The sequence below is a fragment of the Bartonella sp. B12(2025) genome, from assembly GCF_053795135.1.
In genome coordinates this window covers 1,445,858-1,503,528 of record NZ_CP200031.1, presented here as the reverse complement: position 1 = coordinate 1,503,528, position 57,671 = coordinate 1,445,858, and the positions used below count along the sequence as shown (strand labels likewise).

36 protein-coding genes and 1 pseudogene (1 of these 37 cut by a window edge) are annotated in these 57,671 nt (G+C 38.5%); 21 read left to right on the top strand and 16 right to left on the bottom strand.

Annotated elements, in window-relative coordinates; genetic code table 11:
- Positions 1–1,037: the 5' portion of a heat-inducible transcriptional repressor HrcA gene (gene hrcA, locus V3564_RS06650; RefSeq protein ID WP_455480785.1), read on the bottom strand. The gene continues 34 nt to the left of window position 1, outside the view; 1,037 of the gene's 1,071 nt are visible here — the first part of the coding sequence; the start codon lies at positions 1,035–1,037; its stop codon lies off the left edge, out of view.
- Positions 1,038–1,357: 320 nt separating this feature from the next.
- Between hrcA and rdgB the strand changes: the two genes are divergently transcribed.
- On the top strand, positions 1,358–2,005 hold the full coding sequence (gene rdgB, locus V3564_RS06645; RefSeq protein ID WP_455480784.1) for an RdgB/HAM1 family non-canonical purine NTP pyrophosphatase: 648 nt from the start codon (positions 1,358–1,360) through the stop codon (positions 2,003–2,005).
- Positions 2,002–3,201, top strand: a complete 1,200-nt coding sequence (gene hemW / locus V3564_RS06640) for a radical SAM family heme chaperone HemW (RefSeq protein WP_455480783.1) — start codon at positions 2,002–2,004, stop codon at positions 3,199–3,201. Before rdgB ends, hemW begins: the two co-directional genes overlap by 4 nt.
- 96 nt (positions 3,202–3,297) lie before the next feature.
- Here the strand turns inward: hemW and dapE are convergent, their stop codons facing one another.
- The 3 genes from dapE to V3564_RS06625 form a co-directional block, all read right to left on the bottom strand.
- Positions 3,298–4,470 (bottom strand): succinyl-diaminopimelate desuccinylase, encoded by a 1,173-nt coding sequence (dapE, locus tag V3564_RS06635; protein WP_455480782.1) that lies wholly within the window; start codon positions 4,468–4,470, stop codon positions 3,298–3,300.
- A 214-nt stretch (positions 4,471–4,684) separates the two neighbouring features.
- Positions 4,685–5,431, bottom strand: coding sequence for a M48 family metallopeptidase (locus V3564_RS06630; RefSeq protein ID WP_455480781.1), 747 nt, complete (start codon positions 5,429–5,431; stop codon positions 4,685–4,687).
- Positions 5,432–5,462: 31 nt separating this feature from the next.
- Positions 5,463–6,242, bottom strand: coding sequence for an alpha/beta hydrolase (locus V3564_RS06625; RefSeq protein WP_455480780.1), 780 nt, complete (start codon positions 6,240–6,242; stop codon positions 5,463–5,465).
- 194 nt (positions 6,243–6,436) lie between these two features.
- Between V3564_RS06625 and infC the strand changes: the two genes are divergently transcribed.
- Positions 6,437–6,955 carry a translation initiation factor IF-3 gene (gene infC / locus V3564_RS06620; RefSeq protein ID WP_455480779.1) on the top strand — a complete coding sequence of 173 codons (519 nt, stop codon included), beginning with the start codon at positions 6,437–6,439 and terminating at the stop codon, positions 6,953–6,955.
- A gap of 221 nt (positions 6,956–7,176) precedes the next feature.
- Entirely contained in the window at positions 7,177–8,943 is a 1,767-nt protein-coding gene (locus V3564_RS06615; protein ID WP_455480778.1) for an ABC transporter ATP-binding protein, read from the top strand.
- A gap of 1,297 nt (positions 8,944–10,240) precedes the next feature.
- Here V3564_RS06615 and V3564_RS06610 read toward each other — a convergent pair.
- Both V3564_RS06610 and V3564_RS06605 read right to left on the bottom strand, forming a co-directional pair.
- A complete protein-coding gene (locus V3564_RS06610) occupies positions 10,241–14,875 on the bottom strand; it encodes a translocation/assembly module TamB domain-containing protein (RefSeq protein ID WP_455480777.1) in 4,635 nt (1,544 codons plus the stop codon).
- Positions 14,875–16,839, bottom strand: coding sequence for an autotransporter assembly complex protein TamA (locus V3564_RS06605; RefSeq protein WP_455480776.1), 1,965 nt, complete (start codon positions 16,837–16,839; stop codon positions 14,875–14,877). Before V3564_RS06605 ends, V3564_RS06610 begins: the two co-directional genes overlap by 1 nt.
- A gap of 405 nt (positions 16,840–17,244) precedes the next feature.
- Here V3564_RS06605 and V3564_RS06600 point away from each other — a divergent pair, with 405 nt between their 5' ends.
- A complete protein-coding gene (locus tag V3564_RS06600) occupies positions 17,245–18,777 on the top strand; it encodes a YifB family Mg chelatase-like AAA ATPase (protein ID WP_455480775.1) in 1,533 nt (510 codons plus the stop codon).
- A gap of 12 nt (positions 18,778–18,789) precedes the next feature.
- On the opposite strand, the gene V3564_RS06595 is transcribed toward V3564_RS06600, so the two are convergent.
- Positions 18,790–19,659: a transporter substrate-binding domain-containing protein gene (locus tag V3564_RS06595; RefSeq protein WP_455480774.1), complete on the bottom strand. Its 870-nt coding sequence runs from the start codon at positions 19,657–19,659 to the stop codon at positions 18,790–18,792.
- Positions 19,660–20,579: 920 nt separating this feature from the next.
- On the opposite strand from V3564_RS06595, the gene gyrB reads away from it, so the two are divergent.
- The 14 genes and pseudogenes from gyrB (at position 20,580) to trxA (ending at position 45,257) form a co-directional block, all read left to right on the top strand.
- The gene (gyrB, locus tag V3564_RS06590; protein WP_455480773.1) at positions 20,580–23,012 is read left to right on the top strand and encodes a DNA topoisomerase (ATP-hydrolyzing) subunit B; all 2,433 of its coding nucleotides are present in this window, start codon (positions 20,580–20,582) and stop codon (positions 23,010–23,012) included.
- A gap of 120 nt (positions 23,013–23,132) precedes the next feature.
- Positions 23,133–23,915: a bifunctional demethylmenaquinone methyltransferase/2-methoxy-6-polyprenyl-1,4-benzoquinol methylase UbiE gene (gene ubiE, locus V3564_RS06585; RefSeq protein WP_455480772.1), complete on the top strand. Its 783-nt coding sequence runs from the start codon at positions 23,133–23,135 to the stop codon at positions 23,913–23,915.
- 2 nt (positions 23,916–23,917) lie between these two features.
- The gene (gene ubiB / locus V3564_RS06580; RefSeq protein ID WP_455480771.1) at positions 23,918–25,504 is read left to right on the top strand and encodes a 2-polyprenylphenol 6-hydroxylase; all 1,587 of its coding nucleotides are present in this window, start codon (positions 23,918–23,920) and stop codon (positions 25,502–25,504) included.
- Positions 25,505–25,573: 69 nt separating this feature from the next.
- Positions 25,574–26,971, top strand: coding sequence for a bifunctional phosphopantothenoylcysteine decarboxylase/phosphopantothenate--cysteine ligase CoaBC (gene coaBC / locus V3564_RS06575; RefSeq protein WP_455480770.1), 1,398 nt, complete (start codon positions 25,574–25,576; stop codon positions 26,969–26,971).
- Positions 26,972–27,427: 456 nt separating this feature from the next.
- A pseudogene (locus V3564_RS06570) lies at positions 27,428–28,050 on the top strand (sulfate transporter family protein); the annotation flags it as partial.
- A 496-nt stretch (positions 28,051–28,546) separates the two neighbouring features.
- Positions 28,547–29,467 carry an acetyl-CoA carboxylase, carboxyltransferase subunit beta gene (gene accD / locus V3564_RS06565; RefSeq protein WP_455480769.1) on the top strand — a complete coding sequence of 307 codons (921 nt, stop codon included), beginning with the start codon at positions 28,547–28,549 and terminating at the stop codon, positions 29,465–29,467.
- A gap of 3 nt (positions 29,468–29,470) precedes the next feature.
- A complete protein-coding gene (locus V3564_RS06560; protein WP_455480768.1) occupies positions 29,471–30,790 on the top strand; it encodes a bifunctional folylpolyglutamate synthase/dihydrofolate synthase in 1,320 nt (439 codons plus the stop codon).
- A gap of 43 nt (positions 30,791–30,833) precedes the next feature.
- Entirely contained in the window at positions 30,834–31,832 is a 999-nt protein-coding gene (locus V3564_RS06555) for a complex I NDUFA9 subunit family protein (RefSeq protein ID WP_455480767.1), read from the top strand.
- A gap of 382 nt (positions 31,833–32,214) precedes the next feature.
- Positions 32,215–33,612 (top strand): adenosylhomocysteinase, encoded by a 1,398-nt coding sequence (gene ahcY / locus V3564_RS06550; RefSeq protein WP_455480766.1) that lies wholly within the window; start codon positions 32,215–32,217, stop codon positions 33,610–33,612.
- Positions 33,613–33,651: 39 nt separating this feature from the next.
- On the top strand, positions 33,652–36,117 hold the full coding sequence (locus V3564_RS06545) for a PAS-domain containing protein (protein WP_455480765.1): 2,466 nt from the start codon (positions 33,652–33,654) through the stop codon (positions 36,115–36,117).
- Between the two features lie 54 nt (positions 36,118–36,171).
- A complete protein-coding gene (gene tsaE / locus V3564_RS06540; protein ID WP_455480764.1) occupies positions 36,172–37,665 on the top strand; it encodes a tRNA (adenosine(37)-N6)-threonylcarbamoyltransferase complex ATPase subunit type 1 TsaE in 1,494 nt (497 codons plus the stop codon).
- Between the two features lie 568 nt (positions 37,666–38,233).
- Entirely contained in the window at positions 38,234–41,350 is a 3,117-nt protein-coding gene (gene addB / locus V3564_RS06535; RefSeq protein WP_455480763.1) for a double-strand break repair protein AddB, read from the top strand.
- A complete protein-coding gene (gene addA / locus V3564_RS06530) occupies positions 41,347–44,826 on the top strand; it encodes a double-strand break repair helicase AddA (RefSeq protein ID WP_455480762.1) in 3,480 nt (1,159 codons plus the stop codon). Before addB ends, addA begins: the two co-directional genes overlap by 4 nt.
- A 107-nt stretch (positions 44,827–44,933) precedes the next feature.
- Entirely contained in the window at positions 44,934–45,257 is a 324-nt protein-coding gene (gene trxA / locus V3564_RS06525; protein WP_455480761.1) for a thioredoxin, read from the top strand.
- Between the two features lie 100 nt (positions 45,258–45,357).
- Here trxA and V3564_RS06520 read toward each other — a convergent pair whose 3' ends face one another.
- The 9 genes from V3564_RS06520 to V3564_RS06480 all read right to left on the bottom strand — a co-directional run bounded on the left by V3564_RS06520 (position 45,358) and on the right by V3564_RS06480 (position 56,853).
- On the bottom strand, positions 45,358–46,935 hold the full coding sequence (locus V3564_RS06520; protein WP_455480760.1) for a peptide chain release factor 3: 1,578 nt from the start codon (positions 46,933–46,935) through the stop codon (positions 45,358–45,360).
- Positions 46,935–48,596 carry a lysine--tRNA ligase gene (locus V3564_RS06515; RefSeq protein ID WP_455481473.1) on the bottom strand — a complete coding sequence of 554 codons (1,662 nt, stop codon included), beginning with the start codon at positions 48,594–48,596 and terminating at the stop codon, positions 46,935–46,937. The genes V3564_RS06520 and V3564_RS06515 overlap by 1 nt, the downstream gene beginning before the upstream one ends.
- Positions 48,597–49,198: 602 nt before the next feature.
- Positions 49,199–49,429 (bottom strand): hypothetical protein, encoded by a 231-nt coding sequence (locus V3564_RS06510; RefSeq protein ID WP_455480759.1) that lies wholly within the window; start codon positions 49,427–49,429, stop codon positions 49,199–49,201.
- A gap of 740 nt (positions 49,430–50,169) precedes the next feature.
- Entirely contained in the window at positions 50,170–51,399 is a 1,230-nt protein-coding gene (gene rlmN / locus V3564_RS06505) for a 23S rRNA (adenine(2503)-C(2))-methyltransferase RlmN (RefSeq protein ID WP_455480758.1), read from the bottom strand.
- 44 nt (positions 51,400–51,443) lie between these two features.
- Complete coding sequence (locus tag V3564_RS06500; protein WP_455481472.1) at positions 51,444–51,944, bottom strand: invasion associated locus B family protein; 501 nt, start codon at positions 51,942–51,944, stop codon at positions 51,444–51,446.
- Positions 51,945–53,334: 1,390 nt separating this feature from the next.
- Positions 53,335–53,799, bottom strand: a complete 465-nt coding sequence (gene ptsN / locus V3564_RS06495; RefSeq protein ID WP_455480757.1) for a PTS IIA-like nitrogen regulatory protein PtsN — start codon at positions 53,797–53,799, stop codon at positions 53,335–53,337.
- Positions 53,800–54,719: 920 nt separating this feature from the next.
- Positions 54,720–55,514, bottom strand: a complete 795-nt coding sequence (lptB, locus tag V3564_RS06490; RefSeq protein ID WP_455480756.1) for an LPS export ABC transporter ATP-binding protein — start codon at positions 55,512–55,514, stop codon at positions 54,720–54,722.
- A gap of 6 nt (positions 55,515–55,520) precedes the next feature.
- The gene (locus V3564_RS06485; protein WP_455480755.1) at positions 55,521–56,126 is read right to left on the bottom strand and encodes an LptA/OstA family protein; all 606 of its coding nucleotides are present in this window, start codon (positions 56,124–56,126) and stop codon (positions 55,521–55,523) included.
- 82 nt (positions 56,127–56,208) lie between these two features.
- Positions 56,209–56,853: an LPS export ABC transporter periplasmic protein LptC gene (locus V3564_RS06480; protein WP_455480754.1), complete on the bottom strand. Its 645-nt coding sequence runs from the start codon at positions 56,851–56,853 to the stop codon at positions 56,209–56,211.
- A 178-nt stretch (positions 56,854–57,031) separates the two neighbouring features.
- Here V3564_RS06480 and ihfB point away from each other — a divergent pair, with 178 nt between their 5' ends.
- Positions 57,032–57,310, top strand: a complete 279-nt coding sequence (gene ihfB / locus V3564_RS06475) for an integration host factor subunit beta (RefSeq protein WP_220716602.1) — start codon at positions 57,032–57,034, stop codon at positions 57,308–57,310.
- Between the two features lie 8 nt (positions 57,311–57,318).
- Entirely contained in the window at positions 57,319–57,618 is a 300-nt protein-coding gene (locus tag V3564_RS06470) for a lipopolysaccharide assembly protein LapA domain-containing protein (RefSeq protein WP_455480753.1), read from the top strand.
- Positions 57,619–57,671 lie beyond the last annotated feature (53 nt).

The following is a 57,671-nucleotide window of genomic DNA, read 5'->3' as shown; positions in this document are numbered from 1 at the left end:
TAATCAACCATGGGTACAATCCTTGCATAATTAAGCCGTGTGGGCCCAATAACTCCTAAAGCACCAATGACTCTTTGTTTAGAATCACGATAAGGTGCCACCACTAAAGAAGAACCAGAAAGCGAAAACAATTTATTTTCTGAGCCAATAAAGATACGAACCCCCGAACCTTCATCTGTTAAATCAAGGAGCTGCGCCATACTTTCACGCGTTTCAAGGTCATCAAACAGGTGCCGTAAGCGCTCTAAATCTTCTTTTGCCTTTACATCTTCAAGTAAATTACTTCGCCCACGAACAATAAGGTGTATTTTATGATCAGCATCTTCTCCTCCCCAAAGAGCTAGTCCTGTTTCAACAAGATGATGAGATAAATGATCGAGTGCGGCCCGTGTTTCTGAGCATAAACGCGCAATTTCCCCTTTAGCTTCACTCAATGTTCGTCCCTGAATATGAGCATTGAGAAAATTTGTTGCCTCCGTCAATTGTGCATGGGTAACCCCTTCTGGTAAATGAACAATACGATTTTCAACTTCACCCTGTTGGGTCACTAAAACTGCAAGAGCATTATCCCCATCAAGACGCACAAATTCAATATGCCTCAAAATCCCTTCATGTTTCGTCGCTAGAACGAGTCCTGCTCCACGTGAAAGATCTGAAAGAACTTGGCTAGCTTGGGTGAGAAAATGTTCAACTGATTGTGCATGACCAGCTTCCTTGACTTGCATTTCAATACTTTCGCGCTCTTCGTTTGGTAAATCACCCATTTCCATAAAAGCATCAACAAAAAACCGTAACCCCGATTGTGTCGGCATTCGTCCTGCAGATACATGAGGTGCATAAATCAAACCAAGATGTTCAAGATCACTCATCACATTACGAATCGTCGCCGGCGATAATGTCTGTCGCAAAAGCCGTGAAAGATTTCGTGATCCTACAGGTTCACCGTCATTAAGATAAGCCTCCACAATATGGCGGAAGATATCACGCGAACGCTCATCAAGATATTTTAGCTCATCATCAATAGGTTTGTGCTTCATTACAATTGTTTCACTACTTAAAAACACTTCTCTCTTATATAAGTTTTGTCAAGGTTTGGTCAAACAGTCTAAAGTAGTGCAAAAACATATTATAATTTATTATAAAATATTATAAAAAATGCTATCATCAAAAAGGAACCATCTGTATGTCTTTTCAATCATTTTGTCCTCACAAAATATGAGAGATTTCATTTAAATGGAATATCAGTAAATATGCAAGAGGATCGTATTGCGTAAAATCTGGAAAAACCTGTATATGTAAATGTTTAATCTGGTTTTTAGCGCAAAAATAGCTCCCCTTTCATTCCTGGAGAAATTATATGAGAAACATAACAGCTAAAAAACTCATTATTTCTACACATAACACCGGCAAATTGCATGAAATTACCACTTTGATTGCTCCCTTCGGTTTAACAATACAATCAGCAAAAGAGCTCGGATTACCAGAACCAAAAGAAACGGGAACAACATTTGAAGAAAATGCCTACATCAAAGCCTTTACAGCGGCAAAAAGTACAGGGCTTCCTGCTCTCTCTGATGATTCTGGTATGGAGGTGGATGCACTGGGTGGCGCACCAGGCGTTTATACCGCTGATTGGGCTCTTCAACCTGATGGTACACGTAACTTTTCAAAAGCTATGCAAAAAATAGAAGACGAACTCCAAAAAATTGGAGCACATAAAAAAAGCCAACGGAAAGGCCGGTTTATATCAGTCATCTGCATTGCATGGCCCGATACTCATGCAGATTATTTCCGTGGTAGCGTTGAAGGGACATTGATTTGGCCTCCACGTGGGGACAAAGGTTTTGGGTTTGATCCCATTTTTTTACCAGATGGATATGAAAATACCTTTGGCGAAATGTCAACGGAGCAAAAACATGGCTGGGGACTCAATGGTAAAACACCTCTCTCGCATCGCGCACGTGCTTTCAAGCTTTTAGCAGAAAACCTTTTGACACTCTCATGAATGAATCTTTTGGCATTTACATTCACTGGCCCTTTTGCGCCGCAAAATGCCCTTATTGTGATTTCAATTCACACGTTCGGGTTCATGATGTTGATCAACCACGTTTTGTAACCGCCTTTGAACGCGAAATAGAAACGCAGTACCATAAAATAGGCTCACGTCATATTACGAGTATTTTTATTGGTGGAGGAACGCCTTCTCTTATGACGCCTCAGACTGTTGATGCCCTGTTGCAAGCACTTGCAAGAAAGTGGACGATCGATGATAAAGCAGAAATCACACTAGAAGCAAACCCATCTAGTGTGGAGGCAGAGCGCTTTCGCGGATACCACGCAGCAGGAGTTAACCGCTTATCTTTAGGCGTACAAGCACTTAATAACAAAGCTTTAAAACAACTTGGCCGTCTCCATGATGTGGAACAAGCTCTTCATGCTATTGCTTTAGCACGGCAAATCTTTCCACGTTTATCTTTTGATTTAATTTATGCTCGCCCTGAACAAACACTTGAACAATGGAAATCTGAACTTTTTCAAGCCATTAATTTGGCAGCAGATCATCTTTCTCTTTACCAATTGACTATAGAAGAAGGCACTGCTTTTAAACGTCTTCATGCTGCAGGAAGGCTTACCCTCCCCGCCTCAGAACTCGCAGCAGACCTATATCATCTCACCCAAGAAATAACCGCTATGCATGGACTTCCAGCCTATGAAATCTCAAATCATGCAATCCCTGGGGCTGAATCCGCTCACAATCTTCTTTATTGGCGTTATCACGAATATGCTGGCTTTGGTCCAGGCGCACATGGACGCTTTATCAAGCGCTCACAGAATAATTTTTCTGTCTATTCAAAAGTACCTTCCTCTCAAATTGAACATTGTGAACGTTATGTCACAATAAATGAAAAATATCCCGAACATTGGCTTGAGTTGGTAGAAACTACAGGGCATGGCTGTATCGAAACAGAACTTTTATCTACAACGCAACAAGCAAACGAAATGCTTCTCATGGGCTTGCGTCTTTCGGAAGGTTTGGATCTTTCGCGTTATGAAACTCTAAATCCTAAGAGCTTACCAATAGAAAAGCTTATCGATTTACAACAACAAGGACTAATAGAAATGCTAGGAAATAACCGCTTAAAAGCCACAGCCACAGGACGCATCTTTCTTGACCATATCATCAGCCAATTGGCAAACTAAAATATCTATGATTCTAAACTCCCATCACATCAATTGCGATATAATATTAACGGTTTTCACCTTGTTATGAAAATTTTTTTAAAAATAATCACTTCTTTACGCAAAAAAATCAATAATGAAACGCTCATAAATGGCAGTTAGGGTTTCCATTGCGTCAAGGGTCACACACTCATCCACCATATGCATCGTTTGCCCTGGTAAACCAAATTCAACCACTGGGCAATAATCCTTAATAAATCGCGCATCCGAAGTTCCCCCTGAGGTTGAACATTCAGGTATATTTCCTGTAACACTTTTGATAGCATTCGATAAAGTTTTAACAAGTTTATAATTTTTTGTCACAAAAACCCCTCCCAAACTCGGAATCCATTTAAGCTGATAGTAGGGTAATTGATCACTATTGTTTTTTGATTGCACTGAAGCAAGACGCTTTTCAATTTCCGCAACAAGTGTTTCTTTTGTCCAAAGATCATTATATCGTATATTAAAACGAACTGTCGTCTGCGCTGGAATAATATTCACTGCAGAATTACCTGTATCAATGGCTGTTAATTCCAAATTACTTGGTTGAAAATTTTCCGTCCCTTGATCTAAAGCAGTTTGCGTCAACGCCTGAATAAGCTTACTTACTAAAGGCAATGGATTGGCGGCTCGCTCAGGAAAAGCCACATGGCCTTGGCGACCTTTAACCGTAATGATACCAGAAATTGATCCCCGACGACCAATTTTGATCACATCACCAACAGCTTTTACGCTCGTTGGTTCTCCTACAAGAGCTGCAGCCCATTTTTCACCTTTTTGTTCTGCCCATTTGAGAAGTTTGACCGTACCGTTAATAGCAGGACCTTCTTCATCACCGGTAATCAAAAGGCTTACCATTCCTTTAATGGATTGTTTCTCGAGAACCCGAGCTAGCGCTGCAACAAAACAAGCAATTCCGCCTTTCATATCAACAGCACCCCGCCCGTATAATTTTCCCTGTTTTATTACACCTTCAAAAGGAGGATATGTCCAGCTTTCTAGCTCACCTGATGGCACCACATCAATATGACCAGCAAACATAAGATGTGGCCCTTCTTTTCCCATTTTTGCATAAAGATTTTCAACGTCTTCTGTATTTCTATCTGAAAAAATAGGACGCTCAACACGAAACCGCATCTTTGTTAAAAATAGTTCTAAAGTTGATAAAGCACCTGCTTCATGGGGCGTAACAGAAGGACAACGAATAAGTGCTTGTAATAGCCGGATAGGATCTGTAAGGATGGGCATCAGTGCTCTTCCAATTTGAACTTAAAAATTATCAAAGGTCATTAAGCTGAATTACAAAAAAAATAAAGAAAAAACATTGAAGGCACTAGCAAACCAAGCAGGGGAAGACAATCGTGCTAAGCCTTCAATGGCTCTCTCATCATGAGATGAAGCACATATATAATGGAAATGCTAAATAAGAAGTTCCATAGAATATTGTCTTTTTCAAGGTTTTTCATATTTTCAACTTATATGAATGAAAATTGATTGCTTGCAACATATGACCATTTTCTTTCAACCAAGCGCGATAAATTTTACTGCTAGGACAAAGTTTTTCACAAAGAGCCCAAAATTTTGGCCCATGATTCATTTCGATCAGATGGGTGACCTCATGCGCAACAACATATTCAACAATTTCTTTTGGTGCCATAACAAGACGCCAAGAAAAAGAGAGACGCCCATCTATTGAACAGGAACCCCAACGGCTCTTGGTATCTTTATAACAAATTGATTTCACTTTACGCTCTACTTTACGTGCATAACTTTTTACCAATGGTGTTATAATGATTTTAGACTGTTTCTTTAAAATATTAGCAACACGCCTTGGCAAATATTCCAATCGACCGTAAACGATAATTTGTGGCTCTTGTCCAGCATCCCCTGTAACGATTTCTGCTATCCCACGTCCTTCTTTATGCCTTATGGTATGTGCAACACCTAACAAAGGAATCGTTCTACCCTCTTTGAGATAATAATTTTTATGCGAAAATTGTAGGTGCTCAAGACGTGCCTCAATCCAAGATCTGTGCTTTTCTATAAAACCTTGAACCAAAGAAAGACTTATCATCGGTGGTATTGTTACATAAATTTCCTGGCGACTCGCATCAATACGTAATGTAAGGTGGCGCGCATGCTTATGTTTGCGCACCTGTAGAGGCACAACGCGATCAGAGAAAATAAAAGACTGTTTATAAACGGTCATACAATATTCTTCATCACCAATGAATTAACCCCTATCCTGCATTAATTCTATCAATCAATGCCCTCAACACTGTTTCAAGGCAATATAAATCTTGTGGGCGCGAAAACCGATGATCTGCGTCACGAACGAGTGTTAATGTCACATCATGAAAAGGCAAATGATTAAGCAAAGTCAATGTATGCTGATAGGGTATCTCCTCATCTTTCATCCCTTGTAAAATATGAATCGGACACCCAACATCAATACATCCCTTCATGACGCAGTTACCTCGCCCATCTTCAATCAACGCTTTTGTAAAGGGTATAGGCTTCTCATCACCAACGGCAGGTCGTTCAATATACCCTTTTTCTTCCAAAATTTTCCATTCCTCTGGGCCTAACGCTGGTTCCACTAATGTTTGTGTAAAATCAGGAGCCGGTGCAATCAGCACCATGCCAGCAAGCATTTTATTTTTCTGCGCTAGCATCATAGCAAGCTTTAGAGCAATCCATCCCCCCATAGAAGAACCAATTAAAATTTGTGGCCCTTTACAATAGGTTTCAAAAATCGCTAAACTTTCCCTAACCCAACGTGAAATCGTTCCTTGAAAAAAATCACCTTCCGATTCTCCATGACCAGAGTAATCAAAGCGTAAACAAGACAAATCATTCTTCTGGGCAAAACTATCAACCAACATCGCCTTGCACCCCAACATATCAGATTGATAGCCAGGAAGCCAAACTAAACCTGGAGAACTATCACCTTTGCGATGGCGTACTGCGAGCGCAATGTCCTCAAACGAAAAAAATTGATGAGAAATATTCTGATCCATTATCGTTTTCCTCTATAAAACATTTTTATTAATAAAAGAAAAATTTTTATCCTCCAAATATCCCTCCACGAAGCAGTAAATCAAATAATGCAAAAGGCACGAATTCTAGTTGTTTTTCTGTGTATAATTGTATATTAAATAACGCTGTATATGAATCAAATTAAGGAGCATAAATCATTCGCAGACCATTTAAAATGACGCCTACCCAGAAAGACGGGCCACGTTCAAATCAAGATATCCGAGTTCCTCGTGTTCAGCTTATCAATGAGATGGGGCAACATCAGGGAATTGTTGCAATACAAGAAGCACTTGCTATAGCCGCAGATGCAGGGCTTGACTTGGTTGAAATTGTACCAAATGCGGAACCACCCGTATGTAAAGTCATTGATTTAGGCAAATTGAAATATCAGACCCAAAAAAAAGCGGCTGAAACACGTAAAAAGCAAAAAGTCATCGAAATCAAAGAGATTAAGGTGCGTCCAAATGTTGATGTTCATGATTATGAAGTCAAACTCAGGGCTGTTCATCGCTTTATTGGTAACGGTGATAAAGTAAAGATTACTTTGCGTTTCCGTGGGCGTGAAATGGCACACCAAGATCTTGGATTAAAGCTTCTTCAGCGTGTTAAAGAGGATACAAGTGAAATTGCCAAAATCGAATCTGAGCCAAAACTAGAAGGCCGTCAAATGATGATGGTGATAGCACCCAAATAACTTTTTATTGGGATAATAATAGAGTGCAACTCATCAGAGTTGAGCATGTGGATATGATTTAAAAGTGTTGCATATGGCTTTTGTGATGCTTTTAAAGTAGTGGGTGTTGTGCGCTAATCTCTCTATTAAGAGGATACTCTTTTTAATTAAAAAGACTAAATGTCTTTAATTAAGAGTACTTCAGTTTCGCATAAAACAACGATAGAATACAAAAGCGCTTCATGGCTAAAAAACGAATTTCTGCTTTCGATAAACATCTTATCATTCGCCTTTTGCGAGAAAATTTTCATAAACATGCGCGTTGGTACAGTGCAGCTATTTTTTCAATGATCATTATTTCCTGCACAACTGCAGCCAGTGCATGGATTATGCGTGACGTGGTTAATTATATTATTGACGCGCAGAATTTTGGTATGATCGTTTTGATTTCTAGCATCATTGCCTTCATTTTTATTCTCAAAGGAATTGCGATTTTTGCTCAAACTTATTTTTTGAGTAAAGCAGGTAACAGTATTGTTGCTGAACAACAGCGCAAAATTTACGCACGCCTTATGGAACAAGGAATCTCTTTTTATCACAATAACACTTCATCTGATCTTCTTGTTCGCGTAACCCACAACGCTACAGCAGCGCGTAATATCATTGATACAATTATCACAACTTTTGTACGTGATTTGCTTTCCGTTAGTGGCCTGTTGTTTGTTATGTTCATTCAAAATTTTATGTTAATTGCCATTACTTTAATAGTAGGACCGTTGGCTTTTTTAGGAGTGCGAATGGCTTTAAAGCGTATTCGCGGCCTCGTGGAAAAAGAACTTCTCTCACTTGGTGAAATTATCAAAATTGTGCAGGAAAGTACTATCGGTATCCGAGTCATCAAAGCTTTTTCATTAGAAGAGTTAATGAAAAAACGTATGAACAAAGCCATTTGCGATGTTGAAAAACAAGCAAACAATATTGCAACACTTGAAGCCATTACAAATCCGATTATGGAAACATTCGCTGGTGTCGCCATTGCGGGTATTATCTGCTTTTCCGGCTACCTTGCAACCCAACGTGCAGGCGTTCAAGGTGAATTCATGTCCTTTATTGTAGCTTTACTTTTAGCTTACGAACCTGCAAAAAGACTAGCCAATGTACGTGTAAAAATTGAAACTGGCTTGGTTAATATCCATACAATGTACGAAATACTTGACCATCCTCTTACAGTTATAGAACATGAAAAAGCTCAAGACCTGGATAAAACACAAGGGACTATCCGTTTCGAAAATGTTTCTTTTGCATATACAGATAACCAAATGGTGTTGAAGGACATCAATCTAGAAATAGAACCTGGAAAAATAACAGCATTGGTGGGACCATCAGGGTCAGGAAAATCAACTTTTATCAATCTTATTATGCGCCTTTATGATCCCACAAAGGGACGCATATTGATTAATGACCAAGACATTCGCTACATTACATTTCGCTCCCTCAGAAACTTAATGGCCTATGTAGGACAGGATACTTTTCTCTTTCAAGGAACTGTTAAATATAATATCGGGCTTGGGAAAGAAAATGCCAGCAACAACGATATTATTAAAGCAGCAAAAACAGCCAATGCCCACGACTTTATTATGAAGCTACCAAATGGCTATGATACGCAGATAGGCGATAATGGCTGTAATCTTTCAGGTGGGCAAAAACAACGACTCGCTATCGCCAGAGCAATGCTTCATGATAGTGAAATACTGATTCTTGATGAAGCAACAAGTGCATTGGACTCGCACACTGAAGCACAAATTAATGAAGCCCTTTATCGCCTCACAAAAGGGCGCACAACTATCATCATTGCCCATCGTCTTTCAACGATTGCCCGCGCTCATAAAATTGTTGTCATACAAAATGGTCAACTGATTGAAGAAGGCACCCAAAAAGAATTGCTAGCAAAGGAAAATGGTTTTTACAAAAAACTTTATAATATCCAATCCCAAAAGCACATGCCCTAGTTTCTAAACATTTAAGTAAGATTTGGGATTAAAGAAGTGGACAGATAGTTACATTCCTTTATAAAGAACGGGAATATTACCATAGGACTATTTATTAATAGCAATGATTGGCAAAAGATTTACGATTTATTGAAGATACATTTCTAGGATTCACATGAGAATTAAAAATCCTACCCATTGTTTTGTTGAAAGAGTTAACCTTATTCTAAAAGCAGTAGCCCAATAGCGAAGGTTTCTCTTGACCTAGTATCCATAAACGTTGTGAATCTTGATATGCTTAAAAAGGGGTTGGCATCACATTTTAAAAGGGTTTGCTAAAGGCTATGATAGTGAAACTACGATGATTGACGTCACCTTTGTTCGTTCTTACCCCTGTGTTGCAGGCTTATAGATAAAATCAGCATAAGAAAAAGCAAGAAAGGATTGATCGCAAAAATTCATGCTGCAGGGAATGTCTTAAGTCAAACTTTGCGTTTTATTCTCACATCTGAAAACTGAAATGATATTATTTAAACACCTCATCTTCTTGAAAGATTTGAAAATATACAAGTTATTCATGAATCTATTAAAGATTATGATTTAGGTATGCTAAGAAAATGGGTAAGGAACAAATTTATATTTCCATCATTCCTTACTACCTAAACAAGAAAACACTGCATAAATATTAAATATGATGAATCCTTTTACACAAAACACCAGTTTATTGAGTACATCTTCAAGAAAATACAATAAATTGATTTATAATGATAATTTATCATTCATTCAACTTGAATAAGAGCTCCGCATACCGCAAGATTCCTTCATTTTAAATCCCCACAATCAGAATCAAAAAAAATCGTTTACTTGCTACGTCACAAGAGAAATCAATGTGTGGATAAAAAACATTTAAAAAAGAACTAAAAATGTCTCTTATGAACTGTCTAAATGCAAGAGCAATCGCAAATTGGGAGCTAATAAATAGAATGATAGTGTCAGCCTATAACTTTCATAAGCGTAAAGATGATTGTGCCCTATAGATTTCTGTTCCACCATTTATGAGCAACATTGTGGGATAGGATTGGGAGCAACTAGAGGTATTTTACTAAAACAAGTACGTAAACTAGCAACATTATAGAATAGCGTGCTGTTCTTTGTGAAGAGAGCATGATAAACAATAAAATCAAACACTTTAGACATTCTGCTCTTGATTTGATAAAAATGCGTCTTCTATGGGATTCCTAGTCTATACTTCAATCTTCCTATGACTTAGAGTGAAGTGCGCAAAACCTAAGCAATCGAGCACTAAAAGCTTCAATCTTTAATAGTCTCTTTCATAAAATAGACCAATACTAGAATTGTTTTCATTTCCTATGGCGCCTTTAGCTTTGAGATGACGTGAAATGTCTAAATTAATTGTTCCCTTCGTCGTTCCATCTGCTGCTGCTTCAAAGCCTAAATAAATGTTATTGTGTATATAGCGTCCAACGCGTAAGCCCGTATTGCCCTTTTCATTAACAATAAGATCGAGATCATCAAGACCAATTTTAGTCCGTAAAGCGTTCAATAAAGATGTATTAGAAGCACCTGCAAGATCAGCTGCCGCTGCCGCAAGCTGAGCAATCTGAAATGGTGATAGCTCACTAAGAGAGCGATTAAAAATCAAACGCGCCAAAATCTCATCCTGCGGCAAATTTGGTTGTGAAGAAAAATTAATATTAATATTATCAATCGTTCCACTCACAGTTACAGTGACGTGAATATCACCACTGTTATTGTTGGTTACAAAATAAACCGTAGGATTAAAATTACCGCTAAAACTTGCTTGTCCCTGATCAAAACTAAGACGCTGTGAAAGAATATCAAAACGTCCACGAATCATCCTAAACTCACCAACTGGATGCACATCATGCAATGAACCTGCCAGGTTAATGCGTCCTCCCAATTCAGCATCTAGCCCTCTCCCACGTACAAAAAACTGATTGCGTGCCGTAATACGCATGTCTGATAGCACAACAGATGAAAATTCTTGAGAAACAACATGATCTTTATTGGTGTTCTTAACATCAGCACGTTCAAGTGTTTTTTTAATCGATTTGGTTAAATTTTTATTTTTAATATCAAGAAACTCTGTATTATGAAAATGATCGGGAACAAAAACTTCAGCTTTTTCAACTGTAATATTACCACCAATAACAAGATCACCAAAAAAATGACCCGTCATTGTCATATTGCCTGACAACGTTGCAAGAATCATAGAACCATTATTATAATTGGCGTGGTCAAGATGAATGACTAAATCTGTCCCTAGGTCATTAAAGATACGACCTGAAGCGGAAACTGCTCCCCCCTCAAACGAAGAAGCTGAAGCTTTCTCTATAAGAATATGATTGCCATTTAATTTGCCTTCAAGCGTTATATTATTCAATCCTAAATTCGTTGGTGAATCAAAAAAACTGCCATTGACTATAGAAAAGTTTCCTATCAGTTGTGGCTTAAATAATTCACCACTAAGAGCTGTATCAATTTTGGCTGTGCCCGTTATATATGCACCGCGCTTAGCTAATAATAAATCAACAAAAGAAAGAGGCATTGTCCCTTTAACACTTAATTTAGCCTCTGAACCATTTAGAGAAATAGGTCCATTTATGGAGAGATCTAATCCTTTATTTCCAGTCGCAATCATATTCTCAATATGAAAAGTCGATTTTTTATAAGAACCACGGGCATTCATATCTATCGAGATAGGCCCTTCATGCGTCATAGCGGTCAAACTTTGACTAGAAAGCTCAAAATAAGCAGATGGATTATTTATTGTTCCACCAATATCGGCCTTGCCGACTATCGTTCCTCCAAGCGCTTGCCTTTCGATAAAGCTATTAACAAAATGTGCAGACAAATCTTGTAAATTAACATGGAGATCAAGTTTGTTTTTATCTAAAGATATACAACCCTGTGCTTGTGCTTGTACTCCATCTCCCGTTAAATTTGCATTTAAAATAAGGTTTTTGTCTACTGTTTTACCTGTAGCAGAGAGCGTAAAAGGCATTATTTTTTTATCTTGAAAAGCAACAGTTGTCAGTCCCTCACCTTTTATATCATAGGTCACATTAGGTTCTTGAAAACTACCACGAATCATAACCTGCCCCGTTAAAGTACCAGTCACTCCAAGATCGGATTTCCATAGATTGACTAAAGCAGCAGGAAACGCATTCATTGTAAGCTGCAGATTAAGGGGATCTTGAATATTTCCCGCAAGTATAATTTTACCTCCATTAATCGCAATTCCTAACTCATTTACTGTCACTCCATCTTTATCAAAAACAACCGTAGCCGATTTAGGCAATGTCGCATGAAAATTTGATTGTTTAATATTTATGGCTTCAATCTGCATTTCTCGTTTTATGCCTTCTGGAAGTCCCACCGTAATCATACGGCCAGAAAACTGTGCGTTTGTGTCATTATGCAACATCGCTTGAACAGTAAAAACTGTTTGCCCATTATTGCCATTGGCATGAGCATTCAAATGGTTAACCATCATAAAGGGCGTTTGGATATGCTCTGCGTTGATAAAACCCTCAAACTGTGTCATGCCAAAAAGATCAAATACATCCGCCTCTACTGCCAATTTTTTAATTTTATTCTTTGCAAAGCTTAAATGGTCAACATGCGCTTTTAGATTGGCATTTTGTCTGCCATTTTGTTCATCAAAAATAAAATCTCCTTTTACTTTTCCACTGCCTTCCTGCAAAAATAATGCGGAAAGCACTGAAATATCGTCAGCATCAATATGCAAAACTCCTTTCACAAAACCTTTCGTTTGAAAAAGATCACCGGTTATTTTTGTATTTCCCCCTCTAATATTGATATCTTCAAGTTTTCGAATCTGATTAGAATCCTTAAATGAAGCAGATAAATACAACGGCTTCTTAGCAAAAGTTCCTTCACCATTTATAGAACCCGTTAAAGAAGTAACCGACAACCTATTATCCACCAATGTTTTTACAGTGAGCGTTGCGTTCTGCAGTTTTTTCCCCACTAAAAATGCCTCAGCAACATGGGCACGTGTAACAAGTTTTACAAGACTATTGTGCCCTCTAATACTGCTTCGGACTGTGAGTGCACCGTTTATTCTCGGATTCAACCTAGCAAGATCAGATATTTGAGCATGTAAATCCATTTTAGCGCTCTCGCTTGAAAAATATCCATTGGCCTTTACGTTTGCGTATTGACTTTTCAAATCCAAATGACGCAAAATTAAACCCGTCGTATTGTGAGAAACACCACCTGAAAGAGCAAAGTTTCCTTTGAATAAACGATCAAAAGACTCCACGCCTATTGTTATATTGTCGGCAACCCCTGATAATTCAAGATCAAAAACACCGTTAATTAAACCGATAGCTCCCTTGGCTTTAATATCTGCGGTACCAGAGAATGACTGTTCACTCAACAAATTAAAAGGAGCTAATGTTTGAGCTTTCAAACCAAGATCGCCTTTAAAAATAAAACGATCCATTTTCCCTTTTAACCAAGCAGAAAATCCCTGACCTGTAATACTAAAATCATGAATCAAAACTGGTTTTCTAGAAACGATATCCGTATCTAGATGCACATGAAGTGTTTGATCTAAACCTTCTACCAATGCGCCTTTGCTTTTTTCAATCCCTTGAAGTATTCCCTTAATTTGAATACCGACATGACGAGAAGCTGCATTATCAAGATTTTCACTCACTCCCCCCATATTAAAAATCGCATTGCGAATATGAATATTATTATTGCTCAAATGGTGTGCAATAAGCCGTCCATTCCAAGATTGTTGCCCTTCGCGACCATAGTCAATGTTTAAAGCAAGATTATCCACACGCATGGGCACTTCTGATATTGGTAAACGCACAGACCCATTTTCCTTATTAGGAGCCATTTTGCCATCAACAAAAAGCCGCCGCAAAAATCCATCTGCCGTTATTTCAGCATTGGCCATAATATTCATTGCTTTACTCTGAATCACCATATGATCAAGGTACTTCACACCTTCTTTTGTCATTCTTGCCTCTGCTTTCAGCGTTACATCGGATTCAAAGATGCTACGATATTGAGAAGGCATTAAAGGACCAAGTGTGCCCACTAGTTTAGTAGAAAAACTACGCCCTTCTGCAATACTTCCAAGAATAACATTACCATCTAAAACAGAATGGTGATCGGCTTCCAAATAAAGTTTGACAACCAAATCATCAAAGGTACCATCACCTTTAATGGCAAGATTTAATGCAGGACGCTTTTCAATGTTAAAAACATTCGCCAAAATACCATTTTGCGGTTCATCAGCAGAAATATCAATTTTAGCTGTAAGGTTACTATTGGATATCTTCGTTAGAACAGAAAAAGATCCCGGTGCGTCTAAACGATGAGCCGCTATATCAACATCAAAGTCACCATTAACAAAGGCCAGATTCCCTTTTAAGGATAAATCAGCAGAAAAACCCAAAAGACCCTGTTCAAACGCCATATGTCGAGCCATAAGCGTCCTTATAGAAATGGAAAGTGGCAATTTTGGCAAAGAAAATTTTCCCGCCTCGAGGAAAGAGCTGCCCTGCGGTCTGCGTAAAAACGTAATCTGTTCCACAGAAAGCTGGTTAATATCTACGCGCCCCTTTAGTAACGCTAAGCGGTTCCAATCCATTTTAGCATTGGTAATTTTAAGCCAAACACCTTTTTTATCACTGACGGTAATGGCATCAATTGACGTTTGAGAAGACAGTGCTCCTTGCATATTATGTAAACGAACTTGGCGATTAGGCGCTGAAAGTCTACGTTCAATCAAAGAGGTAAGCCATGAACGATTATCCGCTGTCACTTCGTCAGAGGGTGAATTGCTTCTCTGCGCAAAAAGAAGAGCGCTCACAAAAAAAAATGAAATTCCAAAGAAGAAAGTTGATAAACGCATACTTTTTTTCATTAAAATGCTTGCCCTATACCCACATAAAAACCAATGCGAGGATCACCTTTCTCCCGCTTAAGAGGAAAGGCTAAATCAACCCGTAAAGGACCGATACTTGTCATGTAACGACCTCCAATACCAGCTCCCCATTTCATTTTTTTAGAAAAATCAAACTGCGCTTTTCCTCCTACAATACCTCCATCAAGAAAACTGACAATTCCTATCTTATCATTTAAAGAAAAACGTAACTCTGCTGACCCCTCAACAAGCGCCCGCCCGCCAACAACAGCATCATTTTCTGTTTTGATACCAATATTGCGATAAGCATAACCGCGAACAGATCCACCACCACCTGCAAAAAAGAGCATATCCGAAGGTAGCTGTGCTGTATCACTTCCAAAAATTGTACCAAACTTTGCCCGCGCCGCAAAAACAAAACGATCCCTTTCGTCTAATGCCCAATAAAAGCGACCTTCCACAGCCATTTTTGCTGCAAAACCGCTAAAACGCATTTCATAAAAAGGTTCAATAAGCACTTCACCATACAAACCTTTTGTTGCATTGAACTTATTATTACGAGTATCATAAACCAAACCACTCGGTAACCCAATTGTTGTAAAATTACGGCTCCCAAAATAGACATCCTGTGAAGAACCATTAGAAACTTCTACAGCAACCTGTCCCGATAGATTACTATTAAAGATATGCGTAATACCCAACTTTCCTTTGATGGCTTTTGTCGTATAGTTTTCTAGGACATTTTGCTGCATTTTCAGCTCTGTCCTAAAATCTGTATCAGGAGTGAGTATACCAGGCTTTATAAATGTGCTACCGAAAAGATAATCAAAATTTTTAAAATTATACGATCGCTGCTTGTTACTGCCAACACCATGTATTTTTGTCTCAATTTTTAGGCGTTCTGCATGACCAAAAAGATTGTTATGCATCCAATAAGCTTCAAAACCAGCACCATCTAATGTTGAATAGCCACCTCCTGCGCCAAAACGACGTGGCTTACGTTCTTGTAAAACAAGCGTAAATGGTAAACTACCATCTGGATTAATGGTCTCAGCTTCACGTATATTCACAGCACGAAAAACATCAAGTCGTGCAAGTCGTTCATTTGCCTTGGCTAATGCATCGGAATCGTATTTCTGGCCCAGCTTCAATCCTGTCATCCACGCAATATAGGCTGAATTTATACGCGGTTTATTACTTATATTACGCACGCTTAAAGGGCCATAATATGCCTCTCGTCCAGGATCAACCGCAATTTGCGCATCAATGAGACGTGTAGCATGATCAGCAACTACCTCACTCTTCATAATTTTAGCTTTAGCGTAACCTTGTTGACGCCATCCCTCTACTGCCCATTTTTCTGCTTTCAAAATGCTTTCCGATTTTGCAACAATCCCAACGTTATAACCCAACTCTTCTATTGTGGGCATTCTATGGACTCTATATTTTGTGGATGGAGCAACTTTATCAATAGCAGCCACACCAAAAACATATTGTGGGCCAGCATCGATAGTAATAACGATATTAGACTGTGCTGAGAGTTGAGTTACGGGACTCAAATCGGCAACCTCTAACCCATTAATCTTAATACTAATAACACCGCCATAGCGTCCATCAGCATAAAGTGCAGAAAGAATGGCCCGATAATCTGAACGGGCTTTGGCTAACAAACCAGAAGAACTAGATGATGCTTTATCTCTATCAGCGAAAAGAGAAGATACAGCTTTGACTATTTTAATACCTTCTAATGGCGCACCCGGTGGTGCAACAACTTCAATTTTATAAAATTTCTCTGTACCACTGACATTATGTAAGGAGGAATTTGTTTTCTTGTGACCAAAAAGAGGAATGCCGAAAAACTCAAATGCTGCAAGTGACTGCGGAAAAGCACAGACAAAACATAGAACTATAAATATACGGCGCATAGTTCCTGATTTCAGCAAAACTCCCACCTGATAGATCATAAAATCAGATACCTTTAATACACTATATCTACTGTGACTTTAAATAACATCGGACAAGAAAGATAAATACGCCTACTTTGAACATTTCACATATTTGATTCCATCAAATAACACCCTTTTCTTGTGGTGCATAACATCTCCTCCTTTTATTCACAAAATCCTGCCCTGCTGTGCAACACAAACAGCCTCGCTCTTTTTTCCTACCATATCCATTTAGCTCATTATAAATATTTTATTTAACCACATATAATTACGGTTAAATTTGTGTACATCACTTTCCATGAGAATACTAAGCCTGCGCATGTATATAGATCTCTCCATCCCAAAAACCATATAGACACTTCTTGATTTTTATGTGCAGATATGATTGTCTTCTCCAAGTCAAAAGGGGAGAAAAATGAACTGATGATCGCGCGTATCACAACTGTTGCTTTTCGCGGTCTAGAAGCAATACCTGTCGATGTACAAGTTATGATTTCCTCCGGTAAAATAGGAATGGCTATTGTTGGATTAGCAGATAAGGCAATCGCAGAAAGCCGTGAACGTGTACAAGCAGCCCTTCATGCTTGTGGGCTTTCTATGCCTAACAAACGGGTTACTATTAATCTTGCGCCAGCTGATTTGCCTAAAGAGGGATCACACTATGACTTGCCAATTGCTGTAGGCTTAATGCTTGCTATGGGGCTTCTTCCTCCTGAAATAGCGCAAGACTATGTCATTTTAGGCGAATTATCTCTGGATGGTTCTATTACAGCTGTCAATGGTGTTTTACCAGCTGCAATAACAGCTTTATCACTCGATAAAGGACTCATTTGTCCCTATCAGTGCGGACCTGAAGCAGCATGGGCAAATGCAGAGATGAATATCCTTGCCCCCGAGACTCTCCTCACAATAATTAATCATTTTAAAGGAATCCAAATTCAAAAACGTCCACAACCGCGCCAATATACTATCCAAACTGAACTTCCAGATCTTTGCGAAATTAAAGGACAGAAAACTGCCAAACGTGCATTAGAAGTCTGCGCAGCTGGACGGCATAACCTTTTGTTTGTAGGTCCTCCTGGTGCAGGAAAATCTATGTTAGCTCAACGCTTACCTTCCATTTTACCACCTCTTGATAGCCGTGAGCTTTTAGACGTTTCTCTGATTGCTTCTATTACAGGAGAAACAGTCCATAACACCATTTCACTTCACTGCCCCTTTCGTGCCCCGCATCATTCTGCTTCCATGGCAGCAATGATCGGTGGTGGTCTTAAAGGACGACCAGGAGAAGTCTCACTTGCACATAATGGCGTTTTATTTCTTGATGAACTACCTGAATTTTCTCCACAAGTTCTCGATTCTCTTCGTCAACCTTTAGAGAGCGGAGAATGCGTCATCGCCCGCGCAAATCATCATATCAGCTATCCTGCTCGCATCCAACTCATTGCCGCAATGAATCCTTGTCGATGTGGTATGGCAGGAGAAAAAGGCTATGTTTGCGCAAAAGGAATACGCTGTCAAACTGATTATCAATCCCGCATTTCTGGTCCTCTGCTCGATCGAATCGATTTACGAATAGATGTCCCTGCTTTAACAGCTATGGATCTTATGCAACCAGAACAATCAGAAAAAAGCTGCGATGTTGCAAAACGCATCGCACGATGTCGTGCCATTCAAGCCAAACGTTTTACAACATTGGGTCTTGGTCATATTCGTACCAACGGTGATTGTCCTGCTAAAATCATCGAACAAATTGCTATTCCTGACCAAAATGCTGCGACACTCTTACGAGATATAAGTGAAAAGATGCACCTTTCTGCACGCGCCTATCATCGCATTCTCAAAGTTGCACGCACCATTGCTGATCTCGATGAAACAGACCATCTTTCACGCCATCATCTCGCGGAAGCTATTTCCTATCGACTAGGCACTGAAAGGTTAACAGATCTCGCCTAAGGAAAGTGTTCATCAGTAAAAACTGATCGGAAAATAACGCAGATAAAGCTCTGTAAGTTTACCATCATCTTCTAGAGATTTCAGAGCATAATTGAGTATATCAACCAATTTTTCGTTCTTTTTTGCAACAGCAAGCCGCATTCCTTGCCCCAATAACTGTGGAGCCATATACGCCCCCCCAACAAAATAGCAGCAATCCATGGATTGTGGATCATTTAGCCATAAAGATAAAGAAAATCCATCATCAAAAATAAGATCAACTTTATGATCCTTTAGCGCTTTATAGAGCTCCTCTCTGTCTTTAAATCCTTGCCATTTGGCTTTAGGAAAATAACTATGAAATAGCTTTTCATGAGCACTCTTGAACAAAAGTCCACTGCTTAAATGTGTAAGTCTATCGCTTATTGGCTCATCAAGATTAACAAGTCGAGAAGCAACAAATCGAGCCGGAAAGCGTAGATAAGACTTTGTAAAAAAAAGATCTTTATGCGTTTCAGTTGTTTCTTTTAAACCTGCAATAATCACTTCTGCGCCACCGTTTTTGACACGGTCTATAAGCTCTTTCCAAGGAACGACTTCCACCTCACAGAATTTCTCTAAATTTAATTTTGAGCAAATAGCGCGCAATAAACTGATATTATAGCCTACAAGATGCCCTGTTTGATCAAGAAAGTTAAAAGGAGGAAAATCAAAAGTTGTTACAAAACGCAAACGGGTTATATCCGTTGTATCAGGTCGTACCAAATGTTTATGTGAATCAAAAAAAGAAGGCAGTCCTCCTGCCGTTTCAGCTTCTACGAAAAAGGAGAAAAAAAATCCCCATGCTACAAAAAAAACTCCAATAAGAGCATTGAATACAATTACAAGTTTCCTTATTTTCAAAATCTTTCCCCCATTTTTCAAAGCTAAAATGCAACTTTTCTCAACCATAATATCTAATGCACTTAACTAAAATATCTGCCACTTTAATGAATGAAAATTCCTGCTATGCTCTAAAAACTGTTAAAAAGTTTAACAGTTTTTATATAGTTTCCAAAATATATTAGAAATATCAGAATTTTGGTGCAAACTTCCTCAAAAAAATTCACAAAAGAAAAAGTTTGAGAGGAAAGTGATTTCTTTAGCGTAAATATAAATAAAAAGCCTCTATATTATTTCAATTTTATCTTTTCCTAAATACCTTTACTGAATAAAGAACATTTCTTATGCTTTTCTTTTAAACAAACGCAGAATTTTGCTCTTAAGAAAACGCATTCTGATTTTTTTCTATAAGCGATAAGCTGTACACACTTTTGACATACTACATAATTTCATCAAAATCTGTTGCGTACCCCAAAATTATGATACAAAAACACATCACCAGTTTTTAAACATGATGCATGAATGAACAAAACAAATGATATAGCTTTACAAAACCACTTATTGTATACCATACAAGGGGTGCTTGTAAAAATACAAAAATTTATCTTTATTCCTTATAAAAAAGGAGCAATAATATCTCCTTTTCGTGTAATTGCAAAACTCAAATAACTATATACTCCCCTCAAACATTAACAATCTATGGGGATAAACTTCATCAGATCCATTGTCAGTGGTTTCTATAAGCAAAATGCAATGTAACAACATCATATCATTTACGTATACAAAAATCATTCTATCTATTATGCACCGACAGATGTTGAATATAGATTTGATATACGTTAAATATTTAATGTGGTTATTCCATAAATAACTAGCCAGAACGTTAAGTTTCGAAAAAGTTAATGAAATGTCACAAATTAAATACAGAAATGGATTAACTTATGAGTGATGAAATAACCTCACCGACACGGAATGATGACTATGGCGCTGCTTCTATCAAAGTTCTCAAAGGTCTTGATGCTGTACGCAAACGTCCTGGCATGTATATCGGTGATACAGATGATGGTTCAGGCTTGCACCATATGGTCTATGAGGTCGTAGACAATGCTATTGACGAAGCTTTAGCCGGTCATGCTACTCTTGTAAACGTCACACTCCATGCTGATGGTTCTTGTTCTGTTCGTGACAATGGACGCGGAATTCCGACAGATATCCATCCAACAGAAGGTGTTTCAGCAGCTGAAGTTATCATGACACAGCTTCATGCAGGTGGAAAATTTGATCAAAACTCTTATAAAGTTTCAGGCGGATTACACGGTGTTGGTGTCTCTGTTGTCAATGCATTATCAGTTTGGCTAAAATTGCGAATCAAACGTAATGGTAAAATTTACGAAATGTCATTTACCCAAGGGGTTGCTGATTTTCCGCTAAAAGTTGTCGGTGATTGCAATACAGAAAGTGGGACAGAAATCAGATTTTTACCAAGCACTGAAACCTTTACTATGGTTAAATTCGATTTTGAAACCTTGGAACGTCGTCTGCGAGAATTAGCTTTTTTAAATTCTGGCATACATATTCTTCTCGTTGACGAACGCCATGCTGATATTCAATCCTTTGAATTACATTATGAAGGCGGATTAATTGAATTTGTCAAGTACATTGATCAAACGAAAAAAGCACTGCTTGACACTCCTATTTACATTACAAGTGAAAAGGATGGAATAAGTGTCGACGTTGCCCTATGGTGGAATGATTCCTATCATGAAAAGGTATTGTGTTTTACAAATAATATTCCTCAGCGTGATGGTGGAACTCACTTAATAGGTTTCCGCAGCGCGTTAACACGTCAAATTAATGGCTATGCTGAATCTTCAGGTATTGCAAAAAAAGAAAAAGTTAACTTGACTGGTGATGACTGCCGTGAAGGGCTAACAGCTATTCTCTCAGTGAAAGTTCCCGATCCCAAATTTTCTTCACAGACAAAGGACAAATTGGTTTCTTCTGAAGTACGCCCCGTTGTTGAAAATTTAGTAAATGAAGGTCTTTCAACGTGGCTAGAAGAGCATCCTAATGAAGCGAAGCTTCTCGTTGGTAAAGTAGTAGAAGCTGCAACGGCGCGTGAAGCAGCACGCAAAGCACGTGAGCTTACGCGGAGAAAAGGAGCTCTTGATATCACTTCTCTGCCGGGAAAACTTGCCGATTGCCAAGAACGTGATCCAGCGAAGTCAGAAATTTTTATCGTCGAGGGAGATTCAGCTGGTGGTTCAGCAAAAAGTGGGCGTTCACGCCAAAATCAAGCGATTTTGCCCCTACGCGGTAAAATCCTTAATGTCGAACGAGCACGATTCGACAGAATGCTCTCATCTGATATGATTGGAACACTTATCACTGCCCTTGGAACTTCCATTGGTAAAGATGAATTTTCACCGGATAAATTACGTTATCATAAAATTATCATTATGACAGATGCGGATGTTGACGGTGCTCATATTCGCACTCTACTTCTTACTTTCTTTTTTAGGCAAATGCCCGAATTGATTGAGCGTGGACATCTCTATATTGCTCAACCACCCCTCTACAAAGTAGCACGTGGAAAGTCTTTTCAATATATCAAAAATGAAACAGCATTTGAAGAATTTTTGATGGATGCTGGACTAGAAGAAACAAAATTAGAATTATCAACAGGAGAAATTCGTGCAGGTGCTGATTTGCGTCAACTCACCGAAGATGCTCGTGTGTTACGCCAACTTTTAAATAGTCTTCATACTCGCTATAACCGCAACATTATTGAACAAGCAGCAATTGTTGGAGCTTTTAACCTTGAAGCCTTTGCAACACCAGAAAGGGCGCAAAAAATAGCCAATAATGTTGCCCATCGCCTTGATTTGATTGCCGATGATATGGAGCGAGGTTGGAGCGGCCAGTACACATCAGATGGAAGTTTATGTTTTGAACGTATTTTACGTGGAGTTAAAGATGTTATCGTCCTTGATGCAGGACTTATCAATTCAGCTGACGCGCGCCAAATTGATCGCATTTCTAAAAGTTTCATAGAAATATATAGCTCCCCTCCCCTTTTACACCGCAAAGATAAATCAGAGCGCATTTTTGGACCTATGAGCTTATTAGAAAGCATATTTGTAAACGGTAAAAAAGGAATTACTCTCCAACGTTATAAAGGCCTCGGAGAAATGAATGCTGAACAACTTTGGGAAACGACCCTTAATCCTGATGCACGTGCTCTTTTACAAGTTAAAATCAATGACGCAACCGATGCAGATTCGCTCTTTTCTCGTTTAATGGGTGATGAAGTTGAACCTCGGCGAATTTTTATTCAAGATAATGCCTTAAGCGTTGCCAATCTTGATATATAAAAGGTACTCTTTATGTTTCTGGCTGTATAAACGCCGCAGTTTTATACGTTGTTTTTTCGTATTTGAACATTCCCTCTATCCTTCATTTACGATAAAATAAAAATAAGAAAGGTCATGCATATGACAGCTGAAACAGAACGCGTAGGAGCCAAAGGTGGAATGGAGCATTCTTTTGGCTTTACAAGAGTTGATGAAACACAAAAACAATTTATGGTTGATGATGTGTTTCACTCTGTCGCCGAAAACTATGATAAGATGAATGATATCTTATCATTAGGGCTACACCGTTTGTGGAAAAATTTTATGGTTACATGGCTTTCTCCACCAGCACGTTCCAATTGGAAGGTTCTTGATGTAGCTGGCGGTACAGGTGATATCGCTTTTCGCATTCTTAATGCTTCACACCAAAAAGCTCATGCTACAGTGCTTGATATTAATGGCTCAATGCTCAGCGTCGGAAAAAAGCGCGCACAAAAAAATGGTCTCGCCCCTCTGATAAACTTTGTTGAAGCCAACGCAGAACATCTGCCTTTTGAAGATCAAAGCTTTGATGCTTACACAATTGCTTTTGGAATCCGCAACGTGCCTCATATTGACAAAGCTCTTAGAGAAGCTTTTCGTGTTTTAAAACCAGGTGGACGTTTTCTATGCTTAGAATTTTCAAATGTCGAGATGCCTCTGCTCGATAAAATTTATGATATTTGGTCTTTCCATGCCATTCCTAAACTTGGTCAATTCATTGCAAATGATAGCAACGCTTATCGTTATTTGGTTGAATCTATTCGCAAGTTTCCTAACCAAAGTGATTTTGCCCATATGATCAATCATGCCGGTTTTTCGCGGGTATCGTACCGCAATCTCACGGGTGCGATCGCAGCACTGCATTCAGGTTGGAAAATTTAAAAATGGCGCGAATTTCCACTTACTTTCAATTGATGCGCACAGGATGGGTTTTAGCACGTGAAGGCGTTTTGAGTGCTCTTCCTAGTGATGATCTTCAAGGATTTCCGGCATTATGTCACCGTATAGCAAGTGCCTTAGCGCGACGCAAAACGAAAAAGAAGCGACGATCTGAAAATATTTCTTATAGTATCAATAAACTCGGTCCTTCTTACATAAAACTTGGTCAATTTCTTGCTACCAGACCTGATATTGTCGGACGTGATATCGCGGAAGATTTGGCACAGCTACAAGATCGTGTTCAAACATTTTCCTGCACTACTGCTATTGCACAAATTGAAAGTTCGCTTGGTCGATCTATCAACGATTTGTTCGTAAACTTTTATTCCCCTATTGCAGCCGCTTCTATTGCTCAAGTTCATCCAGCTGAATACTATGACAGAAACGGTCATAAAAAAAAATGTGCTGTTAAAGTCATCCGCCCCAATATCAGAACGCGTTTTGCTAAAGACCTTAAAGGTTTCTACCTTATTGCTCACTTACAAGAGCGTTATATACCAGCTTCTCGAAGGCTGCGTCCTGTCTGTGTCATTGATACTTTGGCACAAACCACACGTATTGAAATGGATTTACGGCTAGAAGCAGCTGCTATATCAGAAATGGCAGAAAATATTCGACATGATGCAGGATTTCGGGTTCCGCAAATTGACTGGGAGCGAACAGGACGCAATGTTTTAACCATGGAATGGATCGATGGTATAAGAATATCCGAAATTTCTACCCTCAAAGAAGCTGGATTTGATTTGCAAGCGCTTGCAATTACGCTTATCCAATCTTTCCTTCGCCATACATTACGCGATGGTTTTTTTCACGCCGATATGCATCCTGGTAATTTATTTGTAGATAAAAAAGGCTGTATTGTTGCTGTTGATTTAGGAATTACAGGGCGACTTGGTAAAAAGGAAAAGCATTTCCTTGCAGAAATCCTGTACGGCTTTATTACCCGCGATTACCATCGGGTGGCACGCGCCCATTTTGAAGCAGGATATGTGCCTCCACACCACAATATTGAGAGCTTTGCTCAAGCCAACCGTGCCATTGGTGAGCCAATTCACGGGCAATCAGCGCAAAGCATTTCCATGGCTAAGTTGCTCACACTGTTGTTTGAAGTCACTGAATTATTTGATATGCAAACACGACCTGAGCTTTTACTGCTACAAAAAACTATGGTTGTCGTTGAAGGTGTAGCCCGTACATTGGATCCTAATTTTAATATGTGGAAAGCTTCTGAACCCATTGTCAGAGAATGGATTAGCAAAAATTTAGGACCCGCAGGACTAGCAAAAGATTTTAGTGAAGGAGCGCAAGCACTCTTTACGCTGGCACGTAAAACACCGCAATTGATACAAAATTTCCAACGTATGGAAGAAAATCTTAATCAAATGAGAGAAACAGGATTTAATCTTTCTCCCGCCACCCTTAAGCAACTTTCTGTCGAACAAAGTCGCACTAACCGTTATGACCGTTACAGCCTATTCATCATTGCGCTTTGTTGTATTTGTCTGACTTTTTACCTTTTTCATCTTTTCTAAGCTGTTCAATGTGCTAAAAAATACCAATAATGAAATCATTGCAATCAATTTATTTCTTGGATCTATTTTATGGCTAGTATTACCATTCGTAATCTTTCACCTGAAGTTAAAGAACTTTTGCGCATACGCGCTGCACAACATGGTATTTCTATGGAAGAAGAAGTCCGCCGCCTTTTAAGCAATTCTACCACTCAAACCACACGCCCCTCTCAAGCAAGCTCCCTTGAACTGAAATCACTGCAATCAAAATCTATTCTTCTTATTATTGGTGGTAGTATTGCAGCCTATAAAGCACTTGATCTGATTCGTCGTTTACAAGAACGTGGAGCACACTTAAATATTGTTATGACAAAAGCAGCGCAAAAATTTATTACTCCTTTAGCAGCTGAAACTTTGAGCGGTCGTACTGTGTATAGTGATTTATTTTCACGCAAAGAAGAACATGATATCGGACATATCCGGTTAGCACGTAATGCTGACCTCATTATTTTTGCTCCCGCCACAGCCAATCGCATTGCAAAAATAGCCAACGGCATAGGAGATGATCTGGCTGATTGTGTGCTTTTAGCAGCACGCTGCCCAATCTTAATTGCACCGGCCATGAATCCAGCCATGTGGGCACATCCAGCAACTGTTCGCAATATTGCACAACTGCGCACAGATGGCGTTCATATAGTAGGACCGGAAATTGGCGAAATGGCTGAGCGCAATGAGATAGGTTGTGGACGCATGAGTGAACCCTTAACAATTGTAGACTCAGCAGAGACTCTTTTAGGCGTACAAGAAGGACCACTTTCTGGCCGCCATTTCATTGTTACTTCTGGTCCTACGCATGAACCAATTGATCCAGTGCGTTATCTTGCTAATCGCTCTTCAGGTAAACAAGGTCATGCCATTGCGACAGCTCTTGCACATTTGGGCGCCAAAGTGACGCTTATTTGTGGACCGGTTGATCTTGCCGATCCACGAGAAGTGAAAACTATTCATATTGAAACAGCATCTCAAATGTTACAAGCTGTTCAAGCCGCATTGCCTGCTGATGGAGCTATTTTTGTTGCTGCCGTTTGTGACTGGCGCAGCAAAACACAATCTTTACACAAAATCAAAAAGAGCAATCATAAAACACAACCATTCTTGCATATAGTCGAAAATCCTGACATTTTAGCAACAATTGGACACGCTTCAAACCGCCCCCCACTGGTGATTGGGTTCGCTGCTGAAACATGTGATATGATTGCAAATGCACAAAAAAAATGTGTTGAAAAAGGAGCAAATTTCATTCTTGCTAATGATATTACTCTTCACGCTGATGGCACAAGCGTCATGGGTGCTGATACAAATCAAGTTTGTCTTGTCAGTAAAGAAAATATTGAACAGTGGCCACACATGAGCAAACAACAAATAGCGCAAAAATTAGCAAGGGTTATTGTGTCATTTTTTGACCCTCGTACCCCTACTCATCAATAAGCGAAAGAAGCTTTATTTCACATGAAAATAAAAAACTTTTAAAACATCATACATCAGGCAGTTGGATACTTAAAAAACATAGCACAAAACAAAAATGCGATTCACTTACCAAATCACATAAAAGTATTTATTCATATGCTTCTCATTGATTGAGCAACTATCTTTGCACAAAGAACAATCTCCTCCACCAAAAAGGGATAAAAATCTCTATATATTTCAGTCTGTTTGTAAAGTAGCCAACATTGGTGGTTTTTATTATCACTTGCGCATGCCGTTCATTTCATGAGCTTTACAGAAAAATCCTATCGTAATTTTCTAGAATGCAAAGAATAAATAATTCCTTCTCTTTGTTGGCTGCTCTTAATCAAAAAACTTATGCGCTCTATGAAACAAGCGCATATGTAAAGCATTCTCCATTTATCTCTTGTTTTCTGTTTTTTTATTTACTTAGCTGTTATAGTTTTTACTACTACCTATCGTGCTTTACAGTGTCTTCTGGCTCCGCAATATCGCACTATGATATTGAAATATCATTGGGTATCACTTTTGTTGTGCTCATCATTCTATAGCTATATGTACACAAGCTTTTTGTATCCTATTTTTTACCTTGGATTGCTCAGTTTCTTCCTGGATTACTCGGTTGGGCAGAGTGGTTGGGAACAGGTGTGCTTATCACTTTTAATCTTGGTTTAGTTTTTTGATGGCTTTTTTATTATCCTAATTACAGCAATGATTAGTGATCTTTTCATTGATTCTGCAGCTGAGATTATTGAAAACGAAGATTATCCAAACGAGCCTATTGGATACACTCTATCGTTTGGGCGTTCTCTCATCTTTCTTTAAAATTTTTTATTCTTATCCTTCTTGGCAATGGAATCGCTTTTATTTTGTTTTTCGTTCCAAATATCCATATGACAGCTTTTTATGTTATTAATGGTTACCTGCTTGGCAGTGAACACTTTGTGTTTCTGCCTATCGCTTTCAATTCAAATAAGAAGCTCATGCTTTTTACACATTCATTATACCACGGTTTTTATGTGGAACTGTTGAGAGCGTTTTTTGTTTCGATTTCTATTCTTATTTAAACGACCGCTTTCCTTCCTTTCATCAAAGAAATCCCTTGAAAAAATCTTGCTCTGATGCGGCCGTTTCGTTAATATAGCATTGTCACATCCATTGTTTTTATGGACTATTTAGCTTTATTGGTGTTTTATAATTTTAAGATTTCTTTGTTTCAAGACTGTTCGTGTTAATGGTTAGTTTTTCATCAGCAACAAATGAGAAATTTGCAAACCAGCGCAGAGAATAAATTTTGATATCAAAGCAAAAGGACAGATAACATAAGTTATTAAAACTTCTGAGAGGTTTGTTATAAAAAATACTCTTAACGCAAGTGATTGTTGTGGCTTTAGAAAGATAAAGAAATTAAAGGACAATGGAGTTAGAGCTATACGTATACTAGTAAAAGCATTAAATAGACTCGTTTATTCAACCGGCAAAGTGAATCTGACCACTTAAGTCCTATATTCCTTCGAATCGTGCAAAAAGTGTATAATATTTAGAGAGGCTATAAAGATGAACTGGATTACAAATTATGTTCGTCCTAAAATTAACTCTATATTGAGGCGCCGTGAAATTCCAGATAATCTATGGATTAAAGATCCCACAAGTGGTGAGATGGTCTTCCATAAAGATCTGGAAATGAATCAATATGTAATCCCCAGTTCTGGTTACCATATGCGCATAAGCGCTAAAAATCGCCTTATGCATTTTTTTGATGATGGTGTTTATGCACCTCTTGAAAACCCAAAAGTTGTAACAGATCCTTTGAAATTTCGCGATGAAAAACGCTATATTGACCGGTTAAAAGATTATCGTTCTAAACTTGGTGTTGATGACAATATCTTAAGTGCGCACGGCACTATTGAGGGCTTACCAATCATAGCCACCGTTCAAGACTTTGCCTTTATGGGTGGGTCACTTGGTATGGCTTCAGGAGAAGCTATTATCAAAGCTTTCGATACTGCCATTGCCAAAAAATGCCCTTTAGTTCTTTTTTCCGCTTCTGGCGGTGCACGCATGCAAGAAGGAACACTCTCATTGATGCAAATGCCCCGTACAACAGTAGCAATTGAAATGCTAAAAGAAGCAAAACTGCCCTATATTGTTGTTCTTACCAATCCAACTACCGGTGGTGTTACTGCTTCCTACGCCATGCTCGGTGATATTCACATTGCCGAACCCGGTGCTATGATTGGTTTTGCAGGACCACGTGTGATTCAGCAAACTATACGCGAAACCTTACCAGAAGGTTTTCAAAGTAGTGAATATCTACTCGAACATGGCATGATTGACATGGTTGTATCGCGTCTAGAAATGAAAGCTACCATTGCACGGCTTCTACGCTTAATGATGAAACATCCTGCAGCTGTTAGCCCTTCCAATTTATCCCAAACAAATTCTCAAGCATCGCTTTTTGAAAAAGAAACTTCTTAAACTATGGAAAAAAGCCACGTACAGAGGATGATAGATGATTTACTGAAAAGCTATCCGAAAAAATTTGACCTTTCTTTAGGCCGTATTCTTCACCTTTTAGAACGCCTTGGCAATCCACATTTAAAGCTTGCACCTGTCATTCACATTGCTGGAACAAATGGCAAAGGATCTGCTTCAGCTATTTGTCGCGCTCTTTTGGAAAGTGCAGGCTATTGCGTTCATGTATACAGCTCACCTCATCTAGTCAACTGGAATGAACGCTGTCGACTCGGTCAAAAAGGAGGCGGCAAACTTATTACAGAGAGCCAACTAGCGGAAGTAATTCGTGAAGTTATAAAAGTAAATCGTCAAGAACCGATTACTATTTTTGAAGTTTTCACAGCAGCAGCCTTTATGCTATTTAGTACACATCCAGCTGATGTTGTAATTTTAGAGGTTGGATTAGGAGGACGTTTTGATGCCACAAACGTGATTAACAAACCAGCTTTATCTCTTATTATGCCTATTGATTATGATCACGAGAACTTTCTTGGAAATACAATTGCTCAAATCGCTTTTCAAAAAGGGGGAATTATTAAACCAGCAGTTCCAGTGGTTATCGGTAAGCAAAATCATGAGAAAACCATTTCTACTTTAGTAAGCCTAGCGGATAAAAATAAAGCACCCTATTCCCTATTTAACCAAGACTATCAAAGCTATACAGAACATGGACGTATGGTATTTCAAAACAATCAAGGTCTCATGGATCTTCCACTTCCTAACCTTATTGGAGCCCATCAAATTGCCAATGCTGGAGCGTCTCTTGAAGCAGTTTATCAAGCAGGTTTTCGGCTTTCAGAACAAGCAATAAGCCACGCTTTGAAAAATATTTCCTGGCCAGCACGGATGCAACATCTTACTCATGGACATTTGGTTAATCAACTTTCTCCCAGCATTGATTTATGGCTAGATGGTGGCCATAACCCCGCTGCTGGAAAAGCTCTTGCAGCAGAACTTACCCAATGGAGAAAAAAAACAAACCGTCCTCTTATTATGATCGCTAGCATGCTTAAAACCAAGGATACTGTCGGTTATTTTCGTCCTTTAGCCAACCTTGTAGATAAAGTGTATACAATTCCATTGGTCCACAACGATGCAGGCATTTGTCCGAAGATTTTAGCTGAATCAGCCCGAAAAGTAGGGCTCTTTGCCAACCCTCAAGCTCATCTACACGATGCTTTACATAGAATTAATTCAGAGCATAGAGAGGCTCTTGTCCTTATTGGTGGTTCCCTTTATCTTGCGGGCGAGATTTTACGTGACAATAAAACACCACCATGTTAGGAGTCAGCGATTCATAGAGCTTTGAAAGATAGATTTTTTTGTCATGCAACTTGATTGTGCACTTTATCAACATCCTAAACTTATTACTGTTTTTGGCGGCTCTGGTTTTGTGGGACGACATGTCGTTGAAACTTTAACCAAACGAGGTTATCGCGTTCGCATCGCTGTTCGTTGTCCGCAAAAAGCTTATTATATGCTACAAATCGGAGAAGTAGGACAAACTCAGATGCTTCAAACTGATATCAAGCATCGCGCCTCTGTTGCACGTGCGTTGATTGGAGCAGATGGTGCGGTGTTTCTTCCTGGTAGCTTAACACAAGCAAGCCAATCAAACTTTAAAAGTACGCAAATTGATGGTGCACAAAATGTTTCTGAATTAACAGCTGAAGCTGATATTCCACTCATTTATATGTCAGCACTTGTAGCCAACCAAAACGCCGCATTCCTTTATGCACGCGTCAAATCTATGAGTGAGAAAATCGTTCATAATAAGCATCCTCAAGCAATTATTATGCGGCCATCAGTTATCTTTGGGCCAGAGGATTGTTTTTTTAACACCTTAGCAAATCTATCACGTTTTTTACCGATCATGCCCCTTTTTGGAGGTGGACAAAGAAAATTGCAACCCGTATATGTTGGTGACATCGCTGAATTTGTTGTGCGTGCTTTAGAAAAACAGATCGTCTCTGGAAAAATCTATGATCTCGGTGGTCCCCAAATTCTCACATTTCAGGATATCCTTGAAAATATATTAAAAATCATTCAGCGTAAAAAACCAATTCTATCCGTGCCTCTTTCTGCCGGACTCTTGATTGGCAGTCTTTGCGGAATTATAGGTAAATTGCCTCTCTTGCCAACACTCATAACGGCTGATCAGATACGCTTCCTGCAAGTGGATAATGTTGTCTCTCAAGAAGCTATCGAAAATGGATACACTTTAGAGGGAATAGGGATTACTCCCAAAGCAATGCCTGCTATCTTGCCAAGTTATCTATGGCGATTCCGTCCACAAGGTCAATTTTCCAAAAATTTATCAGCTTAGCACGCGTTCTTTTGTAACCGAATGAGATTTCTACTTTATAAAAAGAATAGTAACCATGTTGGCAAATTTATATTGTTTCCTCGCTCTTTTTCAGAAAACATAATCTCGTAACAGTCTTCTTTACCACCTTTACCGCCTTGCCATCCTTACAGTTCAAAAAGCAACAAATATTGATAAGCTTTTTCACTCAATAGAGTTTTTATGAGTCCCTCTCTATATCTTGTCAGTAACATCATCACTTAGATATTACATAACTGCGTGTTTGTTGCATAAATTTATCGAAGCTTGAAAAGAATTTTTCATATAAAGAAGTCTTTCTACTACTTGCATTTTTTTGTAATTTCTCCTACCGTTTCAAAAAAATTAATTTTGAAGGAAAAAAATGGCAGTTCAAGATTATGTTGTCAAAGATATCGCGCTTGCTGCCTATGGCCGCAAAGAACTTGATATTGCCGAAACAGAAATGCCTGGTTTGATGGCTTGTCGTAAAGAGTTTTCCTCTAATCAACCTTTACGCGGAGCGCGCATTTCTGGTTCATTGCATATGACCATTCAGACTGCTGTTTTAATTGAAACCTTAAAAGCAATTGGCGCCGATGTGCGGTGGAGTTCTAGCAATATTTTTTCTACACAAGATCACGCTGCAGCAGCTATTGCGGCTACAGGTACTCCTGTCTTCGCAGTTAAAGGTGAAACGCTTGAAGAATATTGGACTTATATAGATGCAATTTTTCAATGGCCTGATGGCAACTTCTCCAATCTTATATTGGATGATGGCGCTGATGCTACAAACTACATTTTAACGGGGTGCCGTGCAGAAGAAAATAAAGATATTTTGTTACATCCCAAAACAGAGGAAGAAGAATTTTTTTTCAAACAAATCCAAAAACGTATGGATGCAACACCAGAATTTTTCACACGCCAGTGCGCAGCAATCAAAGGTATAAGTGAAGAAACCACAACGGGCATAAACCGTCTTTATCAATTACAAAAGGAAGGGCTTTTGCCTTTTGCTGCTATTAATGTCAATGATAGCGTTACAAAATCAAAGTTTGATAATAAATATGGATGTAGAGAATCGTTAGTAGACGGTATCCGCCGCGCAACAGACGTAATGATAGCTGGCAAAACAGCCATTATCTGCGGTTATGGTGATGTGGGTAAAGGTTCAGCAGCGTCTCTTTCAGGCGCTGGAGCACGCGTTAAAGTGACAGAAATTGACCCAATCTGTGCACTTCAAGCCGCCATGGATGGTTATGAAGTTGTTACCTTAGAGGATGCAGCTTCTAGTGCTGACATTATCATAACTACAACTGGCAATAAAGATGTTGTCTGCTTGGATCATATGCGACAAGTAAAAGATATGTGTATCCTCGGAAACATTGGTCATTTTGACAATGAAATTCAAGTATCAGCTCTTAGAAATTTGCCATGGACAAATATTAAACCACAAGTGGATATGATAACCTTTCCCGATGGAAAGCGTATAATTTTGTTATCTGAGGGGCGTTTGCTAAACCTCGGCAATGCCACAGGTCATCCTTCTTTTGTCATGTCAGCATCATTCACTAATCAAGTTTTAGCGCAAATTGAACTTTTTACCCGTGCGGAAAATTATAAAAATGAAGTCACTGTTTTGCCCAAACATCTTGATGAGAAAGTTGCACGCCTTCATCTTGATCGGCTAGGAATAAAATTAAGCATTTTATCAGAAGAACAAGCTGCATATATTGGAGTCACGCCACAAGGCCCCTATAAACCAGATCATTACCGTTATTAAAACGTTTTCTTGGATTAAAAGAAAAAAGGAAAATGCGCTGTGCTCAGCTTTGGTGACTATGCCCCCAAAGAAAAAGCTCAAAAAATGATCCAAATCTGTATTGATGTTTTTTGCCTTCTTTCCCTTTTGTCTCCAACGCGCGCTGTTGCTCAGCCATTGACAATGCATCTACCATTTCACTTTACTTTGCCAAGTGGTCCATGGCTTATTTTAGCACTCAGCGGAGGAGTTTCCTGTGCCTCACTTCTTACGTGCATGGCAGTTATTATGTACGCAAAAAAAGTTTCATGGAAATCCTTGAGAATAATTCAAGCAAATTTTTCTGAAAAACTTAAGCATTATGAATGGCTTCTAGAGGAAACAGGACAATACCTTCTTATTTGGGAAAACCCAACAGCCTCACCACGTGTAGTTGGTAACATTCCCTCATTGCAAAAAGCAGGAATTAATCAGCAAGATTTCCAGCATTTTAGACTCTGGCTTGAAGAAACTTCCCTGAGGGAGCTTGATTATGCATTAACTCAATTGCGTTGTAAATGTCACCCCTTTGAACTTTCTATTACCACTACAAACAACACGTTGTTACAAGTTACAGGTATAATTGCAGGAACAGCAGCCATTGCGCGTTTTCAAGATATCTCAACACAGCAGAGTGAAAACGCTCGTTTACAGAAAGATATAGCCCGAATCCTTACAGAACTAAGAATGCAGCGTAATCTTCTTGATTGTATTCAAGAACCGGTATGGATACGAGATTGTAAAGGGAAAGTTTTCTTTATTAATCGTGCTTTTAAAGAAATGACGGGCTTTCAAGAAAATAGCCATGAAGCGATTGATCTTTTCAATGAAACAACACAATCAAAAACAAATGAAAAAGAAACAATTTTTCAAGAGCACGTTCATACAGTAATTGATGGAGAACGGCACCGTTTTCATCTCACACGTATTACAACAGAAGAAGGAATGGCAGCTTTTGCTCGTGATGACAGCGCATATGAAAATCTTTCCAATGAAATGAGACGCGTTCTCCAGAGCCATTGTGAAACACTTGATCAAATCTCAACAGCTGTAGCAATTTTTGACACCAACCAAAAATTAAAATTCTGCAACCATGCTTTTAAAGTTTTATGGCCGTTAGAGAGCTCTTTTCTGGAAAGTGGACCAAGCCATGGATTGCTTCTTGAACATTTACGTGAAAAAGGGTTCATTGGTGAGCACCCTGATTGGCGCACGTGGAAAGAAGAGCTTTTAAAAGCTTATCGGCAAGCAGAATCGAATCAACAAATTTGGAATCTTACAGATGGACGCACAGTGCGTGTCATTTCCAGCCCTCACCCACAAGGAGGCGTCACTTGGCTTTATGAAAATCTGACAGAAAATATTGATCTTGAACGACGTTATAATACACTCATTAAAATACAAGGTGAGACACTTGATAAACTTTCCGAAGGAGTGGTAGTTTTTGGTACTGATGGACGCCTTCGTTTATCAAATCCAGCCTTATCAAAATTGTGGTCTCTTCCCTATAATTTACTAGTAGAAGGTACTCATATTACACAATTACAAAGCCATTGCTCAAACTTAACTGTAGGGAAAGAATGGGATCAGTTTTGCAAATTCATTACGGGGTTTGTTGAAAAACGTGACACACATTCAGGTCGTATGGATCTCATAAATGGAATGATTATTGACTATACATTGGTTCCGCTTCCCAATGGACAAACAATGCTTACTTTTGTTAACGTTACGGACACTGTTCATGTCGCGCGTGCTCTTCAAGAAAAAAATGAAGCTTTAGAGAGTGCCGATCGTTTGCGCAATGAATTTGTCCAACATGTTTCCTATGAATTGCGTACACCTCTCACTAATATTATTGGATTTTCCGATATTTTACGCGATCAAATTTTTGGCTCTATCAATGAACGTCAACAGGAATATCTTGAGCATATTCATTCAGAATCAGGTACCCTTTTGAATATTGTTAATGATATTCTTGACCTTGCAACACTTGATGCAGGCATCATGGAGCTGGACATACAATCGATTAATATTGCCGATGCTATGGTGCAGGCAGTAACACGTGTAGAAGAGCGCCTTAACGGACGTTATATTACGCTTTTACAACAAATTTCTCCTTCCTTAAATTTTATTTCTGCTGATGCAACACGTTTACATCAAATCTTTGTGAACATACTTAGTAATGCTATTAATTTCGCAACGGAAGCAAGCACGATTGAATTTTGTGCCGACGAACAAAATGATAACATCATTTTCAGTGTTCACAATGAAGGATCCGATATTCCAGAAGATATCCTTGATCGTATTTTCAAACGTTTCTCTTCCCATTCACATCATGGTGGACGTGCGGGAGCGGGTCTTGGTCTTTCACTTGTTAAAAGCTTTGTTGAACTTCATGGTGGATACGTTGAAATTTTTACTGGTACAGGACAAGGAACAACGGTTAAATGCTTTTTCCCGATTTCCAAAGGAGATAAGATCTTTTAACCCTATCTTTTTATTATTACAAAATCTTTTCTTATCCATTTCATGGAACTTTTAATGCATTTTAGTTTTTTTCTTGAAAATGAAGAAGCAACGAGGCTTTTTGCGCAAGATTTAGCTCTTTCTTTAAGACCGGGTGATCTTGTGACGCTGCAAGGCGATCTTGGAACAGGAAAATCAACCATCGCACGTACAATCATCCACACACTTGCCAACGATAATACTCTTGATGTCCCAAGTCCTACTTTCACTCTTACTCAAAGCTATCAACTTCCACAATTTGAAATTATTCATGCCGATCTTTATCGCCTTTCTATGGCAGAAGAAATTGATGAATTAGGCCTTTATGAAGCACGTGAAAAAGGCATTTTACTCATTGAATGGCCAGAAAAAGGTGCTGATCTTTTAGGACCAGCTACCTTTGCACTCACTTTACAATATGAAGATTGTGGACGTTATGTGACGCTCACATCAGCACAACACTCTACTGAACACCTCCAGCGATCTTTTGCAATTCGCGCATTTTTAAAAACTCATGAACGCGGTCACGTTCATCGTCGTTTTTTGGCTGGTGATGCTTCCGCACGCACCTATGAACTTCTAGATGATGGGCAACATCAAGAAGTTCTCATGGATGCACTAACCATGCAGATGGAACAAAAAGAAGATCTTTCTTACGTAACAATGGCACACCTAGCAAAAGATATCCGTCAATTTGTAGGAATTAATCAGCTCATTTTAGACAGTGGATTTTCTGCTCCTCATATCTTCGTCGCAGATTTTGAAAAAGGTCTTTTGATTTTAGAAGATTTTGGATGTGAAGGACTTTTAGACCAAAGCGGTAATCCTATGGAAGAACGTTACATCGCCTGTAGCGAATTGCTTGCTTCCTTCCACCAAAAATCGTGGCCTTCCGAAAAACAATTTGCAACATTTTTGCTTCAAATTCCCTCCTATGATTGCCAAGCACTACAAACAGAACTCTCTTTATTGCTAGACTGGTATTTACCCTTTCAAACACAAAAAACCTTGGATCAAAAACAGCGTAAAGCTTTTTTCACTTGTTGGAAACCCTATCTTGATAGCCTAACCAAAGGAGAAAATACCTTTGTTATGCGTGATTATCATTCACCCAATATTCTTTGGCGTGCACATAAAGAAGGAAGAGCCCGCATTGGTCTACTCGATTTTCAAGATGGCTTAAAAGGCCCTACAGCCTATGACCTCGTCTCTTTAGCACAAGATGCACGCCTGTTTATTCCAAAAACACTTGAAGCAAAAATTCTTGACGCCTATTGCAATGCACGCCATCAAGCGCCACGACCTTTTGATGAAGGCGAACTACGGAAACTTTATGCCTTTGCAGGTGCCCAACGAGCTTCGAAGATTCTAGGGGTTTTTGTACGCCTTCACCAGCGCGATGGAAAATCATCTTATCTTAAATATCTACCTCATATGCAAGATTATCTTGCTCGGAATCTTTCACATCCAATGCTTGCGCCTTTACAAAGCTTTTATCAAGAAATGGGTCTCCTTTCAAAAGCAGGATAAATGTCTTCACTATAAATTTCTGCAAAACTTTTTTCACAAAAGCAATCCATTGCTGCAGAATATTAAATAAGTACATAACTGTTTATTTTCCAAAAAATTCGATGAAAATTAACGGATATTACTTACAAAATCAGCTGCTTAAGTATTGCAATGTTACGAGCTGATTTCTTATGAAAACGATGTAGTATGTAAAGAACATTTTCATATTGCACCACACAGCATATAAACGGCACGGTAAGTCCCTTGTTTATTACTATTCAATAATTTCCAATATGCTTGCAAATCTCAAGCCTTTTAAAACTTAGCATTTGCTCCTTATATTGCCTATTTGAACTATACAATAAACCGTAGCCAATTTTTTTCTGAAAAGTATCAGAAAGTTTTTTTATATTTCTGTGCAATGTCAAGTTATATGATGTATCTTAATATTTTTTATAAGCCAAAGCCAAAATTCTAATGCACAGATATTTCTTTTTACTTTTTCCTTTCATAAAAACTTTATTACAGTAGAAACAATGTAAACAATCAATAAGATGAAATATTTTCCACGAATCTCAAACGAGACAACATGACCCATAAACCACGTGTTTTTTCTATTTCTTCAGGAACTGCTTTTTTACCTCACTTTGTTGATGCACTGCTTTCTGGTGCTCTTATTGATAACTTTGCGCCAAATGGAGATATCCAAACTGCTCTTACCGATACTATTATTTATGTTCCAACACGCCGTGCTGCTCGCGCTTTGCGTGTAGCTTTTTCTGAAAGAAGTGACAAGAAATCAACCTTTTTGCCGACCATTCGCCCCTTAGGAGATCTAGACGAAAATAGCTTCCTTTTTATCGAAAACCATACCAGCGCCCTAAACCCTCCTATTGGAGAAAGTGAACGCCTTCTGCTTTTAGCGCGCCTCATTCGTTTTTGGCGTGAAAATTTGCCTGACCATCTGCGTGCCATGTTTGGTACGGAAGATGTTCTTATTCCTGCTCACACTGCGGATGCAATTTGGCTTGCTCAAGATTTAGCGCAATTGATGGATGAAATTGAAACCAAAGCAGCAGATTGGTCAAAGCTTAAAGAAATTGCACCTGACATGGTTGCTGAATGGTGGCAAATAACACTTAATTTTCTCACTATCGTTACCCAGAGCTGGCCGCAAATTTTACAAGAAAAACAACGAAGCGATCCGGTTTTATGGCGCAATACAATACTCAAAATACACGCGGAAACTTTATGCCGCACAAACCCCAGTAAACCTATTATTGCTGCCGGTGCAACGGGCTCTATTCCCGCAGTAGCACAGCTTTTAAAGGTCATTTCCTATCTACCAAAAGGAGCCGTTGTTCTTCCAGGTCTTGATCTTCATATGGATGAAGCACAATGGAATGCATTAGGCTCAACCAATGAGAAAAAAACAACTTCTGATTTTTCCGATCATGCAGACAATGTCTTTAGCCATCCTCAATATCATTTAAAAAAACTTTTATCTCTCATGAAATGTTCCCGCATTCATGTTCGCGAAATTGGACAACAAAGTGCGACACAAAAAAGACGTTCAGCTCTCTTATCAGAAGCATTCCGGCCAGTCTCTACAACAGATCTGTGGGCACAAATTGTACGCGATGATTATGAAAACCTTTGTGCAAATTGGTCACTCATTGAAGCCATAAATGAGAGAGAAGAAGCTCTTACTATTGCTGTTGCATTACGCAATGCTATTGAAGAGCCTAAAAAAACCGCAGCTCTTATTACAAATGATCGTAATTTAGCACGTCGAGTTGTAGCGGAATTACAGAGATTTGGAATTGAAGCAAATGATTCAGGAGGAATACCTCTTGCGCAAACACTACCTTCAACCCTGTTACGGCTTCTTTTAGAAAGTATCTTTCAACCTAATGATCCAATTGCTTTTCTTTCCCTCCTCAAACATCCACTCACAACACTTGGACAAAATCGTCATCACTTCCGCAAAATGGTAGAAAATTTTGAACTCTTTGTTCTTCGTGGAAGCACTGGCCGTATCAATATTTGCGAGTGTGATCAATTTTTTGAAACATGGGTAAAAACACATCTCCACAATAGTAACAACACCTTTGATCAACACAAAAGCGAAGAAGCACGCCTACTTTGTCATCTCTTAGTTAAAGCTGTTAAACCTTTAACATCTCTCATGAAACAACAAAAGGAATGCACCATCAATGAAGCAGCAATAGCAACTGTTGAGGTTTTTGAAAATTTTGGATGTAATGAAAACAATTCTCTTGTCAATCTTTATGAAAATGAAGCGGGGCAAGCCTTATCAACTTTTTTGTGTGAATTGGTGAGTGATCAATCAGGATTAAAATTTCATCTGCACGAATGGCCTGCTATGTTTTCAGCTCTTATAGCAACCCGTTCCGTAACGCCTCCTCCTGGAGGACATCCACGATTGTTCATCTGGGGTGCTTTAGAATCACGTTTGCAAACCGTTGATACAATAATTATCGGTGGTCTTAATGAGGGATCATGGCCTATAACAACCCGCAATGATGCCTTTTTATCACGACCAATGAAAATGATGCTAACTCTTGAACCACCAGAACACCGCATTGGCCTTTCTGCACATGATTTTCAATGGGCTATGGGAATGAATAAAGTTGTGATGAGTCGAGCTAAACGGGTCAATCATGCTCCTTCTATCCCTTCACGTTGGCTACAACGCCTAGAAACGGTTGTAGGAAAACAGGTTTGGAAGCAAATCTGTACACGAGGTGAAATTTTGCTTCATTGGGCAAAAACACTTGACAGTACAAAACTCATTGCTCACGCGCAGCGCCCTTGCCCTGTCCCACCCCTTGAAATACGTCCACGCCATTTTTCGGTTACTGAAATAGAAACGCTACGATATGACCCCTATGCCATTTATGCAAAAAAAATTCTACGTCTCAAACCGCTTAAAGCTCTCATTCATGACCCTTCTTCTGCTGAACGCGGAACGCTTTATCATGCTATTCTTGCTGCTTTTTGCACAAAAATAAAAAATCCCAATGCTACAAACGCATTAGATGCACTTTTGGCTATTGGACGTGAAGAGTTTAATAAATTAAATTTGTCTTGCGATACTGAAGCAATTTGGTGGACCATTTTTGAAAATTTTGCTCCATTTTTTATCCAATGGGAAAGAAACCTTGGATTCCGAGAACGATATGTCGAAGTAACATCTAAAAAAATACCCATAGGCACAACAGGTGTAACTCTTTCAGGGCGTGCTGACCGTATTGATGTTTTGCCAGGAAAAATAGTTGAAATTCTTGATTTTAAAACCAATACGCCCCCCTCATCAAAACAAGTTCGAAACTTACTTTTTCCACAATTAGCATTAGAAACAGCTTTGTTAATGCAAGGAGCCTTTACAGGTTTTCAGGATTTTACCCTGTCAAATTTATTTTACATCCCCCTTAATAAAAAAGGGGAAATAAAATCTCAATCAGTTCTTTCAGACAAAGAAGCAAAAGATCAGAAAAATGCAATCAATCTCGGCGAAAAAGCATGGGAACATCTTATTTCATTAATGGAATATTACCAAAATCCACAACAAGGCTACCTTTCACACGCCGTTCCCTTACAAAAGCCATATGAAAGCGACTATGATCATTTGGCACGGCTATGGGAGTGGTCAAGTGGTTCTCATAAGGAAGATCAATCATGACTTTTTTTTCCATTCCTGAAGCGGCTCTTGATGCACAAGCAACAGCAACTCACCCGAAAACAAACGTATGGGTTTCTGCAAATGCAGGATCTGGAAAAACACACGTTCTAAGTGAGCGCGTCATCCGTTTGCTTTTAAACGGCACTCCTCCAGCACGCATTTTATGCCTTACTTATACAAAGGCAGCTGCCGCTGTTATGCAGTCGCGGATTTTTCGTACACTTTCCAGTTGGAATGAACTTAATGATGAAGAGCTCCAAGCCACTTTATCGCGTCTTGAAAACAAACCTGCTAACGCGCAGAAACTAACCTTAGCACGCCAACTCTTTGCTCATGCTCTCGAAACACCTGGGGGCTTAAAAATTCAAACGATTCATGCATTTTGTGAATCTTTGTTGCATCAATTTATGTTGGAAGCCAATATTGCTGGGCATTTTGAGCTCCTTGATGATATTAATCAAAAAAAATTATTACAAGAAGCTCGCCGCCAACTTTTAACGCGCAATGATGCACAGTCAGTTTTGAAACAACTTCTTGAAGTTATCAGTGAAAGTGCTTTTTCTCAATTGTTAGATGAAGCAACCCAAAAGCAACATAAACTGTCTCATTTTTTAACTTTTATTCTGTCTGAAAATGGAGAAAAAGAGCTGCGTGCGCTTTTTAATTTAGCGGACGATGAAACGCATCAACTACTGTTGAAAAAAATTCAACAAACAGCCTTGCTATCTCCCCATGCTCTTAAACACTATCAAACCTATGGCAACAAAAGTGCTGAAAATGTAATCGCACAATTTTCCCAACTAGCTGTCGCCTCTGATGCAATAAACATTATTAATATTATTTCAAATATTTATTTTACAACGGAGGGTAAACCCCGTAATTTCTCACGTTTATCTTCTAAAAAGTCAGATGCAACTTTGCCTTTTATTCAAAAAGAGATTGAAGATAAACAAAATCAGCTTGCAGTTCTTTTAGATAAATATCAATGCGCAAAAGTCGTTAAACTCAATATGGCGGCTTTTCAGCTTTGCGCCATTTATCTTAAAATCTATGCAAATTTGAAAAAGGCCAACGGCCTGTTAGATTTTGATGACCTTATAGAACGCACACTCCACTTGTTACAGCGTAAAGGTGCAAGCCAATGGGTGCAATATAAACTTGATCGCGGTCTTGACCATATTTTGCTTGATGAAGCACAAGATACAAATCCTGAGCAATGGAAAATTATTCAACTTTTAGCCGAAGAGTTTTTTACAGGTCACAGTCAACGCACAAATATACGTACTCTTTTTGCTGTTGGAGATGAAAAACAGTCCATTTATTCTTTTCAAGGTGCTGTACCAGAAAATTTTGCTGCAAATGGAAGAATAATTCAAAAAAAAGCGCAGCAAGTGAAACAGAAATTTGAAAAAGTACAACTGAATTATTCTTTTCGCTCTACAGCGGATGTTCTAAAAAGCGTTGATCTTGTCTTTGAAACACCGGAAAATTATAAAGGACTCTCAGCAGAGAACACAAAAACTGTGCACGAAGCTATTCGCGTCCATAGCCCTGGTGATGTTATTTTATGGGATGCTATTTCCAAAGAAACAAATGAACTTCCTGATGATTGGCATTTAACTGTTGATCATTTAGATACACCTGAAATCCGCTTAGCAGAAAAAATCGCTGAAACCATTGCAGATTGGCTACACAAAGGAGAAATGCTTCCAGCGAAAGGACGTTTATTGCGCGCTAGTGATATTATGGTCTTAGTTCGTAAACGTGATCAATTTGTTTCTGCCCTTTCCCGTGCGCTTAAATTACGCAGTATTCCCGTAGCAGGTGCTGATCGTTTACAGCTCACAAATCATATTAGTATACGTGATTTAATGGCACTTGCACGTTTTGTTTTACAGCCACAAGATGATCTTTCTCTTGCTTGTGTTTTAAAAAGCCCACTTTTTGCGCTTACAGAAGATGAACTTTACCAACTTGCAGCGCAGCGTACAGGATCACTTTGGCAAAGTCTTAGTATGCACGCACCATCGTATAAGCCATTTAAAGACGCCTTTGAGCATTTAAGTGATTATCGTGCTTTAGTTGATAAAATACCAGTTTTTGAATTTTATAGCCATATTCTTAACAATGATAAGGGGCGACAAAAAATTTTGGCTCGCTTAGGATCTGAAGCAAATGACGTGCTTGATGCTTTCATGGATTACACACTTACTATTCAAAAAACTGGCTTACCAGGGTTACAAGCTTTTTTGGAAATATTAAGCGAAAGTGAACCAGAAATTAAACGTGAACTTGATCAAAATCACGAAGAAGTCCGGATCATGACTGTTCATGCTGCTAAAGGATTGGAAGCTGCGATTGTTTTTCTGATTGATCCTGGTAGTGCAATCTGGCATCCTCAACATGCACCACACTTGCTTAACGTCCCTTTGTGCAATTCAAAATTGAGCGATCAACAGGGTTTTATTTGGCATCCCAACGCAGAATTTAATACAAAACTTTCTGAAAAAGCGCTTTTGCATTTAAAAGAGCGTGCAGAAGAAGAATATAGACGTCTTCTTTATGTAGGGATGACACGTGCCGAAGACCGATTGTTTATTTGCGGATACAACGGTATACGAACCTCCCCTAATACATGGATACAGTTAGTAAAAAAAGCTCTCACACCGCACGCAATTCCTATAGAAGACTCTGCGGAAGATATTACAGCTTGGCGCTATTGCATCACACCTTCTTCTTCTACACCCATAAACCAAGAAACAACCTGTACAGACAAAAGTCAAACGCTCCCACCTTTGCCCGATTTTTTCTCTCATAAAGTACCAACAGAACCCGCTTTACCAAAACCGTTAAAGCCTTCTATCGCTAGCCTTTCTATTGAATCTGATATTGCTCTCTTCCCTAATCAAAAACAACTCAGCACTTCACCTGTTTTAGGAGAAAAAAATACCAACAGAGCTTTTTCTATTGAATATGGAAATCTTGTGCACCGACTGCTACAATATCTGCCAGACTGCGCCCCCCAAAGTCGCAAAGATTATGCTCAAAACTATCTCAACACCAAAGCCTCTCACTGGCATGAGAACCAAAGAGAAGATGCGCTGCGTCATGTTTGGCAAATTTTAGATAATCCGTATCTCAAACCTCTTTTCTCTGATCTTTCACGCGCTGAAGTTTCTTTGATGGGCATTGTAAAAATTGGTGGAAAAGAACAAGCAGTTTCTGGTCAAATTGATCGTTTATATATCACACAAAATAGTGTTGTTTTTGCCGATTTTAAAACTGGAACACCACCTGAAGATGAAGCTTCTATCACACCACGCTATTTGCTGCAAATGGCTCTTTATCGAAAATTACTGCAAACTATTCATCCCGAAAAAGATATCCAAGCCATTCTTATTTACAGCAAAGAAGCAAAATTTTTTAAACTTAACCCTGAAAGACTCGATGTACTTCTTAGTGAAGTTGCCTTATAAATCAAGAAAACTCTTTCCCAAAAAGCTTTCTATAATTTATCTTTACAATAACTTGATATAAGTCACCATCATACCGATGTATAGAAGTAAACATAAAGGATAAATCAATGACATGTATAAAAGTTGATAATAGCAACTTCGAAAGTGAAGTTCTCACTTCTTCCACCCCTGTTGTGGTCGATTTTTGGGCAGAGTGGTGTGGTCCTTGCAAAATGGTTGCTCCGATTTTAGATGAAATTTCGACAGAAATGCATACCCAAGTTAAAATTGCCAAAATAAATATTGATGAAAATCCAGAATTGGCTACCAAATATGGAGTACGCTCAATTCCAACTTTATTGATGTTTAAAAATGGAACTGTCTCATCAAATATGGTTGGTGCCGCTCCTAAAGGACGCATTTCTGAATGGATTAGAAACGGTCTTCGTTAAATCTGCCCATAATGATTTTTTATAAAGAAGAGAGGTTCTCTCCTCTCTCTTTTGTTTAACTTTGTTAAGAACATTCTTTTTTCGCAAAAAAGATATCTCTTTATTCAGATCGTATTTGATAATCTTTAAAAGTTGCAAATTTTATTTTCAGCGCCCGTTCTGCTTCATAATTCAATGAAAAATGATTTTCTGCTAAAAAAACTGGATCACCTTCTAGATCATGCGCAATAGAAGATCGGTGATTGGCCAGAAACTCTTGCAACTCATCTTTGCTCTCTGCAAAAATCCAACGGCATATACTAAAACGCGTTGATTCAAAGCTCACTGGCAAACCATATTCTACTTTAAGCCGTTCCTTTACAACATCAATTTGCAAAGCACCAATAACACCAATAAGAGCAGGAGATCCATCATCGGGGGTAAATAATTGTACAACCCCTTCTTCAGCCATTTGTTGCAAAGCTTCTTTAAGTTTTTTTGCTTTCATCGGATCGGCTAAACAAACACGACGCAAAATTTCTGGCGCAAAATTAGGCATCCCCTTAAAGAAAATATCTTCTCCCTCTGTGAGAGCATCTCCAATACGCAAAGTTCCGTGATTTGGAATGCCGACTATATCGCCAGCATAGGCTTGATCGACAATTTGACGTGAACGCGCGAAGAAAAATTGTGGCGTTGAAAGTGTCATCGGTCTTCCTGTCCGTACTAATTTTATCTTCATACCACGCTCAAGTGTTCCAGAACACACCCGAAAGAATGCAATACGATCACGATGATTGGGATCCATATTGGCTTGAATTTTAAAAACAAATCCTGTCATTTTAGGTTCAGTAGCCACAACATTGCGTTGATCTGCTACCTGATCACGGGGACTTGGACCAAAATCGACTAACGCGTTGATCAAATCACGGACACCAAAATTTCGTAAGGCAGAACCAAAATAGACTGGTGTCATATGTCCTTCACGAAAAGCTTGAAGATCAAAATTTTTACAAGCAGTGCGGGCAAGGTTTACGCCTTCAATAAAAGATGCGCGCTGGTTTTCAGGAAGCAAATTTGCGACCTCATCGGGTCCAGAAACCATCTGTTGCGTTACTTCATCATCTCGTTGACGAAAACGATCATGGTGAATATCCAAGGTTCCAACAAAGTTCTTTCCCGCACCAATAGGCCATGTAATTGGTGCAGTATCAAGCGCGAGCTTTTCTTCAATTTCATCTAAAATTTCTAAAGGATCACATGCTTCACGATCCATTTTATTCACAAAAGTCACAATAGGGATATCCCGCATTCGACACACTTCAAATAATTTTAGTGTTCGAGGCTCAATTCCGCGTGCACCATCCAGTACCATAATAGCACTATCAACAGCCGTGAGAGTGCGATACGTATCATCCGCAAAATCCTCGTGGCCTGGAGTATCTAATAAATTAAAGATGTGATTTTCATATTCAAACGTCATCACTGATGTTACAACAGAAATACCGCGATCACGTTCAATATTCATCCAGTCAGAGCGAGTTTGAATACGGTCTTTTTTTGCCTTTACCTCACCAGCAAGCTGAATAGCACCACCAAACAACAAAAGTTTTTCTGTTAGCGTTGTTTTCCCCGCATCAGGGTGAGCAATAATAGCAAATGTGCGACGCCGCTTTACTTCTTGCGCTCTCTTTTCCATTATTCCCCCACAGGCCGCGCAAGCGTTTCAGCAATGAGTGCACGCATTTCATTAACTCCATAAAGCGCAATAAATGACCCTAACCGCGGTCCTCGCTCTTGCCCTAAAAGAACCTCATACAACATTTGAAAAAAAACATTTGAAACACCAGGCCCCCCTTCAGGACTTTTTCTGCTATGATCTTGATAACGTTCTATTAAACGAGCAACATCAAGAAGCGCATTTTGAAGTGTATTTTCATCAGCATTTTCAGGCAAACTTGCTAATTTTGCATCGATATTCACCAGTGTTGAGCGCTCAATTTCATCAGGATTTCGAAATTTTTTGTTTGGTTTTACAAAAACATCAAAATATTTAATGGCAAATTTTACCAACTGATCAAGTTCTGGATAAGTTTGTGCATTTACATCTTTAGCATAGCGAGAAATAAAGCCCCAAAGAACTTGCTCATTCTCCGCATTTGAAGCGCTCACTAAATTCAACAGCATAGCAAAAGATACCGGCAAATTAATCTGTGGAGGACAGCCATTATGGATATGCCATACAGGATTATTAAGTCGCTCTTTCCATTTCTGACGACCATAGGCTGAAAGATGTGCATAATATTCATCAACAGCTTTTGGAATGACATCAAAATAAAGCCGCTTTGCTGTCTTCGGCTTTAAAAACATATAAAGCCCCAAACTCTCTGTTGGTGCATAAGTTAACCACTCATCAATGGTTAAGCCATTTCCCTTGGATTTAGAAATTTTCTGCCCCTTATCATCCAAAAAGAGCTCATAATTAAATCCTTCTGGTGGATTTCCATCAAGTACTTTGCAAATTTTAGAAGAAAGATTTGTGGAATCAATGAGATCTTTTCCCGCCATTTCATAATCGACCCCAAGTGCCTTCCAGCGCATTGCCCAGTCCACCTTCCACTGACACTTAACTCTTCCACCTGTAACCTCGGTTTCAATAGTTTCTCCTGTTTCAGGTTCAATGTAAGTGATTGTGCCTTTTTGAGCATTACAAGCAGTCATTGGTACCTGTAATACCTTCCCAGAAAAGGGAGAAATAGGCAAAAAGGGTGAATAAGTAGCCCGCCGTTCTTCACCCAATGTTGGCAGAACAATTGCCATCACTTTGTCATAACAGGAAAGTATTTTCATAAGTGCTTCATCAAAACGACCAGAATTGTAATAGTCCGTGGAACTTGCAAATTCATAATCAAAACCAAAACGATCCAAAAAAGCACGCAAGCGTGCGTTATTTGCGGCTCCAAAAGAAGGATAAGCATCTCCAAAAGGGTTTGGTACACGGCTAAGTGGCTGACCAAGATATTTTGCCATTTTTTCGCGATCAGGCACATTCTCAGGAACTTTACGCAAACCGTCTACATCATCAGAAAAGCAAAGAAGCTTTGTTTTTACTTTATTCTCGGTTAAAATATGAAATGCGTGACGCACCATAGTTGTCCGAGCAACTTCCCCAAAAGTTCCAATATGCGGCAAACCAGAAGGCCCGTAGCCTGTTTCAAATATTACAATTTCTGGATAACCTGTTTTTTCATATCGTTTGATAATTTTACGTGCTTCTTCAAATGGCCAAGCTTTTGATTGAACAGCCACTTCTTTTAACTCTGGCATAAGGCTAAAGGCATCACATTGATCACGCATCATCATCTTTATCCTAAAAAATTAAACTCTTTAACGGTATGGTGTATGGTTCTTGAATTTATTCGTCAATAATAGCGAGCTAAAAGATACAAAAAATCTTCTTATTGCGCTCTTGTTACGATCAGTATCTGCTCTATTCTTTCTGTTGTATTTTCTTTTAAGTTTATATCAATGAAGTATAAGTATTATGAATCGTAATTTTCTCATTTTAATTATTAGCGTTTTAATCGCTATCATTCTTGGTTTTGCTTACTACATTTATCAGCAAGAAAAAAAATCCTCTAGTATTGAACTAAAAATTGGACAAATAACTTCTTTATCAACACCAATAAGTTAAAAAAATACAAGATTAAACGTTTTATACAAAAAAACTTTTTATTATACTGTAAGAGTGGTTTTATAGGGTTGTTTATTTACACTCTGCCAACCGCGCTGTTATTGTTACTATTCATATGCGCAAACGCAAAGTGTTTAATTTAATAAAGCTGACAACGTTTTTTTGATTATAAGCTCTTTATCATCCTAAAAGTTACCAATTTACTGGAATAATGCAGCTTTTTGCTTTGACGCCCTTCAACATCTTTTTGGGATAAATCAATAGCAACTTACAACATTTTACGCCCAGACAAAAACCAAAAGCTGTAATAAATAAATTTTACATAACACAGCACTAATTCATCTTTTAAATGAGCAGCTCCTTGAACCAATATCAAAAATTCCATCGCACGATAAACATCAAAGAGAATGATTTTTCTTGCTGTCTCATAAATGCCACGTGATTTCATAGAGATAAAACAATTTTCTATCAAATCAGCCGACACCCTTGCTACATCCATAACTATTCAGTCCAGGAAGTAAACTCGTAGGAAATAAACTTTTCCCATTGTTCAAGATGGCACCGCATTTTTAAAAGACAATAGCGATTCCACTTGCCTAATTTGAAGCAACTTCCAACGAAAGAGCACGCATATGTACATATTCAGGAGCAGTAATAGCCAAATCTTGCAAAATTTTCCTTTCTGATGATGAACACAATAAACTTGCATCAACCGAAAAGCTGGAGATTATGTGTGTTTTCAGAAATGCAATGGGTTTGCCATATTCAGATTACTGCTGTAGCACTCAGTTTATCGACGCTTCTTTTTGCTTCACTATGCGCCTTTTTCTCCTCAAAATTGTGAGGGCTTTTTATCTTTTATGACTTTCTTTGCAAGCATTACATAAACACTCAGCATTTTCTCTTAAACAGACATCTCAGAAGTGCCAAAACTTTAGACATAATTATTTTTCCGATATTAGAATTGATCTTTTCAATCTTAAAATTATTCTCTTCAACGTAACTTTCTTGCCACAACTTATTCAGGTTAATGATCCCATGGATACACAGCAATTGCCCATTTAAAGGCTTTTTTATACCCCTATTTCTTTGTCAACTGCAACTTTCATGGCCTTTATAAACTCATAAGTTTATTCAAAACCCTAAGCAATCCCCCTCTTATATCTGCTTTTTGGATTGGTTTATGGCCAGCATTTATACGGGTTTTGCTTTACATCTTTTTATCACTAAAGATTAAAGTTATTCGTTGCCAACTCCATATTCAAGTTGAAAACGTTCAGATTTTCGTAGACGCTCTGAAGCCGACTTCAGTTGGCCACAAGCAGCCAAAATATCGCGCCCGCGCGGTATCCTAATAGGTGAAGCATAGCCTGCTTGATTAATCACATCAGCAAAACGCTCAATTTGTTCCCAATCAGAACATTGATAATTGCTTCCCGTCCATGGATTAAAAGGGATCAAATTGATCTTCGCAGGAATCCCTTTCAGTAATTGAATCAATCGCTTAGCATCATCCAAACTGTCATTTATATCTTTCAGCATAACGTATTCAAATGTAATTCGCTTTGCATTGGAAAGACCAGGATAATTACGGCAAGCATCCATTAACAGAGCAAGCGGATATTTTTTATTGATTGGAACAAGCACATCCCGCAGTGTATCGTGCACTGCATGAAGTGAAATCGCCAACATAACACCAATTTCTTTTCCGGTTCGGATAATTCCAGGGACAATCCCACTAGTTGAAAGTGTAATCCGACGTTTTGATAAAGAAAGCCCATCTCCATCAGAAGCAATCAATAAAGCTTTTTTAACTGCTTCAAAATTATAAAGTGGTTCCCCCATCCCCATCATAACGATATTGGTAATTTTGCGCCCTTCAACTGGAACAATTGCCCCATCAGGAGTATTTCTATCGGGAAAATCACCCAAACGATCACGTGCAACCAATAATTGTGCTAAAATCTCTTCCGCTGTCAGATTACGGACAAGTACCTGCGTTCCCGTATGGCAAAAAGAACAGGTTAACGTACACCCTACCTGAGATGAGAGACACAAGGTGCCACGCCCTTCTTCCGGTATATAAACCGTTTCAATTTCAACAGGCCTTCCAGCCCTACGAGCAGGAAAACGTAAAAGCCATTTACGCGTGCCATCTTTTGATATTTGCTCTTCAACAATTTCCGGACGAGCAATAGAAAAGTGACTTTTAAGAACTTCTTGCATTGGTTTAGAAATATTCAGCATCTCATCAAAATTTGAAACGCCACGTACATAAAGCCAATGCCAGAGCTGACGTACACGCATACGCACTTGACGTTCTGGCACGCCAACAGTCTTTAAAGCTTGAATCATTTCATCTTGCAATAAGCCAATTAAAGATAGCTTAGATTTTTCTTTCACGACAACATTATCTGATTCTCGTGCTGGATATGAAACAACTGGTCTAAAATCATATGAAACGGCCATTATTTTCCAATTTTTTATATAACTATTTTAGAGTTACAGAGACCTTAATGGCAATTCTGAACTGCATTTAATGCGGCAGTGATTCCTCTTAAGGAATAAGTATAGGTGGTATGAGTTCCTCGTTTTGAGATAGCTTTTACTGTCATATTTATCCCAGCACGCATAGCAGCAACAAGTTGCTCTTCTAGCGCTGATGATGCTAACCAAGCTGAGGAATCCTTCGTGAAAAAATCATATTCCTTACTTCCAATGGTTACAATAACTTTTGACCCTTCTTTAAATTTATATCCCGCCATGAATTGTGGTTCAAACGAAACAGGCGAATGAGAACGCTTGGTAACCAAAAAGAAATTGTCACCATGATTAACCGTCGTTGGAAGGGACTTCAAAGGTACCGACAACACATAACAAATTGTATTTTTTGGCGATTCATAAGAATAAGCTCCCCACGCCTCAAATTGATTTAAACGGCTTGGTGTTTGTGCACACACCGCTCCGGCAGTACCCAGAACCAGAGATGCAGCAATAACAGTCTTTTCAAACATCTTCATTTAACTCACTTCTTTAGTCTCTAACAAGATTCTCTGCATTAGAAAAGTTCATCAATGCTTTAGTGTAGTTGTCATAATTTTTTAAAACAAACGAAATATTTTCACGTCAATCAGGACGAATTCTTACATTCAATTGTGACCTTATAGTTGTTACTAAAAAATGAATTTTTTATTCAATAACCAAATTTAAAACTTAAAAAAACAATATTTTGATTTTATCCTACGAGCTTCGTTTTTCGTATAAAACCTATCTCTTTAAGCAATAAAACCTCAAAACAGAGTATAAATATACCATCACCCTGTTAAGAAAACCACACTCTTTTACCACGGTCAATTTGTTGCAAAATCTTTAAAACTGCATCCCATAAAGAAACACTCCGAATTTCATAGCTTTTCTAATACCATTCGTAAATCTAACACACTCAACTCATTTGCGTTAATAAAAATCGCAAAATATTTGACATTTCACCAATTATAGTGTGGCCATATTGCGTATTCAATATCGTCTAGGTACTGTCTTTTTGCAATCTTCAAACCATTCTGCAAAAAATTATCAAATATTATCAACATATTTTCCAGAAAATACCGAGCGTATAGCTCTTGCTCCAATCACCGTATATACTTTGCCTAATTTTGATATCATTTACTTTCGCTATATACCTTACTATCTTAATTGCCAGTTGTTGAAGTGATTCAAGCAATCTACACAAATTTAACCATATTGCTTTAATGTAATCGATAATACTCTCTGTCCTTCACCAAAAATTTCTAAGGAATTCATTTGGCAAATATCATTATTTTGTTTTGTAATTTATAAATAAAAACATAAGACTTTCTTCTTTCCGCAACCGTTCCTAAGCCCTACTTTACAGTTTTTTAAACGGCTTCTTAATCAATTAAACTGTAATTGAACAAACTGCACACGCATAAAAAATCCTTTTGCTCGCCCAAAAATTTATAATTTTCTTATCGCACAAAATTGTTTTCAGTAGAGAGATGACATTTAAACCAAGTCTGTCCTTAAACAGTTAACTTCTCCCACCATCTTACATAGAGGACACAATGCTCCCTCTCTCTTTGAACCTTAAATACCAATAATCATCAAAAAATATTTAAACCATTTCGACTCACAAAAAGAATTAAATTCACAGTGAACTTTCCAAGTAAAGAAATCTAAAAACATGATAACAAATGCCTCATACATGCAAATAACAAAAGTCAGGAACTCCTTCTGTCACCTGTTTTTAAAACGAGGCTTCCTTTGTGAGTAACTTCTTCAAAATTACACAACACGATCAGCGATTCTCATCTCTTTAAACGCAAATCATATCATTTTCCAACCTGCTCTGTGATGCACTATCCGCAACAACACACAACACCTTTTTTAAGCTGCATTTGATTCTGAATTCTGAATCAGTAAAGCATAAAGCGCATTAGCATCATGGGTGTTGCGCAATTTTTGAACAACATCAGCATGACGCAAAATACGCGCAATCTGTGACAAAGCTTTTAAGTGGTCTGCGCCAGCATTTTCAGGCGCTAAAAGGAGAAAAACAAGATCAATAGGCTCATCATCGAGAGCTTCAAAATCAACTGGGTTCTCAAGGCGTGCAAATACACCAATGATTCGGTTAATATCAGGAAGTTTTCCATGAGGAATCGCAATACCACCACCCAAACCCGTTGAACCTAGTTTTTCACGTTGCAAAACAATATCAAAAATTACACGTTCACTAAGACCTGTCAGCTCAGCGGCTTTTTCGGCTAAACTTTGCAGAACTTGTTTCTTCGAATTTGCCTTAAGAACCGGAATAATTGCTTCCGGTGCAATTAACTCACTCAAATTCATACTTTAATTTTCCTTTTGCATGCTCAAATGCTCACCAAAAAAACTAGTAAACGGTGTAGACACTTAAAGTTTTATCACTTTCTTGCATCACTGCATGTATCTTTACTTTTCAATTCATAATGGGTGATATTTTAATTTATCTCATATCACTATCCACCCAATAATAAATAGCACTCAGCTCCTAATTAAAAGCGTGAGAAAAAAGGAAATAAAGTGATCTATAAAATTAATTTTCTACGGTACTAGCAAAAGCCATCCTTTACAATTCTATCGACCTTTTCGTTACAAGAGTTGGTGTATAATTCTTCATCAGATTCTATCTTCCTCTTTTTAAAGAACTAGCTTTATAAAATGAGAAGTATATCGAGGCAAAATGGCACTTTACTCTGACAATCACTCTGCAGCTTGCGCGTTGCCCGACTACAACGACCAAAAAACTCTAATACATTCAACAGCTATTTTAAAAAGATTCATAGATTTTGCTCAATATCCGCAGTCATGCACCCACTTTTAAATACACCACCCAAACCAATCAACACACCACGAACCTATTTGATAACCGTATACATAACTCATGGTACTGCCATCACAATATCCGAAACAGCATCATCGATATGTTATTTGATTCGACAGAGAAAAGTATTACTAATATCTCTATACCTTCCAACAACACGCATTTATTTATGGTCTCGTTTATCATTCATTATCAGGTTAATCTAGCTATATCTTTTCCATGATACAATCAAAAGCAAACTAAACCGGTAAAACAACAGAATCACTTCATCTTGATAAGGTCTTTTTCATCACTCAACAAAAGTTCAGTCTAAGATTACAGTAAGAAGTTTTGGCATAAATAAGGAACTTCTCAGAAATAACGTGATAAATACAATTATACATGAGAACTTATAGAAACTGTAAAACTATAGAGAAAATTGATTTCCTAAATAAATTCTGCGTACGTCAACGTTGTTGATAATATCATTAGGAGAACCATGAACTAGCACCTGTCCCGCATGAATGATATAAGCGCGATCGACAAGCCCCAATGTCTCGCGCACGTTATGGTCTGTTATCAAAACACCAATTCCACGTTGAGTTAAATGACGAATAAGCTGCTGAATATCAAAAATGGCGATAGGATCAATTCCTGCAAATGGTTCATCAAGTAACATAAAATTGGGGCGAGAAGCTAAAGCGCGGGCAATTTCAAGTCGTCGACGTTCACCCCCTGACAACGAAAGTGCAGGCATTTTACGTAAATGTTCAATTTTAAATTCATGTAAAAGGCCATCTAGCTCTTCACGTCGTTTAAAGCGGTCTTTTTCAACCACTTCCAAAACAGCTTTAATGTTATTCTCCACTGAAAGACCACGAAATATAGAGGCTTCCTGCGGAAGATACCCAATACCTAAACGAGCACGTCGATACATTGGAAGATGGGTGACATCAAATCCATCAATTTCAATGGATCCTCCATCAGATTTAATGAGACCCGTAACCATATAAAAACAAGTTGTTTTTCCCGCACCATTAGGACCTAAAATACCAACAGCCTCTCCAGTACGAATGCTAAAAGAAACACCATTAACTGCCTGCCTTCCACGGTAAATTTTAATCAAATGACTGGCAACTAAAGTCCCCTTTAAGTTTTTTCTTAAAGTTTCACTTTCAAGATGATGTCTATCAGTCTGTTTTTTTCGTTTGATTCCAAACATGAAATCTTAATGGCCATTTTTTTGATTTTGTTTAAAAATGATAGAAACACGGCTCTTTTTCTTAGATGTTTCACAACCTTCTAGAAAAGCCCTTCCACTTTTCATATCTGCCGTTAGTTTGCACCCCATTGCCACATTATCACCATCCGTTAATACAACATTACTTCCTGTCAAGCTCATTATTTTTGACTTGCTATCAAAAACGCCTTTATCACCCGTAGCAATTTGTGTGGCAATTTTTATATAAACTTTTCCCAAAGCTTCCATTTTCTTAATACCTGAACCGAACAAGGCAGGTGGTAATGCTTTCGGATCCACTTGTTCCTTATCCGCTACTTTATGCGCTTTATCATAGTAAACAACTAATTTTTTCGTTCGCAGAAGACGTTCACCTTGAACCACCGAAACACCACCATTAAAGAGTGCCATCCCCTCGTTATCACGTATTTCTAAAGAATCTGCATAAAGCTCTACTGGTTCTTTATCGTTTGATAAATTAATTCCAAATTGGGTCACTTCAGCATACCCAAAAACTGTTCCAAACCCTAACATCCCCATACTCAAAGCCAAATACATACTCATCCACTTTTTGTATGATCTCCTTGGCTTCATATCATCACTCTCAATTCTTCTGTTCACATATACAGATACTTTTCTCTCACAAAGATAACTTAAGATTCGTATTGATACTCTTTTATTGCTTGTCAAGCACTAAATGTACACCGCCATGAAAGTACATGTTTTGTCCTTTTTCCCGAATCTGCAAAGCATTTGCTGCAAGATGCAAACCTGCGTGCTGGATGTTGACACGTTGATCTGTGTTCAACTGTCCCTCAGATAAATTAATATTTGCTGCCATAAATTGTGCAATCATTCCATCATTTGTTGTAATGGTGAATGGTTTATCCAACTGCAAACAACCATTAATATCATCGTAAACTCCCCCTTGCGCATCGAGAAAAACCCGTCTTTGTTTGCCCACAAGCGTCTCAGCTGTAATGTTTTGCAGCCCAATCATTCCAGAATGTGTACGATCTTGAAATGCCTTTTCTGCTTTAAGCCAATAAAGTTCATAAGAGCGCGTGTAACTTTCTAATTTTGGATTGAGCATCGTCGATTCCATTATCCCCCCCTCTTCATTATTCAAAGTCACAGGGTCATAAGTAACGGGAACGAAAAAAAACGTGAACCAGCAAAAAATGAGCGCTGCAGCCACTGCGGAGAGGGGTAAAAAAAATTTTAATATGTTAACGCGACGCGAATGACGAGATGCTTTTTTACAAACATCGCCAAAAGACGACTTTGTTGAAAAGGTTTCATAACAATTGTATACGGACATACTATCCTAATCTCTTAAATATTCCGCGTTTTTCGATCTGTATAACCTCTATAAAATGTATTTTCAAATTTTGTTTCTTGCAATTTGTTTTTTCTTAGTTTTATTTTGCTTTCATATGTTTATATATGTAATGTGCATATATGAATAGAAATCTTTTTTGTGTGAAAGAGAGGCTATTTTGGTTAAATCAGAGCTTGTGCAAATTATTGCCCGTCATAACCCGCACCTTTTTCAACGTGATGTGGAAAACATTGTGAATGCTATTTTTGAGGAAATTTCGGCAGCGCTCGCTAATGGCAATCGTGTTGAACTTCGTGGATTTGGAGCGTTTTCTGTCAAAAGTCGCTCAGCCCGTAACGGTCGCAATCCGCGAACAGGCGAAGCTGTTGCAGTTGAAGAAAAATGGATTCCTTTTTTTAAAACCGGTAAAGATTTGCGTGATCGCCTCAATCAATGAGTAAACTTATGACAATTAAACGTGTCCTTTTAGCAATTATTTGGGTGATTCCCACAGTATTTTTTGTTGCTTTTATTGTAGCCAATCGTCAAATGGTTACATTAACGCTTGATCCTTTTCGAACAAATTCTGAAAGTTTTACTTATCAAGCTCCTTTCTTTATATGGCTCTTTGTTTTTTTCGGTTTTGGTATTTTATTAGGAGGCTTAATCTATTGGTTTTCATACCATAAATGCAAAAAAGCCCTCAAAAAAAGCAAAGCTGAACTCGAGAAATTGAAAATGTCGATCACAGATGATGTAGTATAATAGTATTTTAGTGAAATCTTTTCTTTGTTGTGTTCAATACAGAGTCAAAAGTG

What these genes read in the sequence shown, in the direction of transcription:
- rdgB (WP_455480784.1), top strand. Translation starts at nt 1,358, where the DNA reads ATGAGAAACATAACAGCTAAAAAACTCATTATTTCTACACATAACACC.
- hemW (WP_455480783.1), top strand. Translation starts at nt 2,002, where the DNA reads ATGAATGAATCTTTTGGCATTTACATTCACTGGCCCTTTTGCGCCGCA.
- dapE (WP_455480782.1), bottom strand. Translation starts at nt 4,470, where the DNA reads ATGCCCATCCTTACAGATCCTATCCGGCTATTACAAGCACTTATTCGT.
- V3564_RS06630 (WP_455480781.1), bottom strand. Translation starts at nt 5,431, where the DNA reads ATGACCGTTTATAAACAGTCTTTTATTTTCTCTGATCGCGTTGTGCCT.
- V3564_RS06625 (WP_455480780.1), bottom strand. Translation starts at nt 6,242, where the DNA reads ATGGATCAGAATATTTCTCATCAATTTTTTTCGTTTGAGGACATTGCG.
- infC (WP_455480779.1), top strand. Translation starts at nt 6,437, where the DNA reads ATGACGCCTACCCAGAAAGACGGGCCACGTTCAAATCAAGATATCCGA.
- V3564_RS06615 (WP_455480778.1), top strand. Translation starts at nt 7,177, where the DNA reads ATGGCTAAAAAACGAATTTCTGCTTTCGATAAACATCTTATCATTCGC.
- V3564_RS06610 (WP_455480777.1), bottom strand. Translation starts at nt 14,875, where the DNA reads ATGAAAAAAAGTATGCGTTTATCAACTTTCTTCTTTGGAATTTCATTT.
- V3564_RS06605 (WP_455480776.1), bottom strand. Translation starts at nt 16,839, where the DNA reads ATGATCTATCAGGTGGGAGTTTTGCTGAAATCAGGAACTATGCGCCGT.
- V3564_RS06600 (WP_455480775.1), top strand. Translation starts at nt 17,245, where the DNA reads ATGATCGCGCGTATCACAACTGTTGCTTTTCGCGGTCTAGAAGCAATA.
- gyrB (WP_455480773.1), top strand. Translation starts at nt 20,580, where the DNA reads ATGAGTGATGAAATAACCTCACCGACACGGAATGATGACTATGGCGCT.
- ubiE (WP_455480772.1), top strand. Translation starts at nt 23,133, where the DNA reads ATGACAGCTGAAACAGAACGCGTAGGAGCCAAAGGTGGAATGGAGCAT.
- ubiB (WP_455480771.1), top strand. Translation starts at nt 23,918, where the DNA reads ATGGCGCGAATTTCCACTTACTTTCAATTGATGCGCACAGGATGGGTT.
- coaBC (WP_455480770.1), top strand. Translation starts at nt 25,574, where the DNA reads ATGGCTAGTATTACCATTCGTAATCTTTCACCTGAAGTTAAAGAACTT.
- accD (WP_455480769.1), top strand. Translation starts at nt 28,547, where the DNA reads ATGAACTGGATTACAAATTATGTTCGTCCTAAAATTAACTCTATATTG.
- V3564_RS06560 (WP_455480768.1), top strand. Translation starts at nt 29,471, where the DNA reads ATGGAAAAAAGCCACGTACAGAGGATGATAGATGATTTACTGAAAAGC.
- V3564_RS06555 (WP_455480767.1), top strand. Translation starts at nt 30,834, where the DNA reads ATGCAACTTGATTGTGCACTTTATCAACATCCTAAACTTATTACTGTT.
- ahcY (WP_455480766.1), top strand. Translation starts at nt 32,215, where the DNA reads ATGGCAGTTCAAGATTATGTTGTCAAAGATATCGCGCTTGCTGCCTAT.
- tsaE (WP_455480764.1), top strand. Translation starts at nt 36,172, where the DNA reads ATGCATTTTAGTTTTTTTCTTGAAAATGAAGAAGCAACGAGGCTTTTT.
- addB (WP_455480763.1), top strand. Translation starts at nt 38,234, where the DNA reads ATGACCCATAAACCACGTGTTTTTTCTATTTCTTCAGGAACTGCTTTT.
- addA (WP_455480762.1), top strand. Translation starts at nt 41,347, where the DNA reads ATGACTTTTTTTTCCATTCCTGAAGCGGCTCTTGATGCACAAGCAACA.
- trxA (WP_455480761.1), top strand. Translation starts at nt 44,934, where the DNA reads ATGACATGTATAAAAGTTGATAATAGCAACTTCGAAAGTGAAGTTCTC.
- V3564_RS06520 (WP_455480760.1), bottom strand. Translation starts at nt 46,935, where the DNA reads ATGGAAAAGAGAGCGCAAGAAGTAAAGCGGCGTCGCACATTTGCTATT.
- V3564_RS06515 (WP_455481473.1), bottom strand. Translation starts at nt 48,596, where the DNA reads ATGATGCGTGATCAATGTGATGCCTTTAGCCTTATGCCAGAGTTAAAA.
- V3564_RS06510 (WP_455480759.1), bottom strand. Translation starts at nt 49,429, where the DNA reads ATGGATGTAGCAAGGGTGTCGGCTGATTTGATAGAAAATTGTTTTATC.
- rlmN (WP_455480758.1), bottom strand. Translation starts at nt 51,399, where the DNA reads ATGGCCGTTTCATATGATTTTAGACCAGTTGTTTCATATCCAGCACGA.
- V3564_RS06500 (WP_455481472.1), bottom strand. Translation starts at nt 51,944, where the DNA reads ATGTTTGAAAAGACTGTTATTGCTGCATCTCTGGTTCTGGGTACTGCC.
- ptsN (WP_455480757.1), bottom strand. Translation starts at nt 53,799, where the DNA reads ATGAATTTGAGTGAGTTAATTGCACCGGAAGCAATTATTCCGGTTCTT.
- lptB (WP_455480756.1), bottom strand. Translation starts at nt 55,514, where the DNA reads ATGTTTGGAATCAAACGAAAAAAACAGACTGATAGACATCATCTTGAA.
- V3564_RS06485 (WP_455480755.1), bottom strand. Translation starts at nt 56,126, where the DNA reads ATGAAGCCAAGGAGATCATACAAAAAGTGGATGAGTATGTATTTGGCT.
- V3564_RS06480 (WP_455480754.1), bottom strand. Translation starts at nt 56,853, where the DNA reads ATGTCCGTATACAATTGTTATGAAACCTTTTCAACAAAGTCGTCTTTT.
- V3564_RS06470 (WP_455480753.1), top strand. Translation starts at nt 57,319, where the DNA reads ATGACAATTAAACGTGTCCTTTTAGCAATTATTTGGGTGATTCCCACA.